Source organism: Mycobacterium sp. DL440 (assembly GCF_011745145.1).
In the GTDB taxonomy this organism is placed as follows: Bacteria; Actinomycetota; Actinomycetes; order Mycobacteriales; family Mycobacteriaceae; genus Mycobacterium.
Genome location: NZ_CP050191.1, coordinates 6,042,570 through 6,098,241 on the forward strand (window position 1 = coordinate 6,042,570; position 55,672 = coordinate 6,098,241).

60 protein-coding genes and 1 riboswitch (2 of these 61 only partly in view) are annotated in these 55,672 nt (G+C 66.1%); of the genes, 36 read left to right on the top strand and 24 right to left on the bottom strand.

Annotated elements, in window-relative coordinates; translation table 11 throughout:
• The 3 genes in view from HBE63_RS29400 to HBE63_RS29410 are tightly spaced (at most 39 nt apart) and all read right to left on the bottom strand, a layout consistent with a single transcriptional unit that may run on beyond the window.
• On the bottom strand, positions 1 to 108 hold the start of the coding sequence (locus tag HBE63_RS29400) for a cation diffusion facilitator family transporter (protein WP_166910385.1). 789 nt of this gene lie to the left of the window's left edge; only the first 108 of its 897 coding nucleotides appear in the window; its start codon is at positions 106 to 108; its stop codon lies off the left edge, out of view.
• Positions 109 to 147: 39 nt separating this feature from the next.
• A complete protein-coding gene (locus tag HBE63_RS29405) occupies positions 148 to 939 on the bottom strand; it encodes a site-2 protease family protein (RefSeq protein WP_166908560.1) in 792 nt (263 codons plus the stop codon).
• A gap of 29 nt (positions 940 to 968) precedes the next feature.
• Positions 969 to 1,550 carry a hypothetical protein gene (locus HBE63_RS29410; RefSeq protein ID WP_166908562.1) on the bottom strand — a complete coding sequence of 194 codons (582 nt, stop codon included), beginning with the start codon at positions 1,548 to 1,550 and terminating at the stop codon, positions 969 to 971.
• A 105-nt stretch (positions 1,551 to 1,655) separates the two neighbouring features.
• On the opposite strand from HBE63_RS29410, the gene HBE63_RS29415 reads away from it, so the two are divergent.
• The 3 genes from HBE63_RS29415 to HBE63_RS29425 are packed head-to-tail and all read left to right on the top strand — an operon-like array spanning position 1,656 to position 4,274.
• On the top strand, positions 1,656 to 2,951 hold the full coding sequence (locus HBE63_RS29415) for an adenylosuccinate synthase (protein ID WP_166908564.1): 1,296 nt from the start codon (positions 1,656 to 1,658) through the stop codon (positions 2,949 to 2,951).
• Positions 2,948 to 3,583 (top strand): PaaI family thioesterase, encoded by a 636-nt coding sequence (locus HBE63_RS29420; RefSeq protein ID WP_166908566.1) that lies wholly within the window; start codon positions 2,948 to 2,950, stop codon positions 3,581 to 3,583. The genes HBE63_RS29415 and HBE63_RS29420 overlap by 4 nt, the downstream gene beginning before the upstream one ends.
• A 19-nt stretch (positions 3,584 to 3,602) precedes the next feature.
• The gene (locus tag HBE63_RS29425) at positions 3,603 to 4,274 is read left to right on the top strand and encodes a hypothetical protein (protein ID WP_243858367.1); all 672 of its coding nucleotides are present in this window, start codon (positions 3,603 to 3,605) and stop codon (positions 4,272 to 4,274) included.
• A gap of 151 nt (positions 4,275 to 4,425) precedes the next feature.
• Here HBE63_RS29425 and HBE63_RS29430 read toward each other — a convergent pair whose 3' ends face one another.
• The 5 genes from HBE63_RS29430 to HBE63_RS29450 are packed head-to-tail and all read right to left on the bottom strand — an operon-like array spanning position 4,426 to position 10,245.
• Positions 4,426 to 4,620, bottom strand: coding sequence for a ferredoxin (locus HBE63_RS29430; RefSeq protein ID WP_166908568.1), 195 nt, complete (start codon positions 4,618 to 4,620; stop codon positions 4,426 to 4,428).
• A gap of 4 nt (positions 4,621 to 4,624) precedes the next feature.
• Complete coding sequence (locus tag HBE63_RS29435; RefSeq protein ID WP_166908570.1) at positions 4,625 to 5,830, bottom strand: cytochrome P450; 1,206 nt, start codon at positions 5,828 to 5,830, stop codon at positions 4,625 to 4,627.
• A 9-nt stretch (positions 5,831 to 5,839) separates the two neighbouring features.
• Positions 5,840 to 6,646, bottom strand: coding sequence for an alpha/beta fold hydrolase (locus HBE63_RS29440; RefSeq protein WP_166908572.1), 807 nt, complete (start codon positions 6,644 to 6,646; stop codon positions 5,840 to 5,842).
• 10 nt (positions 6,647 to 6,656) lie between these two features.
• Positions 6,657 to 8,663 carry an MMPL family transporter gene (locus HBE63_RS29445; RefSeq protein ID WP_166908574.1) on the bottom strand — a complete coding sequence of 669 codons (2,007 nt, stop codon included), beginning with the start codon at positions 8,661 to 8,663 and terminating at the stop codon, positions 6,657 to 6,659.
• Positions 8,656 to 10,245, bottom strand: a complete 1,590-nt coding sequence (locus HBE63_RS29450; RefSeq protein WP_166908576.1) for a Na+/H+ antiporter — start codon at positions 10,243 to 10,245, stop codon at positions 8,656 to 8,658. Before HBE63_RS29450 ends, HBE63_RS29445 begins: the two co-directional genes overlap by 8 nt.
• Before the next feature lie 43 nt (positions 10,246 to 10,288).
• Between HBE63_RS29450 and HBE63_RS29455 the strand changes: the two genes are divergently transcribed.
• From HBE63_RS29455 to HBE63_RS29480, 6 genes are read left to right on the top strand one after another with little or no spacing between them, the layout of a single operon-like run.
• Positions 10,289 to 10,591, top strand: a complete 303-nt coding sequence (locus HBE63_RS29455; protein ID WP_166908578.1) for a UBP-type zinc finger domain-containing protein — start codon at positions 10,289 to 10,291, stop codon at positions 10,589 to 10,591.
• Between the two features lie 24 nt (positions 10,592 to 10,615).
• Positions 10,616 to 11,890: a formate-dependent phosphoribosylglycinamide formyltransferase gene (gene purT / locus HBE63_RS29460; RefSeq protein WP_166908580.1), complete on the top strand. Its 1,275-nt coding sequence runs from the start codon at positions 10,616 to 10,618 to the stop codon at positions 11,888 to 11,890.
• 6 nt (positions 11,891 to 11,896) lie between these two features.
• Positions 11,897 to 12,352, top strand: a complete 456-nt coding sequence (locus HBE63_RS29465) for a nuclear transport factor 2 family protein (RefSeq protein ID WP_166908582.1) — start codon at positions 11,897 to 11,899, stop codon at positions 12,350 to 12,352.
• The gene (locus tag HBE63_RS29470; protein WP_166908584.1) at positions 12,349 to 12,762 is read left to right on the top strand and encodes a rhodanese-like domain-containing protein; all 414 of its coding nucleotides are present in this window, start codon (positions 12,349 to 12,351) and stop codon (positions 12,760 to 12,762) included. The genes HBE63_RS29465 and HBE63_RS29470 overlap by 4 nt, the downstream gene beginning before the upstream one ends.
• A gap of 7 nt (positions 12,763 to 12,769) precedes the next feature.
• Entirely contained in the window at positions 12,770 to 13,984 is a 1,215-nt protein-coding gene (locus tag HBE63_RS29475; protein ID WP_166908586.1) for an O-succinylhomoserine sulfhydrylase, read from the top strand.
• 12 nt (positions 13,985 to 13,996) lie between these two features.
• Positions 13,997 to 14,407 carry a hypothetical protein gene (locus HBE63_RS29480; RefSeq protein ID WP_166908588.1) on the top strand — a complete coding sequence of 137 codons (411 nt, stop codon included), beginning with the start codon at positions 13,997 to 13,999 and terminating at the stop codon, positions 14,405 to 14,407.
• Here the strand turns inward: HBE63_RS29480 and HBE63_RS29485 are convergent.
• The gene (locus HBE63_RS29485) at positions 14,404 to 15,276 is read right to left on the bottom strand and encodes an SDR family oxidoreductase (RefSeq protein WP_166908590.1); all 873 of its coding nucleotides are present in this window, start codon (positions 15,274 to 15,276) and stop codon (positions 14,404 to 14,406) included. The two genes, HBE63_RS29480 and HBE63_RS29485, sit on opposite strands and share 4 nt — an antisense overlap.
• A 73-nt stretch (positions 15,277 to 15,349) precedes the next feature.
• Between HBE63_RS29485 and HBE63_RS29490 the strand changes: the two genes are divergently transcribed.
• The 4 genes from HBE63_RS29490 (at position 15,350) to HBE63_RS29505 (ending at position 18,497) form a co-directional block, all read left to right on the top strand.
• Positions 15,350 to 16,429, top strand: coding sequence for a class I SAM-dependent methyltransferase (locus tag HBE63_RS29490; protein ID WP_166910389.1), 1,080 nt, complete (start codon positions 15,350 to 15,352; stop codon positions 16,427 to 16,429).
• A gap of 108 nt (positions 16,430 to 16,537) precedes the next feature.
• Complete coding sequence (locus HBE63_RS29495; protein WP_166908592.1) at positions 16,538 to 17,023, top strand: GNAT family N-acetyltransferase; 486 nt, start codon at positions 16,538 to 16,540, stop codon at positions 17,021 to 17,023.
• Entirely contained in the window at positions 17,020 to 18,150 is a 1,131-nt protein-coding gene (locus tag HBE63_RS29500) for an LLM class flavin-dependent oxidoreductase (protein WP_243858368.1), read from the top strand. The genes HBE63_RS29495 and HBE63_RS29500 overlap by 4 nt, the downstream gene beginning before the upstream one ends.
• Positions 18,151 to 18,215: 65 nt before the next feature.
• The gene (locus HBE63_RS29505) at positions 18,216 to 18,497 is read left to right on the top strand and encodes a hypothetical protein (protein ID WP_208301248.1); all 282 of its coding nucleotides are present in this window, start codon (positions 18,216 to 18,218) and stop codon (positions 18,495 to 18,497) included.
• Here HBE63_RS29505 and HBE63_RS29510 read toward each other — a convergent pair.
• Entirely contained in the window at positions 18,494 to 19,234 is a 741-nt protein-coding gene (locus HBE63_RS29510; protein ID WP_166908594.1) for an MBL fold metallo-hydrolase, read from the bottom strand. The two genes, HBE63_RS29505 and HBE63_RS29510, sit on opposite strands and share 4 nt — an antisense overlap.
• A gap of 34 nt (positions 19,235 to 19,268) precedes the next feature.
• On the opposite strand from HBE63_RS29510, the gene fgd reads away from it, so the two are divergent.
• Positions 19,269 to 20,279: a glucose-6-phosphate dehydrogenase (coenzyme-F420) gene (fgd, locus tag HBE63_RS29515; protein WP_166908596.1), complete on the top strand. Its 1,011-nt coding sequence runs from the start codon at positions 19,269 to 19,271 to the stop codon at positions 20,277 to 20,279.
• Here fgd and HBE63_RS29520 read toward each other — a convergent pair whose 3' ends face one another.
• The gene (locus HBE63_RS29520; RefSeq protein ID WP_166908598.1) at positions 20,280 to 21,041 is read right to left on the bottom strand and encodes a GntR family transcriptional regulator; all 762 of its coding nucleotides are present in this window, start codon (positions 21,039 to 21,041) and stop codon (positions 20,280 to 20,282) included.
• Between the two features lie 210 nt (positions 21,042 to 21,251).
• Here HBE63_RS29520 and HBE63_RS29525 point away from each other — a divergent pair, with 210 nt between their 5' ends.
• The 4 genes from HBE63_RS29525 to HBE63_RS29540 are packed head-to-tail and all read left to right on the top strand — an operon-like array spanning position 21,252 to position 27,425.
• Positions 21,252 to 22,808 (top strand): APC family permease, encoded by a 1,557-nt coding sequence (locus HBE63_RS29525; protein ID WP_166908600.1) that lies wholly within the window; start codon positions 21,252 to 21,254, stop codon positions 22,806 to 22,808.
• 30 nt (positions 22,809 to 22,838) lie between these two features.
• A complete protein-coding gene (locus HBE63_RS29530; protein WP_166908602.1) occupies positions 22,839 to 24,161 on the top strand; it encodes an aspartate aminotransferase family protein in 1,323 nt (440 codons plus the stop codon).
• Between the two features lie 52 nt (positions 24,162 to 24,213).
• A complete protein-coding gene (pta, locus tag HBE63_RS29535) occupies positions 24,214 to 26,292 on the top strand; it encodes a phosphate acetyltransferase (protein ID WP_371814837.1) in 2,079 nt (692 codons plus the stop codon).
• A complete protein-coding gene (locus tag HBE63_RS29540) occupies positions 26,289 to 27,425 on the top strand; it encodes an acetate kinase (protein WP_166908606.1) in 1,137 nt (378 codons plus the stop codon). The genes pta and HBE63_RS29540 overlap by 4 nt, the downstream gene beginning before the upstream one ends.
• Positions 27,426 to 27,441: 16 nt before the next feature.
• Here HBE63_RS29540 and HBE63_RS29545 read toward each other — a convergent pair whose 3' ends face one another.
• Genes HBE63_RS29545 through glnX form a run of 3 tightly spaced genes read right to left on the bottom strand, consistent with a single transcriptional unit; the run spans position 27,442 to position 31,984 of the window.
• Positions 27,442 to 29,697 (bottom strand): serine/threonine-protein kinase PknG, encoded by a 2,256-nt coding sequence (locus HBE63_RS29545; protein WP_166908608.1) that lies wholly within the window; start codon positions 29,695 to 29,697, stop codon positions 27,442 to 27,444.
• Positions 29,697 to 30,668 carry a glutamate ABC transporter substrate-binding protein gene (locus tag HBE63_RS29550; RefSeq protein ID WP_208301249.1) on the bottom strand — a complete coding sequence of 324 codons (972 nt, stop codon included), beginning with the start codon at positions 30,666 to 30,668 and terminating at the stop codon, positions 29,697 to 29,699. Before HBE63_RS29550 ends, HBE63_RS29545 begins: the two co-directional genes overlap by 1 nt.
• The gene (gene glnX, locus HBE63_RS29555) at positions 30,665 to 31,984 is read right to left on the bottom strand and encodes a protein kinase G-activating protein GlnX (protein WP_166908612.1); all 1,320 of its coding nucleotides are present in this window, start codon (positions 31,982 to 31,984) and stop codon (positions 30,665 to 30,667) included. The genes HBE63_RS29550 and glnX overlap by 4 nt, the downstream gene beginning before the upstream one ends.
• A gap of 135 nt (positions 31,985 to 32,119) precedes the next feature.
• On the opposite strand from glnX, the gene HBE63_RS29560 reads away from it, so the two are divergent.
• Positions 32,120 to 32,626, top strand: a complete 507-nt coding sequence (locus HBE63_RS29560; RefSeq protein WP_166908613.1) for an NUDIX hydrolase — start codon at positions 32,120 to 32,122, stop codon at positions 32,624 to 32,626.
• Here HBE63_RS29560 and thiE read toward each other — a convergent pair.
• Positions 32,610 to 33,281 carry a thiamine phosphate synthase gene (gene thiE / locus HBE63_RS29565; RefSeq protein WP_166908615.1) on the bottom strand — a complete coding sequence of 224 codons (672 nt, stop codon included), beginning with the start codon at positions 33,279 to 33,281 and terminating at the stop codon, positions 32,610 to 32,612. The genes HBE63_RS29560 and thiE overlap by 17 nt on opposite strands.
• 39 nt (positions 33,282 to 33,320) lie before the next feature.
• A riboswitch (TPP riboswitch) is annotated at positions 33,321 to 33,435 on the top strand.
• Here thiE and thiO point away from each other — a divergent pair.
• From thiO to HBE63_RS29605, 8 genes are all read left to right on the top strand, one after another.
• Positions 33,425 to 34,441, top strand: coding sequence for a glycine oxidase ThiO (gene thiO, locus HBE63_RS29570; RefSeq protein ID WP_166908617.1), 1,017 nt, complete (start codon positions 33,425 to 33,427; stop codon positions 34,439 to 34,441). It overlaps the preceding riboswitch by 11 nt.
• The gene (gene thiS / locus HBE63_RS29575) at positions 34,438 to 34,638 is read left to right on the top strand and encodes a sulfur carrier protein ThiS (RefSeq protein ID WP_166908619.1); all 201 of its coding nucleotides are present in this window, start codon (positions 34,438 to 34,440) and stop codon (positions 34,636 to 34,638) included. The genes thiO and thiS overlap by 4 nt, the downstream gene beginning before the upstream one ends.
• Positions 34,631 to 35,389 carry a thiazole synthase gene (locus HBE63_RS29580; RefSeq protein WP_166908621.1) on the top strand — a complete coding sequence of 253 codons (759 nt, stop codon included), beginning with the start codon at positions 34,631 to 34,633 and terminating at the stop codon, positions 35,387 to 35,389. Before thiS ends, HBE63_RS29580 begins: the two co-directional genes overlap by 8 nt.
• Positions 35,390 to 35,433: 44 nt before the next feature.
• Positions 35,434 to 36,174 carry an SGNH/GDSL hydrolase family protein gene (locus HBE63_RS29585; protein ID WP_208301519.1) on the top strand — a complete coding sequence of 247 codons (741 nt, stop codon included), beginning with the start codon at positions 35,434 to 35,436 and terminating at the stop codon, positions 36,172 to 36,174.
• 97 nt (positions 36,175 to 36,271) lie between these two features.
• Positions 36,272 to 36,571, top strand: coding sequence for a WXG100 family type VII secretion target (locus HBE63_RS29590; protein ID WP_166908623.1), 300 nt, complete (start codon positions 36,272 to 36,274; stop codon positions 36,569 to 36,571).
• A gap of 16 nt (positions 36,572 to 36,587) precedes the next feature.
• Entirely contained in the window at positions 36,588 to 36,878 is a 291-nt protein-coding gene (locus tag HBE63_RS29595) for a WXG100 family type VII secretion target (RefSeq protein WP_166908625.1), read from the top strand.
• 47 nt (positions 36,879 to 36,925) lie between these two features.
• Complete coding sequence (locus HBE63_RS29600) at positions 36,926 to 37,834, top strand: ABC transporter ATP-binding protein (RefSeq protein ID WP_166908627.1); 909 nt, start codon at positions 36,926 to 36,928, stop codon at positions 37,832 to 37,834.
• Complete coding sequence (locus tag HBE63_RS29605; RefSeq protein WP_166908629.1) at positions 37,831 to 38,589, top strand: ABC transporter permease; 759 nt, start codon at positions 37,831 to 37,833, stop codon at positions 38,587 to 38,589. Before HBE63_RS29600 ends, HBE63_RS29605 begins: the two co-directional genes overlap by 4 nt.
• 7 nt (positions 38,590 to 38,596) lie before the next feature.
• Here the strand turns inward: HBE63_RS29605 and HBE63_RS29610 are convergent, their stop codons facing one another.
• Positions 38,597 to 39,298 (bottom strand): slipin family protein, encoded by a 702-nt coding sequence (locus HBE63_RS29610; protein ID WP_166908631.1) that lies wholly within the window; start codon positions 39,296 to 39,298, stop codon positions 38,597 to 38,599.
• Between the two features lie 337 nt (positions 39,299 to 39,635).
• On the opposite strand from HBE63_RS29610, the gene HBE63_RS29615 reads away from it, so the two are divergent.
• The 5 genes from HBE63_RS29615 to HBE63_RS29635 are packed head-to-tail and all read left to right on the top strand — an operon-like array spanning position 39,636 to position 45,225.
• On the top strand, positions 39,636 to 41,141 hold the full coding sequence (locus HBE63_RS29615; protein WP_208301250.1) for a M28 family metallopeptidase: 1,506 nt from the start codon (positions 39,636 to 39,638) through the stop codon (positions 41,139 to 41,141).
• Positions 41,138 to 42,574 (top strand): M28 family metallopeptidase, encoded by a 1,437-nt coding sequence (locus tag HBE63_RS29620; protein ID WP_166908635.1) that lies wholly within the window; start codon positions 41,138 to 41,140, stop codon positions 42,572 to 42,574. The genes HBE63_RS29615 and HBE63_RS29620 overlap by 4 nt, the downstream gene beginning before the upstream one ends.
• 52 nt (positions 42,575 to 42,626) lie before the next feature.
• The gene (locus HBE63_RS29625) at positions 42,627 to 43,694 is read left to right on the top strand and encodes a type III polyketide synthase (protein WP_243858370.1); all 1,068 of its coding nucleotides are present in this window, start codon (positions 42,627 to 42,629) and stop codon (positions 43,692 to 43,694) included.
• Positions 43,694 to 44,203: an isoprenylcysteine carboxyl methyltransferase family protein gene (locus tag HBE63_RS29630; RefSeq protein WP_166908639.1), complete on the top strand. Its 510-nt coding sequence runs from the start codon at positions 43,694 to 43,696 to the stop codon at positions 44,201 to 44,203. Before HBE63_RS29625 ends, HBE63_RS29630 begins: the two co-directional genes overlap by 1 nt.
• Positions 44,200 to 45,225 (top strand): NAD(P)/FAD-dependent oxidoreductase, encoded by a 1,026-nt coding sequence (locus HBE63_RS29635; RefSeq protein WP_166908641.1) that lies wholly within the window; start codon positions 44,200 to 44,202, stop codon positions 45,223 to 45,225. The genes HBE63_RS29630 and HBE63_RS29635 overlap by 4 nt, the downstream gene beginning before the upstream one ends.
• Here the strand turns inward: HBE63_RS29635 and HBE63_RS29640 are convergent.
• Both HBE63_RS29640 and HBE63_RS29645 read right to left on the bottom strand, forming a co-directional pair.
• On the bottom strand, positions 45,161 to 46,480 hold the full coding sequence (locus tag HBE63_RS29640) for a uracil-xanthine permease family protein (protein ID WP_243858371.1): 1,320 nt from the start codon (positions 46,478 to 46,480) through the stop codon (positions 45,161 to 45,163). The genes HBE63_RS29635 and HBE63_RS29640 overlap by 65 nt on opposite strands.
• 57 nt (positions 46,481 to 46,537) lie before the next feature.
• Positions 46,538 to 47,137, bottom strand: coding sequence for a PaaI family thioesterase (locus HBE63_RS29645; RefSeq protein ID WP_166908643.1), 600 nt, complete (start codon positions 47,135 to 47,137; stop codon positions 46,538 to 46,540).
• A gap of 259 nt (positions 47,138 to 47,396) precedes the next feature.
• On the opposite strand from HBE63_RS29645, the gene HBE63_RS29655 reads away from it, so the two are divergent.
• Positions 47,397 to 48,062, top strand: coding sequence for a PadR family transcriptional regulator (locus HBE63_RS29655; RefSeq protein WP_243858372.1), 666 nt, complete (start codon positions 47,397 to 47,399; stop codon positions 48,060 to 48,062).
• 1 nt (position 48,063) lies between these two features.
• On the opposite strand, the gene HBE63_RS29660 is transcribed toward HBE63_RS29655, so the two are convergent.
• Positions 48,064 to 49,767 (bottom strand): 3-ketosteroid-delta-1-dehydrogenase, encoded by a 1,704-nt coding sequence (locus HBE63_RS29660; RefSeq protein ID WP_166908645.1) that lies wholly within the window; start codon positions 49,765 to 49,767, stop codon positions 48,064 to 48,066.
• A 143-nt stretch (positions 49,768 to 49,910) separates the two neighbouring features.
• On the opposite strand from HBE63_RS29660, the gene HBE63_RS29665 reads away from it, so the two are divergent.
• Positions 49,911 to 51,056, top strand: a complete 1,146-nt coding sequence (locus HBE63_RS29665; protein WP_166908647.1) for a Rieske 2Fe-2S domain-containing protein — start codon at positions 49,911 to 49,913, stop codon at positions 51,054 to 51,056.
• A gap of 2 nt (positions 51,057 to 51,058) precedes the next feature.
• Positions 51,059 to 51,337, top strand: a complete 279-nt coding sequence (locus HBE63_RS29670; RefSeq protein WP_166908649.1) for a ferredoxin — start codon at positions 51,059 to 51,061, stop codon at positions 51,335 to 51,337.
• 17 nt (positions 51,338 to 51,354) lie between these two features.
• Here the strand turns inward: HBE63_RS29670 and HBE63_RS29675 are convergent, their stop codons facing one another.
• Entirely contained in the window at positions 51,355 to 51,981 is a 627-nt protein-coding gene (locus tag HBE63_RS29675) for a TetR family transcriptional regulator (RefSeq protein WP_166908651.1), read from the bottom strand.
• A 152-nt stretch (positions 51,982 to 52,133) separates the two neighbouring features.
• Complete coding sequence (locus HBE63_RS29680; protein ID WP_166908653.1) at positions 52,134 to 53,063, bottom strand: hypothetical protein; 930 nt, start codon at positions 53,061 to 53,063, stop codon at positions 52,134 to 52,136.
• Positions 53,064 to 53,262: 199 nt separating this feature from the next.
• On the opposite strand from HBE63_RS29680, the gene HBE63_RS29685 reads away from it, so the two are divergent.
• On the top strand, positions 53,263 to 53,880 hold the full coding sequence (locus tag HBE63_RS29685; RefSeq protein WP_166908655.1) for a TetR/AcrR family transcriptional regulator: 618 nt from the start codon (positions 53,263 to 53,265) through the stop codon (positions 53,878 to 53,880).
• Between the two features lie 27 nt (positions 53,881 to 53,907).
• Here HBE63_RS29685 and HBE63_RS29690 read toward each other — a convergent pair whose 3' ends face one another.
• The 3 genes in view from HBE63_RS29690 to HBE63_RS29700 are tightly spaced (at most 20 nt apart) and all read right to left on the bottom strand, a layout consistent with a single transcriptional unit that may run on beyond the window.
• Positions 53,908 to 54,351: a nuclear transport factor 2 family protein gene (locus tag HBE63_RS29690; RefSeq protein ID WP_208301251.1), complete on the bottom strand. Its 444-nt coding sequence runs from the start codon at positions 54,349 to 54,351 to the stop codon at positions 53,908 to 53,910.
• A gap of 20 nt (positions 54,352 to 54,371) precedes the next feature.
• A complete protein-coding gene (locus HBE63_RS29695; protein WP_166908657.1) occupies positions 54,372 to 55,154 on the bottom strand; it encodes an SDR family NAD(P)-dependent oxidoreductase in 783 nt (260 codons plus the stop codon).
• 18 nt (positions 55,155 to 55,172) lie between these two features.
• Positions 55,173 to 55,672, bottom strand: the end of a protein-coding gene (locus tag HBE63_RS29700; RefSeq protein WP_166908659.1) for a hypothetical protein. 577 nt of this gene lie beyond the right edge of the window; only the last 500 of its 1,077 coding nucleotides appear in the window; its start codon lies beyond the right edge, outside the window — the gene reads right to left on this strand; it ends in the stop codon at positions 55,173 to 55,175.

Consider the following 55,672-nt stretch of genomic DNA (forward strand, 5'->3'; position numbering starts at 1 on the left):
GGCCGTGACGAGCTCCACGATGAAGAACGCCGACAGGATCGCGGCGGCGATGACCATCCTGCTGACGCGGGTATCGCTGCTGTGGCTGTGATCGTGGCCGGCACCCATGCCCGAAATATATGCGGAAGTACGCATATGTGGCAAGCGTCAGAGCCAGGCGGACCAGAAGCGGGTCAGAGTGCTGCCCCACGACACCAGATGGCGCGGTACTCCGGAAAGATCGACGAACCATAAGACCACCGCGAAGAACCACCGGTTGAGCATGGGCGTGATCAGCAGGATCAACAGGATGAAGAAACCCCACTGCTTGGCCGGCTCCAGTGCTCGCTGAGTGTCGGGGCTCAAGTGCGGTTCCAGTGCGCCGTAGCCGTCCAGCCCGGGAATCGGCAGCAGGTTCAGCACAACCGCAGTGACCTGCAGGAAACCCAGGAAGGCCAGCCCGGACCAGAACACCCCGTGGGCCGGGTCGAAGAAGATCTGGGTGATGACCAGCAGCAGCACCCCCAAGACCAGGTTGGCGGCCGGACCGGCCAGGCTGACCAGGGTCTTCTGCCGCGCCGTCATTCCCGAGGTGCGGACGTAGACGGCCCCGCCGGGCAGGCCGATGCCGCCGAGGGCGATGAACAGCACCGGCAGCCCCAGTGACAGCAGGGGATGGGAGTACTTGAGCGGGTTGAGGGTCAGATAGCCGCGACCCGCCACTTCGCTTTTCATGGTGGCGTCACCGAACCGCCACGCGGTGAAGGCGTGGCCGAACTCGTGCAGACACAGCGACACCAGCCAGCCCGCGATCACCAGGATGAAAACGCCGATGTAGGACAGCGGCTTCACCGTGTCGGCGGCCAGCCAGGCCACCACCCCGCCGGCCACGGTGATCGCGACGACGGCCAAAAAGACCGGGCTGGGGCGTACCGACTGATGCAGCGGGCGGATGTTCACGATTCGACGCTACCGGCTCTCGCCGCAGTTCAGCCGACGCGCAGCCAGCCTTCGGTGTGCCGGTAGAACGTCGAGCGCCGTACCGTTCGCGGCGCGGGCACACCGTCCCGGGTCACCTGGGCGCCCGGGGTGCCCAGCTGCGCGGCGCGACCGACGACCCAGTGGCGTGGGCGGCCACGGTCGGAGAGCACGCTCGCACGCAGCCCCGGCATGTTCGTCGTCGGCTCGACCCGGACGCCGGGCGCCTCGCCGTCGAACAGCACGCAGTCGTCGACGATGGCCTCGCCCTGCAGCGGCGCGCCGTCGGCTCCGTGCCATTGCGCCGCGCCGACGAGCACTGTTCCCGTCTCATCGCGGATCAGCGGGACACGCCGGGCGGTGGCACGGAGCGCGCGCCGGGCCGACCAGCTACCGGCCGCCTGCGCGACCTCGACATCGAGCCGATCGGCCCGCAGCAACGCGGTGAGTACGGCGGAAAGCTGCGCTTCGCCGCCGGTCACGACCAGTCTGCGGGGTGTGCCGAGGTCATCGACGTCGACCCTCGGCAGGCCCTGGAGCGGGCGCGGAACACGGCCTGTGCCGACCACCGCGACCCCGTGTGAGGCGGACAAAACTGCTCCTCGCGGTCAAGAAAATGTGTTCGCAGCGTGTGCTGGGATAAGGTGACCTACCGGCTGCACCACACTAGTGCGGAAGATTGAGCGGGAGACTACGCCATGCCGGCAATCGTCCTCATCGGCGCCCAATGGGGCGACGAGGGCAAAGGTAAAGCCACCGATCTGCTCGGTGGTCGTGTGCAATGGGTTGTTCGCTACCAGGGGGGAAACAACGCCGGGCATACCGTCGTCCTGCCCACCGGGGAGAACTTCGCACTGCATCTGATCCCCTCGGGCATCTTGACGCCAGGGGTCACCAACGTCATCGGTAACGGTGTGGTGGTCGACCCGGGTGTGTTGCTCACCGAGCTCCAGGGCCTCGAAGATCGCGGTGTCGACACGTCGGGCCTGCTGATTTCGGCGGATGCGCATCTGCTGATGCCGTATCACGTAGCCATCGACAAGGTTGTCGAGCGCTACGCGGGCAGCAAGAAGATCGGCACCACCGGTCGCGGCATCGGCCCCTGCTACCAGGACAAGATCGCCCGCATCGGTATCCGGGTCGCCGATGTGCTCGACGAGCAGCTGCTGGCCGAAAAGATCGAGGGCGCACTGGAATTCAAGAATCAGGTGCTGGTCAAGATCTACAACCGCAAGGCGCTCGAACCGGCCGAGGTGGTGGAGAACCTGCTCACCCAGGCCGAGGGCTTCAAGCACCGCATCGCCGATTCCCGGCTGCTGCTGAACCAGGCGCTGGAAAAGGGTGAGACTGTGCTGCTGGAAGGGTCGCAGGGCACCCTGCTTGACGTCGACCATGGCACCTACCCGTTCGTCACCTCGTCGAATCCGACGGCCGGCGGCGCTGCGGTCGGTTCCGGGATCGGGCCGACGCAGATCACCACGGTGCTCGGAATCCTCAAGGCCTACACCACCCGTGTCGGGTCGGGTCCGTTCCCGACCGAGCTGTTCGACGAGCACGGCGCCTACCTGGCCAAGACCGGCGGCGAGGTCGGCGTCACCACGGGCCGGGCCAGGCGCTGCGGCTGGTTCGACGCCGTGATCGCGCGATACGCCACCCGGGTCAACGGCATCACCGACTACTTCCTGACCAAGCTCGACGTGCTGTCCAGCCTGGAGACCGTGCCGGTGTGTGTCGGCTACAAGGTCGACGGCAAGCGCACCAATGAGATGCCCATGACGCAGTCCGACATCCATCGCGCCGAGCCGATCTATGAGGAGCTGCCCGGTTGGTGGGAGGACATCTCCACCGCCCGTGAGTTCTCCGATCTGCCCGCCAAGGCCCAGGACTACGTGCTGCGGCTGGAAGAGCTTGCCGGTGCGCATGTTTCGTGCATCGGTGTGGGTCCGGGGCGCGAGCAGACGATCGTGCGTCGTGACATCCTGGCCGCCCCATGAGTGATGCAGCGGCCGAGTCCGAATCCGTTTTTGAGCAGCACGGCGGATTCCCGGTATTCGAACCGGCCGATCCCGGACCGGGTTTCGCGCGTTTCCTGACCGCGATGCGCCGAGCGCAGGATCTGGCGGTGTCAGCCGATCCAGACAGCGACACCTGGGACGACGCGGCTGATCGAGCCGAAGAGCTCGTCAAGCTGCTCGGCCCGTACGAGGCGGCCGAGGGCGTCGGACCGGCCAACCGGATGCCCTCGTTGCCGGGCGCGGGCAGTCTGCTGATGCCGCCGTGGACCATGTCGAAGTTCGAGCCCGAGGGCGTCGAATTGAAGGTCGAGTTCAGCAGATTCCACGTCGGCGGCAACTACGCGGTGCACGGCGGTGTGCTGCCGTTGCTGTTCGACTCGGTGTTCGGCATGGTGATCCACGCGGCGGGCCGACCGATCAGCCGCACGGCTTTCCTGCACGTCGACTATCGCAAGGTGACGCCCATCGACACGGTGCTGACCGCCCGCGGTTGGGTGCGTGAGTCAGAGGGGCGCAAGGCATTTGTGAACGCCGAACTGCGCGACCCGGACGAGAATCTGCTCGCCGAGGCCAACGGCCTGATGCTCCGGTTGCTGCCGGGCCAGCCTTGAGCCGTGTCACTATGACGCCGTGGATCAACGACCATTGCACCGTTTGTCGACTCCGCGCGCCGCGGCGATCGCGGGAGTGTTGTTCGCCTTGCTGTTCGGGGCGTCGCTGATCCTGATCCGCACTGCGCTACCGGAGGGTGCCGAACCGGGTTCCCAGTGGATCGACGGAGCGAGTACCCGGCTGCGGGTGGCGTCGGTCTTGATGCCGTTCGCGGGTATCGCGTTCCTGTGGTTCATCGGCGTGGTGCGCGACGGCTTCGGTCGTTACGAGGACCGGTTCTTCGCGTCGGTCTTTCTCGGTAGCGGAATCCTGTTCCTGGCCATGATGTTCGTGTCCTCGGCCGTCGGTGCCGCATTGATCGCCAGCAAGGCCGGGATGGTCGACGCCGCGGCCCATTCCGACGCCGCCACGTTCGGGCAGATGTTGCTGCTGACGCTGAGCAAGACCTACGGGATCCGCATGGCCGCCGTGTTCATGATCTCGCTGGCCACGATCTGGTTGAAGACCGGCCTGATGCCGCGCCTGCTGGCGTTCGCGACATACCTTCTCGCGGTGATACTCCTGATCGCGGGCGATCTCAGCATGTGGTTGGCGTTGGCGTTCCCGACTTGGGTGCTGGTGGTCAGCGTGTTGTTCTTGGCCCGGGCCGGCGTGATCGACCTACATGGCGAACACGAGCATTCGGGGTAGGCGGCGCGAGTTTTGCTGCGTGGGTCGGTTGTGATGAATCAGGACTGTCACCGATGTCCTGAGGGATAACAGCTGCGCGTGTCGCCCGGCGGTGGCATAATCGAACGTATGTTCGACACTGATCCCGATGTGGACCTGATCGACACGGGTGTCAGTCCCCGGTGAGCTTCAATGCGCTTGCCGGGCACAGCTTGACGGCCTCGCGCGCGTGCCCGATCTCATTGTCGGGCACCTCATCGACGAGGACTTTGACCACACCGTCGTCGTCCTGGTCGAAGACGACGTCGGAGACCATCACGCAATTGCCCGATGCGATGCAGGCGTCCTGATCTGCTTCTACTTTCATGGCCTCACCACGTTACCGCCAACGATTTCAGCCCGTAGATGAAGTGGAAAGACCGGTAGGCGACGTCGTCGAACGGCTCGGCCAGGGCAAGGTCCGGGAACCGTTGCAGCAGGGCCGGGAAGGCGATCCGCATCTCCATGCGGGCCAGCGGAGCGCCGAGACAGTGGTGCACGCCGTGGCCGAAGGCCAGATGGCCGGGCGCGCCGCGGCTGATGTCGAGCACGTCGGGGGTGTGGATGAAGTCGGGGTCGCGATTGCCTGCGGGCAGTGAGGCAAAGACCAATTCGCCCGCGGGAATCCGCACGCCGGCAACTTCGACCTCGGTGGTGGTGAAGCGGGGGATGGCGTTCTGCACGATGGACAGCCAGCGCAGCAGTTCCTCGACTGCGGGGCCGACGGCCTCCGGATCGTCGCGGACCGCGGCCAGCTGGTCGGGGTGGCGCAGCAATGCCAGGACGCCCAGGCCCAGCATGTTCGACGTGGTTTCATGCCCGGCGAGCAGCAACAGCCCGGCGATGCCGACGAGTTCGTCGTCGGACAGCTCGCCACCATGGTCGCGCACCAGCATGCCGAGGATGTCCTCGCCCGGATCCTGGCGGGCCCGCGCGACGAGACCGCGCATGTAGTCCCGGCTCTGCTGTTGCAGCGCAAGACGTTCCGCGATGGGCAGGGACAAGTCGAGCTGGAGGGTCGAGCGTTGCTGGAAGTCGTCGCGGTCCTCGTAGGGCACGCCGAGCAGTTCGCAGATCACCAGCGAGGGAATAGGAAGCGCAAAGTCGGTCACCAGATCCGACGGCGGGCCGGCCGCTGCCATCGCATCGAGCCGGGAGTCGACGATCTCGACGATGCGAGGTTCCAGACGTTTCATCCGGCGGATGGTGAACTCCGCGGTGAGCATGCGGCGCAGCCGCTGGTGTTCGGGCGGGTCAATCCCCAGCAGGTTGCCGGCCCGGGCGCTAGCGAGCTCCTCCTCGGACATCTCGGGCGCTCCGGGCAGGGTGAAACCGGGTGGTCTGCTGTTGGAGAACCGCTCGTGGTCCGACAACATCGCCTTGACGTCCTCGTGGCGGGTGATCAGGTACACGGGATTGCCGAGCGCACTGATGACCTTGCGCACCCCGTCGGTCTCACGGATCTCGCGCAGGTCCGGCGTCGGGTCGAAGGCATTGCGCCGCATGTGCAATGGCGGCAGCGTCGTCGGCCCAGTCATGCCACGACGCTACCCGCGTGCCAGGAACTGCCTGATCAACGTGTTGACAAGGCGGGGATTTTCCAGCGCGGCCAGGTGTGCGACGCCGTCGAGCACCGTCACGTCGGCCCCTGGAATGGCATCAGCCATCGCGATGGTCTCCCTGAGCGGGAACGTCGCGTCTTCGGCGCCGGCGACCACGAGCACCGGTGCCTTCACCCGGGAGAGCAACGTCCGCTGGTCTGGTCGGCGCGGCACCACGCTCGTCACCGCCCACGCGGCGGAATCGACGTCAACGCGGTGCAGGGCATCCCGCACGAAGGCGACCACCTCGGGACGTGTGTCAAACGTCGTCGGGCCCAGGAACGCCGTGAGCACCGGACGAGTGAGGGGACCGCGGATTCCCCTGAGCGCTTTGGCCATCCGCAGCAGCAAGCCGTATTCCAACTTCTGCGCTCGCCCGGCGGGCGAGGCCGTGCAGTTCATCAACACGGCGCGGCCGATGCGGCTCGGATACAACGCCGCGAACGTCCCACCGATCATTCCGCCCCACGAGTTGCCGACGAAGTGCGTGCGCTCGACGCCCACGCCGTCGAGAATGTCGGCAACGGTATCGGCGCAGTCGGTGAAACTGAAAGGGGCGGCCAGCTTTTCGCTACCGCCGTGGCCAGGTGGGTCAACGAGGATGACCCGGTGATCGGGCTCGAACTCCTTCACCTGCCCAGCCCACATGTCGCCGGACATCAGCAGGCTCGGCCAGAACAACACTGCATCGCCGTCGCCGCGGACCTGAACGCGGAGGCGGCCGAGTTTCGTCGGCACTCGCAACTCCTGCATACCTGCCAAGTTAGCGGTCGGCACGTAGTCCAGGCCACCAGATGCGGGGGCCGATCAACGTGAACAGGGCAGGAATGATCACTGTGCGGACGACGAAGGTGTCCAGCAGGATGCCGAGCCCGACGATGATGCCCAGCTGCGTCAGCACGATCAGCGGCAGCACGCCCAGGACACAGAACACTGCAGCCAGCACCACACCGGCACTGGTGATCACCGCTCCGGTGGCCGACACCGCCCGCACGATGCCCTGGCGAGTTCCGTACTCCGGTGTCTCTTCGCGGGCCCGGGTCACCAGGAAGATCGTGTAGTCGACGCCGAGGGCCACCAGGAACAGGAAGGCGAACAGCGGGGTGCTGTTGTCCAGGGCCGGGAATCCGAACACGTGCACGCTGGCCCAGCCGCCCAGTCCGAGTGCAGCCAGCGCGCTGAGCACCGTGACCCCGACCAGCACCAGCGGTGCGAAGACTGACCGCAGCAGCAGGTAGAGCACGGCCAGCACCACCGCCAGGATTGCCGGGATCACCACCAGCCGGTCACGCTGCGCCGCTGTGGCGATGTCCCCGGCCTGGGCATCGGACCCGCCCACAACCGCGGTCCGGTCCGCAGACCGCACCGAATCACGCAGGGCGTCAATGGTTTCGAAGGCCTCGTCGGAGGCCGGTTCGGCCGCCAGCACCACCGACCATTGGCTCAGCCCGGTCGTCGACTGGCCGGCGGGCGTGGCGGAGACGACGCCGGGGGTGTCGGTGATGGCCCGCTGCACCGCGCCGGCCTTGGCGGTGGCGGCGATGACGCGGGTGGGGTCGGTCAGACCGCTCGGGAAATGCGCGGCCAGTGTCTGGTATCCGGTCACCGATTCGGCCTGCACCCGGAACTGCTCGGTTTGGGTCAGCCCGATCGGCGTGGCCAGCAGCGCGGTGCACAGCACGGCCAGGCCGGCCAGCGACGCCACCGCAACGATGGCGGGTTTGCGTGCCACGGAGTCCGCAATCCGGTGCCAGACACCGCTTTCGGTCAGCGGCGTGGCGCCGACCTTGGGAATGAACGGCCAGAACAGCCGCTTGCCGCACAGGGCGAGCAGTGGCGGCAACACGACCAGCACGAAGATCGCGGCGACCACCAGACCTGATGCGGCCTGCACGCCGAGGCTGCGGTTGCTCGGCGCGGAGGCGAGTAGCAGTGTCAGCAGGGCCAGCACCACGGTGGCGTTACTCGCCACGATCGCCGGGGCGGCGGCCCGCACCGCAACCACGAGGGCTTCGCGGTGCTGCTCGGTCCGCCCCAGCTCCTCCCGGTACCGCGAGATCAACAGCAGCGCATAGTTGGTGCCCGCACCGAACACCAGCACGCTCGTGATGCCCGACGTCGAACCGTCCGGGCTCAGGCCGAATCCGGAGGCCACCGCGGTCCCGACGACGGCGCCCACGCGATCGGCGAAAGCGATGACCAGCAGCGGCACCAGCCACAGCACCGGTGAGCGGTAGGTGATGATGAGCAGCAGGGCCACCACCGCTGCCGTCACCGCGAGCAGCGTGATGTTCGCTCCGGCAAACGAATTGGCGATGTCCGCGCCGAACGCCGGGCCGCCGGTGATCTCGGCCTTCAACTCTGGCGGCAAGCCGTCGGTGGCGGTGGTGCGCAGATCCTTCACCGCGTCGTTCAGCCCGAAGCCCGACAGGTCGGCCTTCAACGGCACGGTGGCCACGGCAGCTTTGCGATCGTCGGCGACCACCACGGGCGGGCCGGGCGCGTCGGTCATCCGGTTCCGTGCATCGGCGGTGGCATCGACGTCGGTCATGGTGAGTTCACCGCCGTCGGTGCGGGTCACCACCAGGATCGCCGGAACCTGATCTCCGCCGGGAAAATCGGCACGCAGCGCGTCAGCCCGCGCCGACTCGGCATCGGACGGAACGGCGACTGGTGACTGCGAGGCGGCGTCGCTGCCGCTGAGCAGGCCCAGTAGCGCGCCCGAGACGATCACGACCAACACCGCGAGCCACGCCAGACGCCTAATCACGATTCAGTGTCGCCTCTTCCAAGTCGAGTCCATGCAGCACAGTACGCAGGACCTCGTCGTCGATGTGTCCCGCATCGCGCTCGGCGATGAACGTGTCCCGTTCGGCGGCAAGCATTTCGAGGCGTAGCCGGCGGAATGCCGACGTCGGGCTCTCACCGATGTCGGCGTCGTCGCGTCCCAAACGCTCCCAGGCGGTATTACGGCGCCGGGTGTTCCACGCCCGCAGCACGTCGGCGGCACGTTCGGGCACATCGGTGGCCGATTGTTCGGACATCAAGGCGTCGAGCCGTTCAGCTGCGGCCCGGGCCGCCTTGTCCTGCGCCGCGGCGGTGGCGACGGCGTCGCTGTGTGCCTCGTCCCCCTGGACCCCGAGCACCCGAATGAACCAGGGCAGCGTCAAGCCGTGCAGCAAAAGGGTGCCGACCACAACCACAAAGGTGAGGAACACCAACTGCGGGCGGCCGGGGAACGGATCGCCGACCAGCGTGGTGGCCGGAACACCGAACGCCGCGGCCAACGACACCACGCCCCGCATGCCCGCCCACGCGACGATGAACACCTGCCCGCCCGTCGGCGCCGGCTCGCGTGCACAGAGCTTTTTGGACAGCAGCCGGGGCAGATAGGCCGAGACGTACACCCACACGATGCGCACCCCGATCACCGTGGTGAGCACGGCTGCCGACGAGATCGCCAGCGTGGCCGCCGAGATGCCGGCAAGTTCGCTGATCACCTTCGGCAGCTGCAGGCCGATCAGCAGGAACGCGAACGATTCCAGGATCAGCTGCAGGGCCTTCCACACGGCCTTGTCCTGCAGCCGGGTGGCGTAGCCGGCCTGTGTCTCCCGCTGGCCCAGGATCAACGCCGCCACCACCACGGCGATCACGCCGGAGCCGTGGATCTCCTCGGCCAGCAGGTAGGTGAAGAACGGTGCGACCAGGCCGATGGCGCTCTCGACCAGTGGATCGTCGAGCCGGGTGCGGATGAAGTGCACCACCATGCCGATCAACCAGCCGACGACCGTACCGCCGACCGCGGCCAGGGCGAAGGTGCCCAAACCGCTGCCCCAGCTGGCGGCCGTGCCGATGGCAGCTCCGAGCGCCACTTTGTAGGCGGTCAGTGCGGTGGCGTCGTTGAGCAGGCTTTCCCCACCGAGCAGGGTCATGATGCGTCGAGGCAGACCGAGGCGGCGGCCGACGGCGGTGGCCGAGACCGCGTCGGGCGGGGCGACGATCGCGCCGAGGGTCAGGGCCGCTGCGATCGTGAGTTCGGGCACGATGTGAAAGGCGACGATGCCGACAGCGAACGTCGTGGCCAGCGGTAGCCCGACGGCGAGCAGCCCGATCGGCCGGATGTTGCGGCGCAGCGCCACATAACTGCTCTCCAGGCCCGCCGACCACAGCAGCGGAGGCAGGATCACGAACAGCACCAGTTCGGGATCCAGCTGTACATCGTGGAAGCCGGGCAGCGCGCTGCCGGCGAGTCCGGCCACCACCAGCGCCAACGGCGCCGAGACGTCCAAGCGGCGGGCGACGGCGGCCAGCAGGATGGCGGCTACCAGGGCCGCCAGGAGTGAGGCACCCACGTTGTCGTTCCTCCTTCGTCTGCCGTGCCTATCCTTGATCAACATGTTGAGGAGATCACGTCGGCGTGAGCACAGTCCGACGCCTCGCACCTGTGCACATCTCGACGCCGAGGTCCCCGAGCCGCAACCGTTGACTCCCGGACAGTGCCAGGAATGCGAGGAAGACGGCGAGAACAGCTGGGCGCATCTGCGGATGTGCATGACGTGCGGTCACGTCGGTTGCTGTGACTCGAGCCCGCATCAGCATGCCACCAAGCACTTTCAGCAAAGCGGTCATCCGGTGATGCGTTCGGCGGAACCCGGCGAGAGTTGGCGTTGGTGCTATATCGACCATCGGGTCGGGTGACGATCTGGCAGGCTGGTGCGTGCGATGAGTGAATCGATAGAAGACGCGCAGCCCGCTGGGGAGACACCTGACCTGACCGACGATCAGGTCGACGACGCCGAAGAGGGCGCCGACAAGCCCACCGACCCTGCGGCGACGGTCCTGCTGCTGGGCTCGGGCGAGTTGAGCCGGGAGCTCGCGCTGGCATTCCAGCGGCTCGGCGGTGTCGTGGTGGCCGCGGACCGGTACTACGCACCCGCACACGGCGTCGCGGAGCGCTCGGCGGTGATCAAGATGAATGACGCCGAGGAACTTACCGCGCTGATCGAGCGGGAGAAGCCGCGTTACGTGGTGGCCGAATCCGGCGTCATCGCCGCCGACGCCCTGGTGGCGGTGGCAGAGCGGGGCGGTATCGAGGTTCTGCCTGCCCCGCGCAGCATCCGGCTCAGCCAGGACCGCGAAGGCCTGCGCCGGCTGGCGTCGGATGAGCTGGGCCTGCCCACGGTGCCGTTCTGGTTCGCCGGGTCGGTCGAGGAGCTGACCGCGGTGGCCGAGCATGCCGGCTTCCCATTGGTGGTCAAGCCGGTCGTGGGCGCGCAGCGCGACGGTGAGTCGGTGCTGCTGCGACCCGACGACGTCGAACCGGCCTGGCAGCGTGCCACCACCGCCGGACACATTGCCCAGAACCGCGTGCTGGCCGAGTCCGTGGTCGAGGTCGAATACGAGATCACGATGTTGACCGTGCGCACGGCCGGGCCGTCGGGTCCCGGCGTGCAGTTCTGCGAGCCGATCGGTCACCGTCAGGTCAGCACGGACGTGCTGGAGTCGTGGCAGCCTCAGCCACTGTCGCCGGCTGCGCTGGACGCCGCGAAGTCCATCTCCGCACGGATCGTCAACTCGTTGGGCGGACGCGGGGTGTTCGGGGTCGAGCTGCTGGTTCAGGGCGACGACGTGTATTTCTCCGATGTCCGGATCCGGCCGCATGACAGCGGGCTGGTGACGCTGCGGTCGCAGCGGTTGTCGGAGTTCGAGCTGCACGCCAGGGCCATCCTGGGTCTGGCGGTGGACACCATCATGATCTCCCCGGCAGCCGCCGAGGTCAGCTACGGCGGGGCCGATGCCGGCGAGCTGTCGGCCGACATCAGCGGTGTGTTGTCCGAAGCGCTGGCCACCTCGGAAAGCGATGTGCGGTTGTTCGGCCGGCCGGGTGAATCCGAGACCCCGCGGCGCCTCGGGGTCGCATTGGCCACCGCGCCCGATGTGATCATTGCCCGGGACCGTGCCCGCCGGGTCGGCTCTGCGCTGCGCAAGCTGTGGTAGCCCGGGATGGCTGACAGCACTGACGACACCGAGGATCGGCCCACGATGGCGCCGTTCCTCGGCGCGCTGGCCGTCATTGTGCTCGTGGTGATCATTGTCGTTCTGCTCAACATCTTCGGCAGCGACGGGCAGAGTGAGGAGCAGAAGGTCAGCCTCGCGGCGGTCGGCCAGAACGACGCCCTGCAGCGGGAGAACTTCGGTGAATTCTCCGATCACACCTGCACCGCGCAACGCGGCACCGAGGCAGATTTCATTGCCCGGCAGCGTGATTCGGTGGCCAAGCAGGGCGCCAGGTACGTCGACGACGTGACCGCGGTGCATGTCGCGGATGATCGGGCCACCGCAACGGTGGTTTACCACTTCGGCAACACCCCCGATGCCAAGGTGAACACTGAGACGGTCTTTGTGCGCGAGGACGGCCAATGGCGCGTCTGTTCGAGTATGGGAGACTCACGCCCGTGAGCTATGCAGGAGACATCACGCCTGAGGAGGCCTGGAAACTTCTGAGTGAGAATTCCGAGGCCGTGCTGGTGGACTGTCGTACCGACGCCGAGTGGCGCTTCGTCGGCGTGCCGGATTTGTCCAGCCTCGAGCGTGACGTGGTGTACGTGGAGTGGAACCGGACCGAGGGCGGCCACAACGACGCGTTCGTCGATGATCTCCAGGCGTCAGGAGTGACGCCGGGCGAGCGGCCGGTGGTCTTCCTGTGTCGCTCCGGCAACCGCTCGATCGGTGCTGCCGAGGCCGCCACCGCCGCCGGCATCGCGCCGTCGTACAACATCCTCGACGGATTCGAGGGCAATCTCGACGAGAACCGCCACCGCGGCGGTACCGGCTGGAAGGCCGTTGGTCTGCCTTGGAAACAAAGTTGAGAGTTCGATGACTGACATCCCATCTGTCCGGATCCCGGCTGCCCTGCCTGAGGGCGTCAGCCAGGCCACCATCGGCGTGCGCGGCGGTCTGCTGCGCTCGGAGTTCGAGGAAACCGCCGAGGCGATGTACCTGACCTCGGGGTATGTCTACGAGTCCGCGTCCGCGGCCGAGCAGGCGTTCACCGGCGAGATCGACCGCTTCGTCTACTCCCGTTACGGCAATCCGACCATCTCGATGTTCGAGGAGCGGCTCCGGCTCATCGAAGATGCGCCCGCCTGTTTTGCGACCGCCACCGGTATGGCGGCGGTGTTCACGGCGCTGGGCGCACTTCTGGGTGCGGGTGACCGTCTGGTGGCCGCCCGGAGCCTGTTCGGGTCGTGTTTCGTGGTGTGTAACGAGATCCTGCCGCGCTGGGGTGTGGAGACGGTGTTCGTCGACGGCGAAGACCTCGCGCAGTGGGAAGAGGCGCTGTCGGTGCCGACGACGGCGGTGTTCTTCGAGACGCCGTCCAACCCGATGCAATCTCTGGTGGATATCGCCGCGGTGTCCGAGCTGGCCCATGCCGCGGGCGCAAAGGTGGTGCTGGACAACGTCTTCGCCACTCCACTGCTGCAGCAGGGCATGCCGCTCGGTGCGGATGTGGTGGTGTATTCGGGCACCAAGCACATCGACGGGCAGGGCCGCGTGCTCGGCGGGGCGATTCTGGGCGACAAGGAATACATCGACGGCCCGGTGCAGAAGCTGATGCGCCACACCGGTCCGGCGATCAGCGCGTTCAATGCCTGGACGCTGTTGAAAGGCCTTGAGACGCTTGCGGTCCGGGTGGACTATTCGAACCGCTCGGCGCAGCTGATCGCCGAGTTCCTGGAAGGCCACCCGTCGGTGAGCTGGGTCAAGTACCCGTTCCTGAAGTCGCATCCTCAGTACGACCTGGCGCAGCGTCAGATGCGTGGCGGCGGCACCGTCGTCACCTTCGAGTTGAACGCCACCGATGGCAAGGCCCGCGCATTCGAGGTGCTCGACAAGCTGCGCGTCGTCGACATCTCGAACAACCTGGGCGACGCCAAGACGCTGATCACCCACCCGGCCACCACCACGCACCGGGCCATGGGGCCGGAAGGTCGCGCCGCGATCGGGCTGGGCGACGGTGTCGTGCGCATCTCGATCGGCCTGGAAGGCACCGAGGATCTGATCGCCGATCTCGACCAGGCGCTGAGTTAGCCGAGGGTTGGCGTGTCGAAGGATAGTGCCGCCAAGAAGGCCCGCCGCCGCAAGCGGCAGGCCGACCGGGGCGTGAATCGGGTGTCGGCGGAGTCCGTCGATCAGTTGGCCGACATCCCGGATGCCGTCGTCGCCGATCTGGCCGAGTTCGACGAGCGAATCACCGCCCGGGGTTGGACTTTTGACGAAGACGAGTCCAGCGACAACTATGCGGTGTGGTTCTACGAGCCGTCCGGCGCCCACGTGTCCGACGGCCTCCCGGTGACCTCACTGTGGCTGGATGCGGCCGAGGACGGCGAGATCGTGCGGGTGGTGTTCGTCGGCAGCGTCGAGCGCTACGAGTTCACCCACGAGGAATTGCTCGGCGGTGCCCTCGAGGTGATCGAGGGCTACCGCCACGGCGCTGAGCTGCCCACCTTCTAGCTCGGGTTCGAGGCTCCTCCGCTCTCCACGACGCCCTGGGCGGCCTGGGCCCGGTCCTCGTAACTCTTGCGCTTGGCGACGTCGAACTCCAGGAACACGCTGTCCAGGCCCAGTTTCTTGTTCATCCAGCGGCGGCCCTTGGGTGGCAGCATCTGAGCGGCCTGTGCGGTGAAGCGCAGCGGTGGCGGCACCGACACGTGGGTCTTGGGCTTGTTCAAAGTTTTGACGATGGCTGCTGCAATTTCTTCGGGCTCGACCGGCTTGATCGCTCCACCGGACTTGGTGCCCGAGATCAGGTCGGTGTTGGTGAACGGCGGCATGACCACCGACACGTCCACCCCATGCGGGGCCATTTCATCGGCGAGCGCGGTGGTCAGTCCGACGACGGCGTACTTGGCGCCGACGTAGACAACCTGCCCCGGCAGCGGGATCAGGCCCGACAGTGACGCGATGTTGATGACGTGGCCGCGGCGGCGCTTCACCATCTCCGGCAGCGCCAACTGGCAGCCGGTGAGCACGCCATACACGTTGACCTCGATGTTGGACCGGAGCGACTGTTCGCTCTGGTCCAGGAACGGGCCGACCGGCATGACACCGGCGTTGTTGATCAGCACGTCGATGTGTCCGCCACCGTCGGTGCGGGCCTTGTCCAGGAACGTCGCGAAGGATTCGCGGTCGGTGACGTCGAGCGGGTAGCCGGAGACCTGGCCGAGCTTGGTGAGCTCGACGACGGCAGACTCCTGAAGGGCGACGTCACGGTCGCCGATGACGACGCGGGCGCCCTTGGCCAGCAGGGCCTTGGCGGTGGCGTAGCCGATGCCGCGGGCGGCGCCGGTGATCGCAATGGTCTTGCCCCGGATGTTCTCCATGGCGGCGAACTTTACACGTGTCAAGTTTGGTGCGGAAGGGGGTGGCCGAGGCAGCGTAGTCTGGGCGGGCGTGATGGCGAATGGCACCGATCAGCAGGCAATAACCGAAACCGCAGAGGAATTCTCCGAGCGGATCACCTCGGCGATCGACGGTGCAGGGTTGACGCTCCTGCTGAGTCTCGGCCACCAGACCGGCCTGTTCGACGCGATGGCGAAGCTGCCTGCGGCAACGAGTGCCGAGATCGCCGATGCGGCTGGCCTCGATGAGCGCTATGTCCGCGAATGGCTCGGCGGGATGGCTGCGGGGCGGGTGGTGGACTACGACGCGGAATCCTCGACGTATCGGTTGCCCGCCCACCGCGCCGCTGCGCTGACGCGCGACTCCGGCCTGGGTAATCTGGCGCGCCTGGCCCAGTATGTCCCGCTGATGTGCGAAGTCGAGCAGAAGATCCTCGGCCGCTTCCGCGATGGCGGCGGTCTGCACTACGACGACTATCCGCGCTTTCACACCGTGATGGCCGAGCGCAGCGGCGAGGTGTTCGACGCTGCCCTGGTCGGTGCTGTGCTGCCATTGGTCGATGGCCTTCCACGACGGCTCGAGAGCGGAATCGACGTCGCCGATTTCGGATGTGGCAGTGGATACGCGATCGGCCTGATGGCCCGGGCCTATCCGGCCAGCCGATTCACTGGTATCGACTTCTCGCAGGAAGCCATCGCCACCGGGGCCGCCGAGGCGGCGCAACGTGGATTGACCAATGCCTCGTTCCTGCCTTCCGACTTGGCGGACCTGGACCAGACCGCGGCGTACGACCTGATCACCGCATTCGATGCGATTCATGACCAGGCGCAGCCGGCCCGGGTGCTGGAGAACATCTATCGTGCGCTGCGCCCGGGTGGAGTGCTGGTGATGGCCGACATCAAGGCCTCCAGTCGGCTGGAGGACAACATCGGCGTCGCGATGAGTACGTATCGCTACGCCGTGTCACTGACGCACTGCATGTCGGTCTCGCTCGGCCTGGGAGGTGCCGGGCTGGGCACGATGTGGGGTCGGCAGTTGGCCGTGTCGATGCTCGCCGACGCCGGATTCAACGACGTGGAGGTCGCCGAGATCGACCAGGACCCATCGAACTTCTACTACCTCGCCAGGAAATGAGCCCTGGCTCGGCAGAGTTTCGATCAGGCTGAGCCTGTGGGCATATAGCGGCCATGGCTGCGCGTTGAAGTCGCCGTGGGTATCGGAACGGTGGTTAAGTCAGCCCCCGTGAGTGGTGTGCGGTTTGTCGCGGTCGGCCTGGAAGATCCGCTGGCTGTCCCGCTGCTGGCCGAGCTGGCGGTGGAGTACTCGGGGCGCTACGGCGGAACGCCGGAGCAGATGACGGACTGGTTGCGCGGGAAGTCGGCCGACGAGTTTGCCTCGCCCGACGGCGGCCTGTACATCGGCGTGCTCGACGGCGTGCCGGTGACCGGCGGCGCATTCACCCGATTCGACGCCGCCACTGCCGAGCTCAAACGCATCTGGACCGACAGTCGTTATCGGCAGCGTGGGTACGGCAGGGTGCTGCTTGCCCACCTCGAATGCGAGATCGCCGTGCGCGGGTACCGGAGGGTCTATCTGACGACGGGCCACCTGCAGCCGGAGGCCGAGGCGCTCTACGATTCCGCGGGTTACACCCGGCTGACCGCGCCATTGCCGCCCGAGGGGGAGGGGACGGTCTTCCCGATCGCGTTCGAGAAGGAGCTGACGTGACTGCCGACGAGCGCTTGCGCGAGGAGCCGAAGGCGGCGTCGCTCTCGATCCTCGACCTGGCGCCGATCAGTGCGGGCAGCGATGCGAAGACTGCGCTGCGGAACACTGTCGACCTGGCCCAGCACGCCGAACAGTGGGGCTACCAACGGTATTGGGTCGCCGAGCATCACTTCGTATCGGTGGCCAGCTCGTCGCCCGCGGTTCTGGTGGGCCAGATCGCCGCGGCCACCGAACGCATCAGGGTCGGCACCGCGGCCGTGCAACTCGGCCACACCACGGCGGTCGCCGTGGTGGAGAGCTTCGGCACCCTGGCCGCGTTCCATCCCGACCGGATCGATCTGGGGGTGGGCCGCTCGGGTCAGAAACGCGCCGAAGCGGTGCGGGACAAGCCGCGTGAGCCCAGGCCGCCGCGCCAGTGGCACGAACTCGACGGTGTGGTGATCCCCGCGCCCTACGACGTCAGCGCGCTGATGCGGGACCCGCGGCTGCGGTCGCGGATGGCGGTGTTGCAGCAACCCGAAGCTGTCACACCGGATTTCGCCGAACAGGTGGATGACATCCTGGCCATGCTCGCCGGCCGTTACGAGGTGGGCACGGCCGTTCCCGGTGCGGGCGCCGGTCTGACACCGTGGGTGTTCGGCAGCAGCAAGGGGCAGAGTGCGCGCGTCGCCGCCGCGCGCGGGTTGCCGTTCGTGGCGAGCTATCACATCACCCCAGCCACCGCGCTGGAGGCAATCGAGGTGTACCGCAACGGATTCACGCCGTCGGAGAGCCTGTCCGAGCCGTACGTGGCGGTGTCGGCCGATGTGGTCGTGGCCGACGATGAAGCCACCGCACGACATTTGGCGTCGAGCTACGGCCACTGGGTGTATTCGATCCGGGCCGGCGGCGGCGCGGTGCCCTACCCGGATCCGGCCGACTGCGGGCCGCTGTCCGACGAGCAGCTGGCCGTGGTCCGGGACCGTATCGCAACACAATTCGTCGGTGACCCCGATCAGGTCGCCTCGCGGCTGGAAGCCCTCCAGCGGGTCAGCGGGGCGGACGAACTCGTCATCACCTCGGTGACGCACCGGCACTCCGACCGGCTGCGCTCCCACCAGCTGATTGCCGAGCGGTGGCGCCAATAGCGGCTAGGCTGACCCCGAAGCTGTCGTCACCGCTAGGGGTGTATTTGCCGAGTCTGCAGGTAATCGTGGGATCGCTGCTACTGGCAGCGGCTGCGGTGGTGTTTGCGACCGGCGTGGCTTTGCGGCTGTTCATCGGTCGCCGGGCGGATTCGGCGGATTCGCGGCGGCGGATGCACGCATTCCGCCGGACCAAGTTTGCCCGGGTGATGTTCGGGTCGGTGTACGACGACGAGGTGTTCGACCCCGACGAACTCGACCAGATGGTCCTGATGCCGACGATCGTGCTGGCCTGCGGTCTGTGCCTGACCGGGTTCTTCCTGCTGGGGTACCGGATCCTGCAGCACTAAGCGTGGAGAGTGGCGGCCTGCCGGGCGGCGTCTGCGATCGGGCCGCGCCACAACGGACCGTGGCCGGGCAGCATGATGTCGGTATTCAGCACGCCGAGCGTCTCGAGGCTGCGCAGACAGCCGTCCTCGTCGTGGTTGAACAGGGCCGGAAGCAACGTCGGTCCGGTGCGCCGCAGTAGCGGATGCCCGGTCACCAGGGCGTCGCCGCTGACCAAGGCACCGCCGACGATGAACGAGCAGTGTCCGCCGGTGTGCCCAGGGGTGGGCACGGCTACGGGCGCCCCGGGCAGCCCCGCCGCGATCTCGGCCGTCAGCGCCTGCGCGGTCGGGATGCCGGCGTGGTTCATCCCGCCCTTGGCGGTGATCGTGGCTGCCCACTTGAGCCAGCGGGGCTGCCAGATGTTGCGGACCACGTCAGCGGGGGCGGCTTGTTCGAGATATTCACGTTTGGTGTGGCCGAGTTCGGCGTCGCAGCAGAACACCGGTGTGCCATGGGTTTTCGCGAGCCAGATGGCAGTTCCGAAATGGTCGATGTGAGCGTGGGTCAGCAGGACGGCGGCGATGTCCTCGATGGTGTAGCCGAGTTGATTCACCGAGCCGATGACGTCCTGGCGCTGCCCAGGGAACCCGGCGTCGATCAGCATGACCCGATCCCCGTCGGTCACCAGAGTCCAGTTGACCAAGTCGGTCTGGGCGAAGTGCACGTGCTCGGTGATCGCGGTCAGGGCTGCTGCCATGTCGCGAGTCTAAAGACTGGGGTAGAAACGAACCGTGGCTGAACTCAAACTTGGTTATAAGGCATCGGCGGAGCAGTTCGCGCCCCGGGAACTCGTCGAGCTGGCAGTGCTGGCCGAAGCGGCGGGTATGGACAGCGCGACGGTCAGTGACCATTTCCAGCCGTGGCGCCACGAGGGCGGTCATGCGCCGTTCTCGCTGGCCTGGATGACGGCGGTGGGCGAGCGGACCGAGCGGCTCGTGCTGGGCACCTCGGTGCTGACGCCGACGTTCCGGTACAACCCGGCGGTGATCGCGCAGGCGTTCGCGACCATGGGCTGCCTGTACCCGGGCCGTATCTTCCTCGGGGTGGGCACCGGCGAGGCGCTCAACGAGATCGCGACCGGCTACAGCGGGGAGTGGCCGGAGTTCAAGGAACGTTTCGCCCGGCTGCGGGAGTCGGTCAAGCTCATGCGCGAGCTGTGGGTCGGCGACCGCGTCGATTTCGACGGCGAGTACTACAAGCTCAAGGGCGCCTCGATCTACGACGTCCCCGAGGGCGGCATCCCGGTGTACATCGCCGCGGGCGGTCCGGTGGTGGCCAAATACGCGGGCCGCGCGGGTGACGGCTTCATCTGCACCTCCGGCAAGGGGGAGGAGCTGTACAAGGACAAGCTCATCCCCGCCGTGAAGGAGGGTGCCGAGGCCGCCGGTCGAAAGGCCGAGGACATCGACCGGATGATCGAGATCAAGATCTCCTACGATCCCGACCCGAAGCTGGCGTTGGAGAACACCCGGTTCTGGGCGCCGCTGTCGCTGACGCCCGAGCAGAAGCACTCGATCGAAGATCCGATCGAGATGGAGAAGGCTGCCGACGCGCTGCCCATCGAGCAGGTCGCCAAGCGCTGGATCGTCGCCTCGGATCCCGACGAGGCGGTCGAGAAGGTCGGCCAGTACGTCAAGTGGGGCCTGAATCACCTGGTGTTCCACGCCCCCGGTCACGACCAGCGTCGTTTCCTCGATCTGTTCAAGAAGGACCTGGAGCCGCGCCTGCGCAAGCTGGGCTGATCACGCGCTGCTGACTGAACGCTGGACCGCGCCGACCGCGCCATGGCTCGTCGCTGTGAGCCGGACCCGGTCGGCGCGGAACAGGTCATAGGCGTACTCGAACGGCCGGCCGTTGCTGTCGCGGGTGACCCGCGTGATGGCCAAGAGCGGTTTGCGCTGCGCGATATCGAGCCATTGTGCTTCGCGGGGGCTGGCGCTGACCACTTCGATGGTCTCGGTGGTGGCAGCGGGGGTCAGGCCGTACCGGACCAGGACCAACTCGTAGAGCGAACCGCCGAGCGGCTGTTCCAGCAGGTCGTCCATGCGCTCGGCGTCGAAGCAGGAAAGGTCCACCGACAACGGCGCACCGTCGGCGTACCGCAGCCGCCGGATCGTGAATATATCTGCGCCATCGGTGATTTCGAGCGCATGCGACTCCACCGGGGTGGCCGGTCTGCGGTCGGTCGCCAGTACCCGGGTGGCGCTGGTGTGACCGCCACTGCGCAATCGGGCCGGTAGCCCGGCGAGTTCGGCGGCGTTGCGTTCGACGACGTCGGCGCGCACGAAGGTGCCGCCGTTGCGCCCGGTGCGGCGCTCCAGCACGCCGGCCTGGCTCAACGGCAGCAGTGCGCTGCGCAGCGTGGAGCGCGACACCGCGAAGTCCGCCGCCATCTCACGCTCGGTGCCCAGCCGCGAACCGGGCCGCAGGGCGCCCTGGGCCAGCATGGACAGGATGCGCCGGCGCACGTCTTCGGCAACGGGGCCGCCGGATGTCTGGGACATATTCTCCAGTGTGGACCAAATGGGCCCGGTGGAGCAGACCAAAACCGCCGATTTACATGATGGCAACAAATAGCTTGACCCGCAATAAGTTTCGAGTTGCCGGAGTCGCTGATACGGGCTAACAATGTGCTGCGTCGCATCACAATGCTGTCGGCGACGCCGAACAATCAGACCAAATAGTGGTCCATAAGTCCTCAGATAGGACCGACAATGAGCGAGATCATCGATCCGCCGGCCCCGTCCGGCGCCTCCATCCAACGCCTCAAACCCAACGCCGTGGGACTCGTGGGCGTGCTGTTCATGGCAGTCGCCACGGCCGCCCCCATCACGGCCATGGTCGGTAACGTGCCGATCGCGGTCGGCTTCGGCAATGGCGTCAACGCGCCCGCCGGATACTTCGTCGCCACCATCGTGCTGACCCTGTTCGCCATCGGCTACGCGGCGATGAGCAAGCACATCACCGCTACCGGCGCCTTCTACGGATACATCTCGCACGGACTGGGGCGTGTCGTCGGTCTCGGTGCGGGATTCCTGACCGCCTTGGCGTACATGGTGTTCGAGGCCTCGCTCATCGGCATCTTCTCGTTCTTCGGCAACGATCTGTTCAAGTCGTTCTTCAACGTGGATGTGCCGTGGATCCTGTTCGCCGTGGTGATGCTGGCGGTGAACGCCTTGCTGACCTACTTCGACATCAATCTGGCCGCCAAGGTGCTCGCGGTGTTCCTGGTCACCGAGATCATCATGCTGGCCATGATGGCGTTGTCGGTGGTCTTCACCGGTGGGGGACCACAGGGCTGGTCACTGGGATCGCTCAACCCGCTCAACGGTTTTCAGAGTCTTTCCGGTGAGGTGGCCGGTACCGGCGGCAGCATGGTCACTGTCGCCGGATCTGCCGGTGTCGGTCTGTTCTTCGCGTTCTGGTCGTGGGTGGGCTTCGAGTCCAGCGCCATGTACGGCGAGGAGTCACGCAACCCCAAGAAGATCATCCCGATCGCGGTGATCAGCTCGGTGGTCGGCATCGGAACCTTCTACGTCCTGGTCTCCTGGCTGGCCATCGTCGGCACCGGCCCGCAGAACGCCATTGCCCTGGCCCAGGATTCGGCCACCGCGGGTGACATCTTCTTCACCCCGGTGCACGAACACCTCGGGCAGTGGGCCGTCGACATGTTCAAGATCCTGCTGATGTCGGGTTCCTTCGCCTGCGGCATGGCGTTCCACAACTGCGCTGCCCGCTACCTGTATGCGATCGGGCGCGAGAACGTCGTGCCGGGAATGCGCAAGACCATCGGCTCCACCCACCCGGTACACGGTTCGCCGCACATCGCCGGATTCGTGCAGACCGGTTTCGCGACCGTGATCGTGCTGTTCTTCGACATCACCGGACGTGACCCTTACACCGGGCTCTACGGCCTGATGGCGCTGCTGGGCACCACGGCCGTCATGATCGTGCAGGCCTTGGCGGCGTTCTCGGTGATCTCCTACTTCCACGTGCAGAAGCGTCACCAGGAGACGGCGAACTGGTTCACCACCTTCCTGGCGCCGTTGCTCGGCGGGGTCGGCATGCTCTACGTCATCTACCTGCTCGCCAAGAACGCCTCGTTTGCTGCCGGATCGGCGGCTTCCGACTGGATCTTCACATCGATCCCGTATGTTGTTGGCATCGCCGGAATCGGTGGTGTGCTGTGGGCGATTTTCCTGAAATTCCGGGATCCGCAACGCTATTCCGATCTCGGGCGCACGGTGTTGGAGGAAGCGCACGAACGTTAGCGGCGGCTGCGGCTATCGAAAGGAAGGGCCATGGGGTTCTCAAACATCATGGACTCCAACAGCTATTCGGGTGGTTTGTCGACCGACGCCGATACCGAGAAGCTGATCGAGGCCCGCACGCACTTACTGGGCCCGGCGTACCGGCTGTTCTACGAACGGCCGGTGCACCTGGTCCGCGGCAGTGGCAGCCACCTGTTCGACGCGGACGGCGAGCGCTACCTCGACGCGTACAACAACGTCGTCAGCGTCGGGCACTGCCACCCGCACGTGGTGGCCGCCATCACCCGCCAGGCCGAGACGCTCAATACCCACACCCGCTACCTGCACGAGGGCATCGTGGAGTACTCGCAGCGGCTGTTGGCCACATTCCCAGGCGAAGTCGACCAGGTGATGTATGCCTGCACCGGCTCGGAGGCCAACGACCTGGCCCTGCGGGTGGCCCAGATGTACACCGGGGCACGCGGGGTGATCGTCACCCGCGACGCCTACCACGGCAATACCGAAGCAGTGACGGCCATTTCACCGTCGATCGGAGGCGCCACCACCATCGGGTCGCATGCGCGCGCCGTGGCCGCTCCGGACAGTTACCGCGCGGGTGCCGATGTGGCGGCCCTTTTCCTGGCCGACGTGAATGCCGCGATCGCCGAACTGCAGGCCGCCGGTCATGGCGTGAGCTGTTTGATCGTGGACACGTTCTTCTCCTCCGACGGCATCTATCCCGACCCCTCGGTGTTGGCGCCGGCAGTGGCGGCGGTGCGGGCGTCCGGCGGGGTGTTCATCGCCGACGAGGTGCAACCGGGCTTCGGCCGCACCGGGGAGTCGATGTGGGGCTTCACCCGCCACGGTGTCGTGCCCGACCTGGCCACGATGGGCAAGCCGATGGCCAACGGATTGCCGGTGGCGGCGATGGCCGCCCGCAGCGAGGTACTCGAGGCGTTCGCCCGCGAGGTGCCGTACTTCAACACCTTCGGCGGCAATCCGGTGTCGATGGCTGCGGCGGGCGCGGTGCTCGACGTCATCGAGGATGAAGGGCTGATGGCCAACGCGGCCCGGGTCGGCACCGCGCTGCGTAACGAGCTGACCCTGCTGGCCGCCGACCACCCGCGGATCGGCGATGTGCGCGGGGCCGGGCTGTACGTCGGGATCGAGGTGGTCAGCGACCCGGATGACAAGACCCCCGATCGGGCCGCGGCCCACGACTTGGTCAACGCGATGCGGGATCGCCGAGTTCTCATCTCGGTGTGCGGAGCCGAGGGCAGTGTGCTGAAGGTGCGACCGCCCCTGGTATTCTCTTTGTCGGATGCGGACTGGTTCTGCACCGAATTCGCCAATGCGCTGCGTGAGTTGCGCTGAGCAAAAGCAGAGCATCTGGCACTCCAACCCCATGATGAGGGATGCTGTACCAGTGCCGCAGGCAGCCGTCGCCACCGCGATCTATATTGCGTCACCCGAAGGTGACACCGGCAAGTCGACTATCGCGCTCGGGATGCTGCATCGACTTGCTGCGACCGTGCCGAAGGTCGGGGTGTTCCGTCCCATCACACGCCTCGGCGAGAATCGCGATTACATCCTCGAATTGTTGCTGGCCAGTGCCACGGCGGGGTTGAGCTACGACGAATGTGTCGGAGTCAGCTACCAGCAGGTGCACGAGGATCCCGACGTCGCGATCGCCGATATCGTCGACCGGTTCCACCGCGTGGCCGAGCAGTGCGACGCGGTGCTGATCGTCGGCAGCGACTACACCGACGTGGCCACCCCCAGCGAGCTGAGCATGAACGCGCGCATCGCGGTCAACCTCGGCGCGCCCGTCGTGCTCGCGGTCAAGGCCGCCGACCGCACGCCCGAGGAGGTCGCTCATGTGACCGAGGTGTGCCTGGCCGAGTTGAACCATCAGCATGCCCACGCCGCGGCCGTGGTCGCCAACCGGTGTGACCCGGCGCAGCTGGACGCCGTGGCCGAGGCCCTCAAACCGCTCGGCCCGCCCGCCTATGTGCTGCCCGAGGAGCCGTTGCTGGTGGCGCCGTCGGTGGCCGAACTGCGGATGGCGGTCGACGGCACCGTGATCGCCGGCGATCCTGAGCTGCTGTCCCGCGAGGCGATGGGCGTGATGGTCGCCGGTATGACGGCCGAGCACTGCCTGGAGAGGCTGACCGAGGGCGTTGCGGTGATCACGCCGGGCGACCGCTCTGACGTCGTCCTTGCTCTCGTAAGTGCCCATGCGGCCGAAGGCTTTCCGTCACTGTCCTGCATCATCCTCAACGGCGGGCTCGATCTGCACCCGGCCATCGCGGCCCTGGTCGAAGGGCTCGGACAACGGCTGCCAATTGTCGCCACCAAATACGGCACCTTCGAGACCGCCAGTCGGGTCGCCGGCGCCCGTGGCCGGGTAACTGCGAAATCGCAGCGCAAGATCGACACCGCGCTGGCCCTGATGGACAAACACGTCGACGTCAACGATCTGATCGCACAGCTGAGCATCCCGATCCCCGCGGTCACCACGCCGCAGATGTTCACCTATCAGCTGCTCGACCAGGCCCGCTCCGACCGCAGGCGCATCGTGTTGCCGGAGGGGACGGACGACCGCATCCTCAAGGCCGCGGGCCGGTTGTTGCAGCACGAGGTGGCCGACCTGACCATCCTCGGCGAGGAAAGCCAGATCCGTTCCCGGGCAGCCGAACTCGGTGTCAACATCGATGCGGCCGTAGTGCTCGATCCGCGCACCAGCGAGTTGTGCGACCGGTTCGCCGAGCAGTACGCCGAGCTGCGCCGTAAGAAGGGCATCACGTTCGAGCAGGCCCGCGAGACCATCCACGACGTCTCGTATTTCGGCACCATGCTGGTGCACAACCAAATGGTGGACGGCATGGTCTCAGGCGCCGCGCACACCACCGCGCACACCGTGCGGCCGGCCTTCGAGATCATAAGGACGGCACCCGGGATTTCCACAGTGTCGAGCATCTTCCTGATGTGTCTCGCCGACCGGGTACTGGCCTACGGCGACTGCGCGATCGTGCCGGATCCGACGGCGGAGCAACTTGCGGACATCGCAGTCTCCTCGGCCCGCACCGCAGCACAGTTCGGCATCGACCCGCGGGTCGCCATGCTGTCGTATTCGACAGGAACCTCGGGTACTGGGGCCGACGTCGACAAGGTCCGGGCGGCAACCGAACTGGTGCGTCAACGCGAGCCGGATCTGTTGGTGGAGGGGCCCATTCAGTACGACGCGGCGGTGGAGCCGTCGGTGGCGGTCACCAAGATGCCCGACTCGCCGGTGGCGGGGCGGGCCACCGTGCTGATCTTTCCCGACCTCAACACCGGTAACAACACCTACAAGGCGGTGCAACGCAGCGCCGGCGCCATCGCGATCGGGCCGGTGCTGCAGGGTTTGAACAAGCCGGTCAACGATCTGTCCCGGGGAGCCCTGGTGGAGGACATCGTCAACACCGTGGCGATCACGGCCATCCAGGCGCAGGAGCAGTCATGACCGTATTGGTGATCAACTCGGGATCGTCGTCGCTGAAGTACGCGGTGGTGAAACCCGATACCGGAGAATTCCTGGCTGACGGCGTCATCGAGCAGGTCGGCGAGGGACCGATCGCCGATCACGACGCGGCGTTGCGGGCCACCTTCGACAAGCTCGCGGCCGAGGGGCTGCACCTCGACCAGCTCGGCCTGGTGGCCGTCGGGCATCGGGTTGTGCACGGGGGCAAGAAGTTCTACCGTCCCACCGTCATCGACGATGCGCTCGTGGAAGAGATCGAAGAGTTGTCCCCGCTGGCCCCACTGCACAATCCGCCGGCCGTGCTGGGTATCGAGGTGGCCCGGCGGATGCTTCCCGACCTGCCGCACATCGCGGTGTTCGACACCGCGTTCTTCCACAATCTGCCGTTGGCTGCCGAGACCTACGCGATCGACCGAAAACTGGCGGAACAGTGGAGGGTTCGCCGCTACGGTTTCCACGGCACATCACACGAGTACGTCAGCCACCAGGCCGCAGAATTCCTGGGCCGCCCCTACGATTCGTTGAACCAGATCGTGCTACACCTCGGTAACGGTGCCTCGGCGTCAGCGATCGCCGACGGGAGTCCGGTCGACACCTCGATGGGCCTCACCCCGATGGAGGGCCTGGTGATGGGCACCCGCAGCGGTGACATCGATCCCGGCATCATCACGTATCTGTGGCGCACCGCCGGTATGAGCATCGAGGACATCGAGGCCATGCTCAATCGCCAGTCGGGCGTGCTCGGCCTCGGTGGTGCCAACGATTTCCGGGATCTGCGCCGACTCATGGAATCCGGGGACAGCGACGCACAATTGGCGTACGACGTCTACATCCACCGGTTACGCAAGTATGTCGGGGCGTATATGGCGGTGCTTGGCCGCACCGACGTCATCAGCTTCACCGCGGGGGTCGGGGAGAACGACGCCGCGGTGCGCCGCGATGCGCTGGCCGGCTTGACCGCACTGGGGATCGAGATCGACGAGGAACTCAACGCGGTACGGTCGCACGAGGCCCGACGGATCTCGACCTCGGACTCATCGGTGACGGTGCTGGTGGTGCCAACCAACGAGGAACTGGCCATCGCGAAGGCCTGTGCGGCCCTGGTCACCACGTAGCGCGGCTCGCGAGAACTCAGAAGGTGCTCATGGGCCGCACACTGTTGGCCAGGTCGATCAGGGCGTAGCGGTGCGACTGAGTGGGGGCGACGCGGGCCAGCGCCCGCAGCGACGCCTCGACACCGAGCTTGAGACCGTGTTCGGTGAACGGGAATCCGAGAATGTGATTGCTGCTCGCGGTGTTGTCGGCCAGCCAGTCCATCGCGGTGCCCAACACGAGGGCCCGGATCTGCAGCACCCGCGGCTCCGAATCGGGCAGCGCCTCCACGCGCCGCGCCGCATCGCGGATGTTCTGCTCGGTGATCTCACCGGTGGACCGCCCTGACAGTAGGGTGACCGCACTCGTCAGCCGGGCTGTGGTGAAATGTCGTGAGGTGGGTGGAACTTCGTCCAGGGTCCGGACCGCCTTGTCCCGCGACCCGGCAACAGACTCGGCGCGGGCGAACCCGAAGCCGGCGGAGATCACGCCGTTGTCGGTGCTCCACACGGTGTTGTAGAACTTCAGCTCGTCGGCGGTACCGGCCAGCTCGGCCGTCGCGGCCAACGCCAGTTTGGGGGCCAGCTCCCCGGGCAATGTGTCCAGGACCTCGGTGAAATGCTTTGTGGCCGAGTCATAATCGGCTGAGAGCATCTCGGCCACGGCGCGGAACCAGACCAGCCGCCAGCGCCAACCGGCCCAGACGGCCAAGTCGTCGAGCTTACGGGTGGCCTTGGCGACATCGCCCAGATCCAGCAGGGCGCGTGCCTCCATCAACGGCAGTTCCACCGATTCGGCCACGTCCACGCCTTCGGCGTCGATCGCGCCGTGGCGTGCTGCGCGCAGCTGGTCCAGGGTGTGCACGGGCTGGCTGAGCACACTGGCCACCAGCAGCGGAGCCCCGACGTCGGTCCGGTCCACCAGCGGCACTGGGAGTGCCCGCACGATCTCCTGTGCGGTCAGCTTCTCCGAATGGACTTGGCCGTCAACGTAAACGTCGGTGTGCGCCACCAGCAGATCGACCCCGAACGTGGACCGGGACGGGCTGAACACCGTCGACAGACCGGGGCGGGGGATTCCGGTGTCGGTGGCCACCACCTCGCGCAGCACACCGAGCAACTGGGACGACATCTCTTCGGCACTGCTGAACCTGCGTCGCGGATCCGGATCGATGGCGCGGCGCAGGAACCGGCCGAAGGAATCGTAGGTGTCGAGTACCGGGTCTTCGGAGGGCAGCCCGTCGACGTAGCGACCCCGACGGGTCCGCAGATTCAGGGTGAGCGCGGCCAGCGTGCGCCCCACACTGTAGATGTCGGTGGCCACCGTCGGCCCGGTGCGCACAATCTCGGGAGCCTGGAATCCTGGTGTGCCGTAAAGGTATCCGTAGGAGTTGAGCTTCGATACCGCACCGAGGTCGATCAGCTTGAGCTGCTCCTCGGTGATCATGATGTTCTCGGGCTTCAGGTCGTTGTAGGCCAGCCCGATCGAATGCAGATAGCCCAGCGCGGGCAGGATCTCCAGCATGTAGCCGATCGCCTCGGCTACCGGAAGCCGAGTTCCCCTGGCCTGTTTGAGCGATGTTCCACCGACGTACTCCATCACGATGTACCCGACCGGATTGCCGTGCTTGTCATCGTGTTCGACGAAGTTGTAGATCTTCACGATTCCCGGATGTGTCACCTCGGCCAGGAATTGGCGTTCGGCCATCGCGATCACCTGGGCCTCGGCGTCACCGGAATGCACCAGGCCTTTGAGCACGACGGGACGTTCGTTCACGTTGTGGTCGAAGGCCAGATACACCCAGCCCAACCCGCCGTGGGCGATGCAGCCCTTGATCTCGTATTGGTCGGCAACGATCTCGCCCGGGGACAGCTGCGGCAGGAACGAATACGCGCTGCCGCAGTGCGGGCACCAACCCTCTGACAGGGCATGGCCATCCGATGATGATCGACCGACCGGCTTGCCGCAGTTCCAGCAGAACCGCTTCTGCTCGGCCACCACCGGATTGGTCATCAGCGCTGCCAACGGATCGCGCTCGGGCACCCGTGCGATCTCGACCAGCCCGCCACCCAGCCGGCGGATCGGCGAGAGCATCCGGGTCGCGATCGTGGCGAGGTTTTGTGGTTCGGTGTCGCCGCCGTACGGTCCGTCGTCGGAATCGTCGAACTCCGGACGGAACACCGCCTGGGTGGCCATCGGCCGCATGGTCGACCGCGAATCCATGTCGAGGTCTTCCAGGCTCGCCGGCTGCGTCCCGGGGCCGCCCTCGGTATCGGGATCGTCAGGCTGTTTCATCAGTCGACATACCTCGCGACCGGGGGAGACGGTGCCGGGCCAAGTACGGTCAACCACTTGCGGTACAACGTGTTCCAGGTGCCGTCGCGGCGGATGCGTTCCAGCGTCGCGTTGACGACCCGGACCAGCCCGGTGTTCTCCAGGTTCAGCCCGATGCCGTAGGGCTCCTCGTTCAGGCTGGGGCCGACGATGTGGAGGTACGGATCTTGGGCCACCAGCCCGGCCAGGATCGAATCGTCGGTACTGACCGCGTCGGCCTGGCGCTGCTGCAGCGCCACCAGGCAATCGGCCCAGGTGACCACAGAGACGATGATCGGTGCCGGGCTGATCTGCTGGATCCGCTTGAGAGAGGTGGTGCCGTCCACCACGCACACCCGCTTGCCCGAGAGGTCGGAGGCCTGCGAGATGTTGGAATCGCGCGCGGCGAGGATGCGTTGATGGGCCATCAGATACACCGTGGAGAAGTTCACCTGCTTGCGGCGCTCACAGGTGATCGTCATGGTCTTGACCACGATGTCGACCTGATTGTTCTGCAGCGCGGTGATGCGGTCGGCCGAGGACAGGATGCGGTACTCGACCTGTGACGGAGTGCCGAAGATGTCGCGGGCGACCTCCCCGGCGATGTCGACGTCGAACCCGTTGATCTGACCGGTGATCGGATCCCGGAACGAGAACAGATTGCTACCGATGTCCAGCCCGACGACCAACCGTCCGCGGTCGCGGATCTTGGCCACTGCCGCGTCGGCGTCGGCCCGATTGCTGAACGGTCGCAGGCTGGCGGTGCGGTTGCACTCGTCGGTGTCGGGCGTGGGCACCCGCACCGGCTGAGGAGCAAGCTCCTGCATGCCCGCCGGGCTGGGCGGAGCCAGCGTCATCGTCGGCACGGTCAACGCCGGTGCACTCTGACCGCACCCGGCCACCGCCACGGCCGCGGTGAGCGCGGCCAACATCTTTCGCGCCTTTCTCATCATCTGTACTCACTGAGTCGGGGCCACAACCCCAGCGTCACCGCCAGCGTTGCGGCCACACTGAGCAGGGCGGCACCCACGGTCGCCCCGGACAGCACCCGGCGGGCATTGGCGATGTCGTTGCGCAACTGGCTGCGGCTCTGTTCGATGCCTTTGGACAGCGCGTCGTCGAGCTTGTCGAAGGCCGACGTGGAATCGTCCTCGCCGGTGCCCAGCGCCACCTGCGTCGCGGCCTGGTAGTTGCCCACCGCGATGTACGCGTTGATGCGGTCGTCGGCCGCACGCCATTTGGTGAGCAGATCTTCGGCACCTGTCAGATCGCTCTTGTCGATGCGGGTGTCGCGGGCCAGATATTGGGCGAGCTGCTGCTGCATAGCCTCGATGCGCTGATAGTAGGACTGCTTACGCAGGTTCTCGTCGCCACGCCGGATCAGGGCCAGTGTCTCGTCGGCCCGGGCCTGCTGGGCGGTGATGGCCAGATTGGTCACGGTCTTCAGGGATTCGGCGGCGGTGTCCTTGGCGCTGCGGCTGTCCGATGTCGAGATCACCAGTGCCGTCGTCACCCAGATCAGCATGATCAGCACGGCCATTCCGCCGGCCACGAAACCGATGTTGACCCGGCGCCGGGTGCGTCGCGCCAGCCACCGGTTGGCGAACGCGCCGAACATCAACGTCGCCAGCACCACCAGCATGACCGCGGCCGGGATCCGGGTGGAGGCCGTCGTCTCGGCATCCACCCGTGCCGAGGTCTCTTCGTACAGGCGTTGCGCGTCGGGCAGGATCTGCGACTGCATCAGCGCCGAGGCTTCCGACAGGTACGACGAACCGACCGGGTTGCCGGCCCGGTTGTTGGTCCGCGCGGTCTCCACCAGGCCGGTGTAGACCGCCAGCCGTGCATTGATCCGGCCGAGCAGCTGCACCAGCTCTTCGTCGGTCAACCCGCTCGAAGCCCGGGTCACCGCCACCGAGGCGTCGGTGATGGCCTGCTCGTAGCGCTGCCGCACGTCACGCGGCTCGGCCCCGGCGATGAAGGCCGTTGCCGCGGCGGCGTCGGCGACCGACAGTGTGGTGTAGAGCTGGCCGGCCGCGAACGCCAGGGGTTCGGTGTGATCAAGAACCGTGGTCAGTGCCTGCTGGCGATCGTTGATCGTGGTGGATGTGGCGAACGCACTGGCTATAACCAGCCCGGCGAGCGTCACTCCGATCGTCAGGATGCGTCCCGGCGTGGTCCACAGGAACCACCACCGCGGGTGGGCAGGAGTGGTCGGCGACCGGGACGCGAGCGGTTCGGTCGAGGGATGTGCCAACTCCACAGTCACCTGCGCACGGACCTCATTTAGTTTCGGTGCTTACGGGGTGTCCCCACACTATAAAAAAATTCTAAGAGGGCCGTGCTTAGGCTCGCGGAGAAATTGGGGCCCGCCGAAACTGGCTGCGTTCCTTATCCTGTACGGGTGCATGGCGACGGTGACGGCTGGGTGTTCTCCGACAACGGCGCCCGGTATTGGGGTCGTTATGGTGCGGCCGGGCTGTTGCTGCGCGCTCCGTGGCCCGGTGGATCGGCCGCCGTGCTGCTGCAACACCGCGCCCCGTGGAGTCATCAGGGCGGAACCTGGGCCCTGCCCGGCGGTGCCCGCGACAGTCACGAGACCGCCGAACAGGCCGCGGTCCGGGAGGCCCACGAGGAAGCCGGGGTGACGGCCGCGCAGCTCACCGTGCGGACCACGGTGGTGACGGCCGAGGTGGCCGGTACCGGCGGCACGCACTGGAGCTACACGACGGTGATCGCCGATGTGCCCGCACCACTGGAGACCGTCCCGAACCGGGAGAGCTCGGAGTTGCGCTGGGTGGCCGAGGACGACGTCGCCGAGTTGCCGTTGCATCCCGGGTTCGCCGCCAGTTGGGAGCAGCTGCGCGCCGTGACGGCGTCGCTGCCGCTGGTGCTCAACTCTCCGGAGTGATCGCAGACTTGAGTTCGGCGGCTGCCGCCCGCGGATCTTCGGCTGCGGTGATCGCGCGGACCACCACGATGCGACGGGCGCCGGCAGCCAGCACCTCGGGCAGCCGTTGCTGGTCGATCCCGCCGATCGCGAACCACGGCTTGGCCGGGTTCAGCGCCGCCGTCGAACGCACCAGATCCAGGCCCGGTGCGGTTCGGCCCGGCTTGGTCGGGGTGGGCCAGCACGGGCCGACGCAGAAGTAGTCCACGGCTTCGGTGAGCGCCGCGGCTGCCTGGGCGGCGTCATGGGTGGAGCGACCGATCACCGGACGATCTCCGATGATGCCGCGCGCGACGTCCAGCGGCAGATCGTCCTGGCCCAGGTGCAGCACGTCGGCCCCGGCCGCCAGCGCGATGTCGGCGCGGTCGTTGACCGCCAGCAGCGCACCGTGGCGGTGGGCGGCGTCGGCCAGGATCTGCAGCGCCTCGAGTTCGTGGCGGGCCTCCAGCGGGCCGAGCTGCTTCTCCCCGGCCGAACCCTTGTCGCGTAGCTGGATCAGATCCACCCCGCCGGCCAACGCCGCGTCGGCGAACTCGGCCAGGTCACCGCGCTCCCGGCGGGCGTCGGTGCACAGGTACAGGGTGGCGCGCTGCAAACGGTCGGCGGGTGATTCCACACCGCGACGGTAGCCGGTACCGCCCGAGTACCCTGGACTGGCAATCAATACGGGAGTCCCGGGGACGAGGGGCTGAGAGTGGGCATACGGACCGGCCCTGACCGTCACACCTGATCCGGGTCATGCCGGCGAAGGGAGCGGATATGGCGCGAACACTCGCCGTCATCGGCGGCGGTGTCATCGGGCTGTCTGTCGCACGCCGGGCTGCGCTGGACGGCTGGACCGTGCGGCTGCACTGCACCACCGAGCGTGGCGCCTCGTGGGTGGCCGGCGGCATGCTGGCCCCGCACAGCGAAGGCTGGCCGGGCGAAGAGCAGATCCTGCAGATCGGCCTGGAATCGCTGAAGTTGTGGCACTCGGGTTTCCTCGAGGGACTGGCGCCCGAGGTGGTCACTTCCCGCGAGTCGCTGGTGGTGGCCGTGGACCGGGCCGATGTGGCCGATCTGCGCACCGTCGCCGAATGGCTGTCCGCCCAGGGGCAGCCGGTCGAACTGACCACGGCCGCCCGGGAGGTGGAACCGCTGCTGGCCCAGGGTATCCGGCACGGGTTTCGGGCCACCACCGAACTCGCCGTGGACAACCGGGCCGTGGTGGACGGGCTGGCCGCGCAATGCGAGCGGCTGGCGGTGCGGTGGGCCGGACCGGTCGAGAGCCTGGACGAACTTGATCGAGACGGCGCCCCCGACCAGCGGGTGATCGCCAACGGGATCGACGCCCCGAAGCTCCTGCCCGGCCTGCCGGTGCGCCCGGTGAAGGGCGAGGTGCTGCGGCTGCGGTGGCGCAAGGGCTGTATGCCGGTGCCGCAGCGCGTGATTCGGGCGCGGGTACACGGTCGGCCGGTATACCTCGTGCCGCGGGCCGACGGTGTCGTGGTCGGCGCCACCCAGTACGAGCACGGACGTGACACCGCGCCGGTGGTCAGCGGGGTGCGTGATCTGCTGGAGGACGCCTGCGCGGTGGTGCCCGCACTGGGCGAGTACGAGCTGGCCGAGACGGCGGCCGGGCTGCGGCCGATGACGCCCGACGGGCTGCCCATCGTCGAGCGTGTCGACGAGCGGACCCTGGTGGCCGTCGGGCATGGCCGGAACGGATTTCTGTTGGCGCCGTGGACCGCTGAGCGGATCGCGGCTGAACTCGAAGTGAGTGTGGGAGCGAAATGATCACCATCACGGTCAACAACGAGGCCCTGGAGGTGGACGAGCTGACCACCATCGAGGGACTGCTGCAAACCCGGGGCTTCCCGGACAAGGGCATCGCGGTCGCGCTGGACTGGACCGTGCTGCCCCGGTCGGAGTGGGATCGGACGCTGGCCGACGGCGCCCGGGTGGAGGTTGTGACGGCGGTGCAGGGTGGGTGAATCAACGCTCAAGATCGGCGGCCGGGAGTTCGGCTCGCGGCTGATCATGGGCACCGGTGGTGCACCCAATCTGGCTGTGCTGGAAGAGGCTTTGATCGCTTCGGGCACAGAATTGACGACCGTGGCGATGCGGCGGGTGGACGCCGAGGCCGGCACCGGAGTGCTCGACCTGCTCAACCGGCTCGGTATCGCGGCGCTGCCCAACACCGCGGGTTGTCGCGGCGCGGCCGAGGCTGTGCTCACCGCGCAGTTGGCCCGCGAGGCGCTGGGCACCGACCTGGTCAAACTCGAAGTCATTGCCGACGAACGCACACTGTTGCCCGATGCCATCGAATTGGTCAAGGCGGCAGAGCAATTGGTCGATGACGGGTTCATCGTGCTGCCCTACACCAACGACGACCCCGTCCTGGCACGCCGGCTGGAGGACACCGGGTGCGCCGCAGTCATGCCGCTGGGATCGCCGATCGGCACCGGTCTGGGCATCTCCAACCCGCACAACATCGAGATGATCGTCGAGCAGGCCGGGGTGCCGGTGGTGCTGGACGCCGGGATCGGCACGGCGTCGGATGCCGCGCTGGCGATGGAATTGGGCTGTGACGCCGTGCTGTTGGCCACCGCCGTCACCCGGGCGTCCGATCCTCCCACGATGGCTGCGGCGATGTCCGCAGCCGTCACCGCCGGATATCTGGCACGTCAGGCCGGCCGTATCCCGAAGCGATTCTGGGCCCAGGCGTCGAGCCCTGCGCTGTGAATCCCGAAGTGAACGGTAAACGCTATGTGGCCCTGGGCAGTTCGATGGCTGCCGGGCCGGGCATCAAGCCATCGGCCGAGGGCGCGCCGTGGCAGGCAGGCCGCTCGGCCCGCAATTACCCGCATCTGGTGGCCGCCCGACTCGGGCTCGACCTGGTAGATGTGACCTACTCCGGGGCCATCACCGCGCACATACTGCGTGATCATCAGAACGGTGCGCCACCGCAGATCGATGCGCTCGACGGGTCCGAGGCCCTGGTCACGGTCACGATCGGGGGCAACGACGCCGGTTACGTGCCCCTGTTGATGTCCGCTGCGTTGCCCCGGTTCACGCGGTCCCTGCCGTTGGTGGGGCCGCGGTTGCGTGACCTGCTCGATCCCGACGCGCGTGCGGCGGCGCTGACCGAAGTGGCCGATGCCCTGGTGACCGTGGGCAGTGAGATCCGGCGACGCGCTCCGCAGGCACAGGTGCTGTTCGTCGACTACCTGACGCTGCTGCCGCCAGAAGGCGTCGTGCCGCCATCACTGTCGGAGGCCGATGTCGCGCTGGGACGGCAGGTCGCGGCCACGCTGGAACGACTCACCGGAGAGGCGGCCGCGCAGACAGACTGCGGATGGGTTCGCGCCGCACAGGCCAGCCTGACGCACCATGCCTGGTCGGCCCAGCCGTGGACCACGCGGCCCGGTTTGCCCTGGCTGAACCGGCCCGCGCCGCTGCACCCGAACGCCGCGGGCATGCGGGCGGTCGCCGATCTGGTGGTGGCGCAGGCCGGCGTCGACACCTGAATTGGTGCCATCAGGGCTGATGGCGGCGTGCAACAATCTTCTCAACGCTTCTCACTGGAGATAACCGCCGCTGCCGGCTTGAATTGAGGGAGGTGCCATGGCCCTTGGGTTGAATGGTGACGAGCTTCGGAAGAAGTCTGCCCAACTGTCGAAATTCGCGGCCGAACGCGCCCAGCACGAGCGCCGGGTCGCTGAGATCGCGGGTGAGCTCGCCGCGACCTGGACCGGAACGTCGGGGTCGGCGGTCCAGACCGCACTCTCGAACTACCTCACGCAGGCGTCAGATGTCCGTCGGGAAGAGCTCGACATGTCGCACCTCCTCAGCGAGGCGATCGCGGCATACGAGGGGACCGACAGTGATGCTGCCGGCCCGCTGGCCCAGTCCATGAACATTTGAGACAGAAGGTCTCCGCATGAGCACCGATATCACCGTCCAGTTCGAGCGGACACGGCAACTGGCCGCCGAGCTGGATTCCGAGGCCGCCAAGGTCAAACAGATCCTGGAAGAAGAGACCGCACTGATGGCCGACATCGGGGGGATGTGGAGTGGCACGGCGTCGGAACAGTTCAATCAGCAGTACAGCGAGTGGAACAAGGAAGCCGACGAAGAGGCTCAGGCGCTGGACCAGCTGTGCGCCGCGGTTCACGCGGGCATCGACACGCTCAATACCACCGAGTCCGATGTGACGGGAATGTTCAGCTGATCTCAACCTGAGCAGTCAGAACGACACCGCCTGCAATGATGGCGGTGATGATCGAACTGACCGGGCTGACAAAGCTCTACGGCACCCACCGCGCTGTCGACGATCTGACGTGCACCGTCGAACCGGGCGTGGTTACCGGCTTCCTCGGGCCCAACGGCGCGGGCAAGACCACCACGATGCGGCTGATCCTCGGACTGGACCATCCCAGTGCCGGGAACGCGACCATCGATGGCAAGCACTATCGGGAGCTACGTGACCCGCTGCGCACGGTCGGCGCCCTGCTCGACGCGCGCCAGGCTCATCCGAACCGCTCCGCCCGCAACCACCTGCGCTGGATCGCCGCGGCCAACCGGATCCCGGCGACCCGGGTGGACGAGGTGCTCGAGACGGTCGGGCTGACGTCGGCAGGGGACCGCAATGCCGGGACGCTGTCATTGGGCATGAGCCAGCGGTTGGGGATCGCCGCCGCGCTGCTGGGCGATCCGCCGGTGCTGTTGTTCGACGAGCCGGTCAACGGCCTGGACCCCGAGGGCATCCACTGGGTGCGCACCCTGATGCGCAGCCTGGCCGCCGAGGGTCGCACAGTGTTCGTGTCCAGCCACCTGCTGGCCGAGATGTCCAACACCGCCGACCGGTTGGTGGTGATCGGGCAGGGCAAGCTGATCGCCTCGACCACGGTGAGCGAGTTCGTGAGTGGCACGTCTGCGGACACCGTGCGGGTGCGCAGCCCCCAGTTGGAAACGCTGCGCGAGGTTCTCGCCGGCGCCGGGTTCGAGGTGGAGGCCGCCGCCGACGGCGATGCGCTGGCGGTGCACGGCGCGGCCATCGAGGTGATCGGCGACCTGGCCGCGCGCAACGCGATCGCCCTGCACGAGCTGAGCCAGCGGCAGGCCTCGCTGGAGGAGGCGTATCTGAAACTCACCGATGATGCCGTCGACTACCGGGCAGCACGATGAGCGCGTTGGCCGCGTTCGACGCCGAACGCATCAAACTGTCCACCACACGCTCCCCGCTGTGGTCGGTGGCCGGGGTGGCGGTGCTCAGCCTCGGGCTCGCCGCCCTGCAGGGCTTCACGGCTGACCACTACAGCGGGCTGTCCCCGTCCAAGGCCGCGCTCGGGGTCGCGGTGTTCGGGGTTCCGGTGTTGATGGTGCTGTCCTCGATGACCATGACCGGCGAGTACCGCAGCGGGCTGATCCGCACCACGCTGCTGGCCACCCCGAACCGCACGCAGGTGCTGACGGCGAAGGCGGTGGTGTGCGCGGCGTTCTCCTCGGTGTGCGCGGTGATCATGGTGCTGGCCTCGGTGCTGGTGGCCCGGATGGTCGCCGACCCGGTGGTGGGTGTGCAGTTGTCGATGGTGAACCCGGCGACGTGGCGGGTGGCCGGCGGGTTCGCGTTGTACGCCGCGCTGGCCGCGGTGCTCGGGGTGGCAGTCGGGGCGCTGGTGCGATTCGCCGCCGGTGCGGTGGCGGTCCTGTTGCTGTGGCCGCTGGTGGCCGAGCCTCTGCTCGGCAACATGCCGAACTCCGGTCCACGGACGGGTCCGTGGTTGCCGTTCGCCAACATGTTCACGTTCCTGCACGTGGACTGGTTGTTCCCGACGTATGTCATGCCGTGGGGCGAACTGGGCTCGTTGGTCTACTTCATGGTGTGGGTGGCGGTCGCCTTCGTGGCCGCCGCGGTGGTGCTGAACAGGCGTGACGCCTGACCCGGAATTACTCCGGGTCAGACGCCACATTCGTTGAAACCGCATCCGTGCTGCCCAAAGCGAGCACCACCTTCGACCCGTACGGCACGCGCTGGATCAGCTGCAGCTGAGCCAGTGCCGGGTGGGCGTCCAGCAGCTTGCCGGCATTGGCCAGCGTGCGCAGTGCCGCGGTCTCGGCGCGGGCCGCTTCGAGCTTCGCCGCGCCGGTGGCCTTGGCCGTCACCAGCTGCATCGCCGCGGCACGGATCTCGGCGGGGATGATCACGTCCTTTACGAACGCCTCGATCACCTCGACCCCGGTGCGGGCGCCCGCCGTCCGCGCCGCTGCAGCGATTGCCCCGGCATCGATACGGTTGCCGCGCTGCATCACCTCGTCGGCGGTCACCGCGGCGACGAGGTGACGCATGGCGATCTGCGCGGCCAGGTACACCGCGGCCATCGGATCCGCGGCCGCCTCCACGTAAGCCACCGCGTCGCTGACCTTGAACTGCAGTGCGACGGTGATCCGCAGCGTCACCGCATCCGAGGTCAGCACCTCCTGCGGCGCCAGCGTGAGCACCTGCTCACGCATCTCGACACGCACCACCGAGGCCGCCACATCAATGCGGTGGCGCCCCGGGGGCAGGACACGACCCAGCGTGCCGTCGCGGTACTCCAGTGCGCACTGGCCTGCGGAAACGGTGATTCGGTTGAACGTGAAGATACCCATATCGTGTCCTCCTTCCGGTGTATGTGTCTGTGCGGCAACCCGATACCGTCGCCGGACGTGATCGTTGACGGGGCATCGCGCCCCCGTACCGGCGGATGCGGGCCACAAGGTCGTTGATCGCGTGAACCCGGCGACGGTATCGGGATTTGTAGGAGAGGATTCGAACCTCAGGCCCTTTACCTGTGCCATGACGCCGCCGGCAACACGCAGAAACGTTGCGGTACCCCGCGCGGCCTGCTTCCCTGTCGGCGTCGGGAAACACGATGCCATCACAGCAAATCGCCAGGCAACTGATTTTTCGGTCTGGCAGTTCAAGGCAGCAGCTACCGTGGGTGCAATGCGACGTACTTCGACGGGGGCGGTTCTCGGCGCACTGGCGCTGACCATGGGGCTGGCCGGCTGTGATGCAAAGACCGAACTGCAGACCGACGGGCAGTCGTCCCGGGAGTCCTCATCGTCGGCGGTGCTGTTCGCCGACCAGTTGCGTGCGCAGGTCTCGGCCGACGCGATGATGGGGCATCTGGGCAAGCTGCAGGAAATTGCCAACACGCACGACGGCAATCGCGCGCTGGGCACCGCGGGGTACGACGCAAGTGTGGACTACGTCGCCGGGGCCCTGCGCGATAAGGGATTTGACGTCCAGACCCCGGAGTTCGAGGTGAAACTCCCGTTCGCCGAGGACCCCCAGGTGACCGTCGGTGGCCAGCCCGTCACCGCCAAGCCGCTGGAGTTCACCGTCGGCACCGCGCAGGAAGGGGTGTCCGGCCCGCTGGTGCCCGCGAAGGTGGAGGACACCCCGGGATGCGAGGCCGCCGACTACGACGGACTGCCGGTCGCCGGTGGCGTGGTGCTGGTCGACCGTGGCTCCTGCCCCTTCGCCCACAAGCAGGCCGCAGCCGCCGAGCGCGGTGCGGTCGCGATGATCGTCGTCAACACCGACAACGAGGAGAAGATGGGCGGCACACTGGGCCGCAACACCGCGGTCAAGATTCCGGTGGTCAGTGTGACCAAGGACGAAGGCACCAGGCTGCGCAACGCTCCCGGGCCTACCACGATCAAGCTAGTCGCCGGGGTGCGCACCGAGCACACCCGCAATGTCATCGCCCAGACCAAGACCGGCTCGAGCTCGGACGTGGTGATGGTCGGGGCCCACCTCGACAGCGTGCCCGAAGGCCCCGGCATCAACGACAACGGTTCCGGGGTCGCCGCCGTACTGGAAACCGCTCTGCAGCTGGGCGATTCGCCGGAGTTGGCCAACGCCGTGCGATTCGGCTTCTGGGGAGCCGAGGAGGAAGGTTTGCTCGGCTCGACCAACTATGTCGGATCCCTGGACACCGAAGCCCTCAAGGACATTGCCATGTACCTGAACTTCGACATGCTCGGCTCCCCCAACGCGGGCTACTTCACCTACGACGGCGACCAGTCCGCACCGCTGGACGAGCAGGGGCGCCCGCGGGTTCCTGAGGGCTCGGCGGGAATCGAGCGTACGCTGGCGGACTATCTGAAAGAGGCGGGAAAGACGCCGCGCGACACCAGTTTTGACGGCCGGTCCGACTACGACGGGTTCACGATGGCGGGGGTGCCCGCCGGCGGGTTGTTCTCGGGTGCCGAGGACAAGATGAATGCCGAGGAAGCGAAATTGTGGGCCGGCCAGGCGGATGAACCATTCGACCCGAACTATCACAAGAACACCGATACCCTTGACCACGTGAACCGGGATGCGTTGCAGATACATGGTGAGGGAGTCGCATTTGCTGTCGGGCTGTATGCCCAAGATCAGCGGGGCCGCAACGGTTTACCGGTCCGCGCAGACCGCACGCGTCACCAGATCAACGCGCAGTGAGGGCACGCCGACTCGCTACTATATTGCTCGGTGCCGCACTGGCGGGCTGCTCGGCGCAGTCAGCGCCGAAGGTTGTCGACCCCCAGGATCTGGCGGGCAAGATCACCGTCGACGCCATGTTCACCCACCTGCGCAAGCTCCAGGAGATCGCCGACAGCCATGACGGCAACCGGGCGGTCGGCAGCCCCGGCTACGACGCCAGCGTCGACTATGTGGCACAACTGCTGCGGGACAAGGGTTTCGACGTACAGACGCCCGAGTTCGAGCGGATGGGCGCGATGCGCGGAGGCAAGCCGGTGCTGAACGTGTCCGGACGCAGTTACACAGTAGATCAGGCGTCGATGCTGGTGATGACGGCGCCGGGCGGCCTCAATGCGCCTACGTTGCACCCGGTGAAACCCTCAGGGTGCGCGGCCTCCGACTACGGTTCGGTCAACATCGCCGGTGCCATTGCGGTCGTCGACGACTCCGGGTGTTCCGTTGTGGTCAAACAGAACACCGCGTTGGCGAAGGGGGCTGTGGGGCTGCTGGTGGTCAACCGTGGTCGGCAGCCCGCTCCGGGCGGGTTGTTCACCACCGGCTACTACCGTCAACTCACCGTGCCGGTGGGTGTCATCGACGAGACTGCAGATGCGGCACTGCTACGCACCAGCGCCCCGGTGCGCCTGACCCTCGACGGCAAAGCCGAGATGGTCAAATCCCGCAACGTGACTGCGCAGACGAAGACCGGTTCGGCCTCGGATGTGGTGCTCGTCGGCGCGCACCTGGACAGTGTGGGTGGCGGGCCCGGCATCAACGACAACGGTTCGGGAGTGGCCGCCGTCCTGGAAACCGCGCTGCAGCTGGGCAGTTCGCCGAAGGGGAACAATGCGGTGCGGTTCGCGTTCTGGGGTGCCGAGGAGATGGGGTTGGAAGGGTCGACGCAGTACGTGCGCAGCCTGCCGCTGGATCAACTCGACGATCTCGCGCTGTACCTGAACTTCGACATGGTCGGCTCACCCAACGCCGGGTTCTTCACCTATGACGGCGACCAGTCCGGCCAGGCCACCGATCCAAAACCGATACCCGAGGGCTCGGCCGGCATCGAACGGACCATGGCGGGTTATCTCAACCTCGCCGGGGTGCGGCCCGCGGACATGCCGATCGGCGCCAACTCCGACTACCACCCGCTCCTGCAGGCCGGGGTACCGATCGGGGGCGCGACCACCGGATCGTCGCAGCGCAAGACCCAGGTTCAGGCCCGATTGTGGGGCGGACGGACCGGCGTGGCCTTCGATCCGAACTATCACACCGCCCGCGACACCATCGACAACGTCGATGCGCGTGCGCTCGGGATCATGGGATCGGCGATCGCGTTCACCGTCGGCACCTATGCCCAGTCGATCGAGGGTGCCAACGGTGTGCCGGCGCGGGACAAACGTCACCGCGGTTGAACCATCCGGGGTAGGCCCCCGTAGTACGGGTATGGGAATTAACGTCGCGAGAATGCCCAGCCACAGCACCATTGCCGGCGTCCACGCGGTATTGCCTCCGTATCGATATACCCAGGAGGAGGTCACCAGCGCCCTGCTGGACCTGCCCGGATACGCCGAGTCCGAGGACGTGGTGCGGGCGCTGCACAAGAGCGCGAAGGTGAACAGCCGGTATCTGGTGCTGCCGCTCGAGGAATACGCTCGGCTCGACGATTTCGGCACGAGCAACAGCCTGTTCATCGAGCACGCAACCGAACTGGGCTGCGCCGCACTGTCCGGGGCCTTGGACGATGCGGGGCTGCGCCCTCAGGACGTCGACCTGATCATCACCACTACCGTCACCGGCGCCGCGGTCCCGTCGCTGGACGCCCGGATCGCCGGGCGCCTCGGCCTTCGGCCGGACGTGCGCCGCATCCCGATCTTCGGGCTGGGTTGTGTGGCCGGTGCCGCCGGCATCGCCCGGCTCAACGACTATCTGCGCGGTGCGCCCGACAAGGTAGCGGTCCTGGTGTCGGTGGAATTGTGTTCGCTGACGCGCAAACACCATCCCTCCATGCCGACGCTGGTGGCCGGTGCGCTGTTCGGTGACGGTGCCGCCGCGGTCGTGGCGGTCTGCGAGGAACGGGCCCGCCGACTCAACTCGACCGGACCCGATGTGCTGGACTCACGCAGTCATCTCTACCCAGATTCGTTGCATGCCATGGGCTGGGACATCGGTTCAGCAGGTTTCGAGATCGTGCTCAGCGCCGAGGTTCCGGGCTTCGTGGGGCGCTACCTGGGCGATGACGTGACCGGATTCCTTGGTGGGCACGGCCTTTCCGTTGACGATGTATCCGCCTGGGTCAGCCATCCGGGCGGGCCGAAGGTGATCGAGGCGATCATCGAAACCCTCGGATTGCCTGAGGACGCACTTGATCTCACCTGGCAGTCACTCGCCGACGTCGGCAACCTGTCGTCGTCCTCGGTGCTGCACGTCCTGCGCGATACCATCCGCAAACGGCCGGAGTCGGATACGCCCGGGGTGCTGATGGCCATGGGTCCGGGTTTCTGCTCGGAACTCGTCCTGCTGCGCTGGCGCTGATGACTGTCAAGAGATTCACCGAGCTGATCGTTCTCGTGGCCGCTGAGCGGGTCTTCGAGCTGGTGGTGTCCAAACGCAACCTGCAGTGGAGTAAAGCCCACGGCGGCAAGGAATTCGGGGCGAGCCACTATCCAGTGATGGTGGCGCTGCACAGCGGGCTGCTGGTGGGGGCGGTGCTGGAGGCCCGCAGGCGCAGGCCGTCGGCCATACTCGGCCGGGTCATGGTGGGGGTCGTACTCGCTGCTCAGGCGTTGCGCTGGTGGTGCATCACCACGCTGGGCCGGCAGTGGAACACCCGGGTTGTGGTGGTGCCCGGCGCTGCGCGCGTAGTCGACGGTCCGTACCGGTTGCTGCCGCACCCGAACTACGTGGCAGTGGTCACCGAGGGGGCCGCTTTGCCGTTGGCCGGCGGCGCTTGGATCACCGCTCTGGTGTTCACTGTGGCCAACGCTGCATTGCTGCGAACTCGGATCCGCGTGGAAAATGAAGCGTTGCAAGGCTTGACGTGATTGATCTGCTTGTTGCAGGTGGCGGCCCGGCCGGGCTGGCCACGGCGGTCCACGCCGCGCGCGCCGGGCTGGAGGTCGTGGTCGTGGAACGCCGCCATGGCCCGATCGACAAGGCCTGCGGTGAGGGCCTGATGCCGCACTCCGTACGGCAGTTGCAACGCCTTGGCGCTCAGATGAATGACCGGTCCTACCGTCCTTTTTACGGCATTCGGTACCTCGACGGGCACCGCATTGCCGAGGCCAGGTTCCGCGACGGAGCCGGGCACGGGGTGCGTCGCACGGTGCTGCACGCCGCGCTGTCGAAAGCGGCATCGGAAGCCGGGGTCCGGGTGGTCCACGGTGAGGTGGGTCCGGTGACCCAGGACTCGACATCGGTGAGCGCGGCCGGTTTTCGCGCCCGCTACCTGGCGGCTGCCGATGGTCTGCATTCGCCGGTCCGACGCTCGCTCGGGCTCAGCGGCGTTGAGGGCAGGCGACGCCGCTGGGGAATTCGGCGTCATGTCCAGATCGCCCCGTGGTCGGATTGCGTCGAGGTGTACTGGGGGCCCGACGCCGAGGCGTACGTGACGCCGGTCGGTGAGAGCTGTGTCGGGATAGTGATCCTGACCTCGGATCGCGGCGGCTTCGATCAGCACCTGGCGGAATTTCCGATGCTGGTCGAGCGGATCAACGGCCTTGAGCACGGCCAGGACCGGGCCGCCGGACCGCTGCGGCAGAAGGTCCGCAACCGCACCGCGGGCCGGGTGTTGTTGGTCGGTGACGCGGCAGGCTACGTGGATGCGCTGACCGGGGAGGGGATGGGCCTGGCCTTCGGCGCCGCCGAACTTCTGGTGGGGTGTGTGCGGGCCGACCGGCCCGGTGACTACGACCGGCAGTGGCGCGCGTTGACCCGTCGCTATCGGTTGCTGACCGCAGCCCTGTTGCACGGCAGCGGTTTTGGACCGGTACGGTCCTGCATCACCCCGGTGTCGGCGGCGTTGCCGTCGATATTTGCTCAGGTGGTGAATGCGCTGGGGGAGTAGGCCGGACCAGGTTGCCGAGGTATTCCAACAACCGCATTCCGTGGAACACCAGCAGCGCGGCGATGGAGCCCAGCGCGATCCCGGTGAACGTCAATGAGCCGAGCTGCCAGGTGAAGTCGGCGATCCCGATGATCAGTGGGATGGCGGCGGTCATCTGGTTGACGGGCTTGGAGAAATCCACGTGATTGGTCAGCCAGATCCGCACGCCCAGAATGCCGACCAGGCCGTAGAGCACAATCGTCGCTCCGCCCAGTACACCCGGCGGGATGGCCGAGATCGCCGCACCGACCTTGGGGCACAACGACAATGCGATCGCCACCGTCGCGGCCACCCAGTATGCCGCGGTCGAGTAGACCCGGGTGGCCGCCATCACCCCGATGTTCTCGGCATAGGTGGTGGTGGCCGAACCGCCACCGGCGCCGGCCAGCACGGTGGCCACCCCGTCGGCCGCCAGCGCCCGGCCGATCATCGGATCGAGGTCGGTGCCGGTCATCTGTCCCACCGACTTGACGTGGCCGATGTTCTCGGCCACCAGTGCGATCACCGCGGGTAGGAACAGCGGTAGCACTGCCAGACTGAACTCCGGCGTGTGGAACTCGGGCAGTCCCAGCCACGGCGCAGCCGCGATCGCCGTGGTGTCTACGTCGCCGAAGGCCAACGCCAGCAGATACCCGATCACCACAGCGCCGAAGATTGCCAGCCTGCCGATCAACCCTTTGAAGAAAGCCAGCGTGGCGACCAGCAACACCAATGTCACCAATCCGATCAGCGGTCCCTTCTCGAAATTGGCCTTGGCCGCCGGGGCCAGATTGAAGCCGATCAGCGCGACGATCGCCCCGGTCACCACCGGTGGCAGGGTCAGGTCGATCCACCGGGTTCCGATCACGTGCACCACCGCGCCGATGAGGATCAGCAGTAACCCGACGGCGATCAAACCGCCCAGCGCGCTACCGGTTCCATGCGCTGCCACGGCCGCGGTCACCGGGGCGATCACCGAGAAACTCGACCCCAGATAGCTCGGTAACCGGTTGCCGGTGATGAGCAGGAACAGAATGGTCCCGACCCCGGAGAACAGCAGCGTGGTGGAGGGCGGAAAGCCGGTGAGCACCGGGACCAGGAACGTGGCGCCGAACATGGCCACGACGTGCTGGGCGCCGATGCCGATGGTGCTGGCCCAATCGAGCCGTTCCCCGGGGGCGACGACGAAGTCGTCATCGGTGCGGGTCTCGACGTACTTCCAACTCAGCAGGGTCACGCACTATCTATATGCGTCGAATGGCCAGTTGTGCCACGTTTGCCGCGAGAATCCGGGTCATAACTGGCCACGCGGATGAAAGAAGACGCCTTCCGCGCGGACCGTGACACCGTCTGGGGTTGCGAGGTGCCCGATGGCGAACGTCTTCGCGCCCTCGACGCGGTCGATGTGGGCCTCCGCGCGGATGGGGCCCAGTCGAGTACCCGCTTCATAGCGAATCGTGAGGGTTCCGGTAACCGCGGGTCGTCCTGGCTTGTGGGCGGTGGCACCGAGAATGTGGTCGAGAAGGAGGGCGCAGATTCCACCGTGTACATGGCCGGCGGGTCCTTCGTAGGCCGCGCCGAGTGTCACGTCGGCCCAGACTCGGCCGTCAGGTTCATGGTGAACCAGCAATGGGGGAGCCAGGGCATTGCGCAATCCGATGACTGCATTTCCCCACGCGAGGGATTGCCCGTCGGTAGCTGGTTGGATACCGAAAGAACCTGGTATCAGTGATTGGCTGAGTTCGTCGACCGCCGCGTCGATCTTCGCCTTCGCAGACGTGATGGCGTCGAGATCTGCCTGGCTACGAATGGTCGCATCGACGAGTCGGCGAACGGAATCGGTGAGAGAGGCGTAAAGCGCTTCTGGAACTTCGGTTTCGCTTTCTACGGACATAGCTTTACCCCGTTATCGGATCGAGCTGACGGTCAGCGAAGCCCCCGTAATCCCCGCGATAGAAAAGCAGAGGCAGCCCGCCGTGGGCTTCCAGTGCCGTGACATGACTGACCACGGTGGTGTTCTCGAGTCCCATCGGTCTCCGTCCTCGTGTGATGTCGTCTCCCAGATTCGTTGAGGCAGCTACCACGGGCAAGGGAGTATCCCGGCCAGCGGGTGACACCGAGTGGCCTGTGACCTGGATTGTTACGCTTGCTCAGTGGGAGACTCCGAGCCAACAGCCAAGCCAGCACTCGCTGCGACGAGCTGGGCGCTGCTCGGAATGTTGTCGTATGACACCGAACTGTCCGGCTACGACATCCGCAAGTGGATCCACTGGAGCATGCGCTTTTACTACGGCAGCCCGGCCTACAGCCAGATCTACTCCGAGCTGAAGAAGCTGGAGAAGCTGGGTTTTCTGACCTCTCGGGTCGATGGCACCGGCACGCGGAACCGCCGCCTGTACAAGATCACCGAGAGCGGCCTCGACGCCGTCACCCGATGGGCACGGGAGTCCCCGGTCGAGCCGCCGTCACTAAAGCACCCCGCAATATTGCGAGTGACGCTGGGGCATCTCAGCGATCCGGTCGCGCTCAAGAAGATGCTTCAGGAACACCTTTCCTATGTCGACGGCATGCGGCACGATGCCGCCAAGGAGGCTCGGTGGGCTGCGGCAGATCCGTCATGGGCATACGCCAAAATTGCCTTGGCCTGGGCGGAACACTATTACGAGTCCGAGCGAGAGCTCATCTTGAAACTGATCAAGGATCTCGACGAGGCGGAGGCGACGTTCCCGAAGGTCGGTGAGGGCGGGAAGGTCCCGTGGCCCGAGGCCGCCTACTGGTATGAGATCGAAAGGAAAGCCGACGCCGAAGACGTCGACTGACCTACTTCCCCGCGGCGTCGCGTGCAGCGACGTAGCCGTAGACGAGGCCCTGCGCGATGGTCGCGCCGGCACCCGGGTAGGTGCTGCCAAATGCGTTGGCCGCGGTGTTGCCGATGGCATACAGCCCGTCGATGACGGTGCCGTCTTCACGCAGCACGCGGGCGTGGTCGTCAGCGCGGAGGCCGCCGCAGGTGCCTAGATCGCTGAGCACCATCTTGACCGCATAGAACGGTCCGTTGACCAGTGGGCGCAGGTTCGGGCTGGGGGTGATCGTGGGATCACCGTAGTAACGGTCATAGGCGCTGCGACCCCGATCGAAGTCGGGATCCTCGCCGGCAGAGGCATTCTCGTTGAAGCGCGCTGCGCTGGCAGTGAAGCTGTCTGCCGGCACTTGCATCTTGGTCGCAAGCTCCTTGAAACTGCCTGCCCGGACGGCGATTCCGGCGTCATACCAGGCCTGTGGGATGGGCATGCGCGGGAACAGCTCTGCGGCGAAGAGGTAGCTGTTGCGGTACTGCTGGTCGAAGACGATCCACATGCTTTCCACCGGGGTACCAACATCTTCGAGATGCAGCACGCGTTGGCCGAAGCTCATGTAGTCGGCTGATTCGTTGGCGAATCGCTGACCGTCCTGATTGACGATGAAGGACCCCGGCAGCGATCGCTCAGCCAACATCACCGCAGGGGCCGCTCCCGGCAGCGGCGCTACGGCGGGGAACCACCACGATTGGTCCATCAACGCGATGTCGGCTCCAACATCCTGACCGATCCGAATGGCGTCACCTGTGTTGGATTCCGCACCCAGGCTGAGATTGCTGCCGAGGGATTCGGATTGGAACTTCCAGCGCATGTCCATGTCGTGATCGAAGCCGCCGGCGGCGAGCACAACACCGCGTCGGGCGGTGACGGTGAAGCTCTTTTCTCCGTGCGTGACAACGGCCCCGGTGACTCGGTCACCGTCGGCGACGAGTTGGGTGAGTGACGTATCGAGCCAGATCGGGATCCCGGCGCGAATTGCCCCGGCGAACAATCCGGCGGCCAGTGCCTGACCCCCTGCGGCGTAACGCCTTCCGAGCGCCAGACCGCCAACTCCCTGCGCGAGTCGTTTGACGACGGTGGGCAGTCCCTTGCGTGGCACCCGGCTCATCAAGTTCAACCAGCGGTAGTCAGCACCGGTAGTCGGCATCGGGATCTTGACCTCCATGACCCCGGGCCGCAGGTCAGGTAGGTATTCGCCAAGGATCGCGGTGTTGAGCGGGCGGCATTCGCACGTCCGTCCGGCCGCCGATCCGCCCGGCGCCTCGGGGTGATAGTCGGAGTATTCCTTCGCCCAGAACAGTTTCATCGGCGTGGTGCGGCGCAACATGTCGACCGTCGCCGGCAGGTTGTCCAAATATGCGGCGGAACGTTCCTGCGGCGCCGAATCCGCGACTACTGCATCCAAATAGGTGTGGGCCCGATGCGCGGGATCGTTGCCGCCACATTCCTCGATCACCGGGCTGGCAGGCAGCCACAGGGCGCCACCGGATCGAGCCGTCGAACCGCCCACGTAGGAGGACTTCTCGACGACGAGTACCGACAAGCCCTGCTCGTGGGCTGCCAGTGCGGCGGCGAGTCCGGTACCGGACCCGATGATGAGAAGGTCTACTTCCGCGTCGTCAACGGTCAATCCGGCGGGAATGGTCTTGTGGCTGGTGGCGGTCACGGTCGTCGACGATAGGGCGGCGACCGGCGATGTTGATTCTGATGTCCTGTTCAGTGGACCACCGACCTTCCCGTCGACCCGTACTCGCAGTTCAATGGGGCATACAGCCCAGAAAATCCATTGATCGAAGGACGGACCGCAACATGACGACGCACTCAGATGCCGACGAAATTCGGTTGATCGAGGCCGGTTCGGTACCCACCAGATTCGCCCGCGGTTGGCATTGTGTGGGGCTGATCCGTGATTTCGGTGATGGAGAACCGCATCAGATCAACGCTTTCGGGCAGAAGCTGGTGGTGTTCCGCGGCGAGGACGGCGCCACCAACGTGCTTGACGGGTACTGCCGGCATATGGGCGGCGATCTGTCGCAGGGCACGGTCAAGGGCAACGAGATCGCGTGTCCGTTCCATGACTGGCGTTGGGGTGGAGATGGCCGGTGCAAGATGGTGCCGTACAGCAAGCGCACTCCGCGGTTGGCGCGTACTGCAGCGTGGCCCACGCTGGAACAGGACGGCATGCTGTTCGTCTGGAATGACCCCGAGCGCAAAGCGCCGCCGACGGACGTCACGATTCCTCGCATCGAGGGTGCCACCAGCGACGCCTGGACCGATTGGCACTGGTACACCACCGTGGTCAACACCAACTGTCGCGAGATCATCGACAACGTGGTCGACATGGCCCACTTCTTCTACATCCATGGATCACTTCCGACTCACTTCAAGAACATCTTCGAAGGCCATGTCGCGACCCAGTACATGAAGAGCGCCGGTCGGCCCGACGTTGGAGATCCAGAGGGCGCCAAGCTGCTTGGCACGACGTCGCTCGCGTCGTACCACGGACCCTCATTCATGATTGACGATCTGACCTACCACTACCAGGAATTTGATCAGCGAACCGTGCTGATCAACTGCCACTATCCGATCGACGCCAATTCCTTTGTGCTCCAGTACGGCATCGTGGTCGAGAAGAATGCCGCCATGCCCGAAGAACTTGCCATGGAGACCGCTATCGCGCTCGGCGACTTCGTCAAGATGGGGTTCGAACAGGACGTCGAGATCTGGCGCAACAAGACCCGGATCGACAATCCGCTTCTGGTCGAGGAAGACGGGCCGGTGTATCAGCTGAGGCGTTGGTATGAGCAGTTCTACGTCGATGTGGCTGAAGTCTCGCCGGACATGGTGGACCGCTTTGAGTTTGAGCTCGATACCACCCGACCGACCGAGGCGTGGATGAAGGAAGTGGAGGCCAATCTGGCTGCCCGCACCGCCGCACCCGGGCCGGTGGGATGACGATGACTGTCCGCCCGGACAATCGTCTCGACGACGCACCGATGGCGCCCGTGATGTGCGGGCGCTGCGGTGCCGGCGTGCAGGTACGCAAAAGCAGCTGGAACCAGACCAGCGTTCAATGGAACGGCACTGCGTTGAGTCGTTGCGAGGAGCGCTGTACAGCAGCCCAGTTGGCTGGGAACGGTGGACGCGGGTTGTTTCTCGCCTGCTCGGCCTTGGGCGAGTCCATCGTCGATGCGGTGGGTTCCGGAGCGCTCCGCGTGGTCGATGAGAAGTCGTGACGTTCGGGAACCGTCAACTATTTCTTCAGGAGGCTGACGGTACGGGTGAGTCGTTCTGACAGTTCCGTAAGAGCGATGCGCCGCTGAGCGAATGCGGCGACATTGGACATCCAGACGTCAGAGAGCACTTCGGCAGCTCCGATTTCCCGCGGCGGCGATGTGGCGCCGCCGGCGGCCTCGATGAAGATCCGGACCGTCTGCCGGCGGACCAGGTCAGCCTGGGTCGCAGCGGTGCCGTCGGCGTACAGATAAGGGCGAATCATGGCCTCGGCAAACTGCGGTGAGGAGCAGAGCCTGCCGGTGAGCGCCAGGGAGACGTGCAGCAAACGCTGAAACGGATCTGTATCGCTTGTACCGCAACGATACTCAGTCTCGAAATCCCACAGCCATTCATAGAAACATGCGAGCAGCAGGTCGTCCTTCGATGGGAAATATTGGTACACAGTGCTGGCCGACATGCCTGCCGTCGCGGCAACTGAACGGATCTGGCATGCATCGTAGCCCCGGAGGGCCAGTGACATCGCGGCGCGGACGATCCGCTCACGACGGGCCATTCGGCCGGCTGTGAGTTCTGCTGTTCCCAAGCATGATTCGTGAGCCAAGAGGTGAAACGTCTTCTCCGCTTTCAACTCAGATGCTCTCACGGTGGCAACACTAGGTTCGGCTCAGGCGATTGACCACCCGTGCTCTCGCTCACCGGGCAGTCGAAACCGGATTTCATCGGCGACATATGTTGCACTGCAAAGTGTCCCAGCCGCCGAGCCATGGCGCAACGACTGGGGCACCACGGTGTGTCCTAAGTGGACGACACTGGCATGATCGGAATCTTCTTCATTGCGCTGGCGCGGGGGTCTGGCGCGGCAGCCGCGGCTGCGTGGTTCTCTTCTCCTCTCGTGTAGGTCCAGACGCAGAAAGGCTCGCCTTCGGCGAACTTGAAGTCTTTGGGTGGAAGGTTGATGGCGAGATTGCAGCCTGGGAAGAATGGGGCTGAGATACGTTGCTCGAAGGTGCAATTCATCCATGCCCGCGCCGGAGGGTAGAGCCCCTCATCTGTGTACTTCTGGAGCACCTCGCACCGACGCATGTTCAGGACGACGTGATCGGGGTTGTAGACGATGTACTCGCCGCCGTAGCCCAAAGTTCCGTCGATGCTCAGTACCGCCAGCTTGAGGAAGTCGACGACGTGCACAGGCTCGATCTTGAAGACCTTCGCAAGTTTCGGGTACTGGTAGTCGATGATGAGTTGGTACATGTCGGGCAGGCCGAGCCAGACGTCTTCCTCAGGGATGATCTTCGTCCACTGGTCGATGAAGTAGTTGTGGCCCTTGAGGTATTGGTCCCAGTAGGTCTTGATCAATCGGATCAACGCCGGCTTTGTCAGGTCTTCGGTCTGAACGTCGAAGGGGATGGCCTGGTACTGGGCGTTCTTCCAGTCCCAGCCCGGAGGGGCGATGAAGCGTCCCATCGGCATCACCTGGCGCATTCCTGCCCGGGATACCTCGGCGGCCACGTCCATGGCGGCATTGATGCCGACCTTCTCTGAGTAAATCTTGACGTGTGCGTAGGGCATGAAGTTCAGGACGTCTTCGAACACCCGGGCCAGGCCGAGAAGAAAGTCGCGCGAGAAGTCTTGGATATTTCCGACCTTGCCCATGAAGTCGTGGGTGTAGTCGTCGTAGTTGAGTTCCTCGCCCTCAGCGGTGAGTTCGTCGGTTTCGATTGTCACGGGTTCCTCCTCGGTGGCTACGACCTGTTTGGTGTCAGAATCTGCCCATGTGGCAGAATCTGACAAGTCGAAGCTAATGGCGGACGCCCAAGGGGTGCTGGCCGATTCCCGGTCATCGGGAGGTGCGTCGAGCTGTGAGACCTAGCGGGCGCTCACCGCCGATATGATCGATTGTGCTGTTAAGGAGGGGGAATCGCAGATGGAGAAGGTCAGCAAGCCGGTGACGCTGACCGAGCGGCGCGCCGAGGAGCTTCGATTGGATATCGCGCTGGCCGCGCGTGATCTCTTCCTCGAGGAAGGTTCGACCTCGGTTACCGTGGATCGAATCTGTTCCGCGGCGGGCATCGCTCCCCGCACGTTTCACCGGCACTTTCCGGTGAAGGAGGATGTGGTCCTGCCGTTGTTCCGCCGTTTCGGCACCCTGAGCGTCGACATGCTCGCCCACGCTGCTCCGGAACGCAATGCGGTCGAGGCGTTGGTCGAGGCGTTCAGCACCGAAGTCCCCAAGCGGGGGACGGTCGAATTTGACCGCACGTTCATGGCATTGGTGCTCAACAACCCCCAGTACCGGCTGCGCTGGTTGGACTGGGGGCAGGACCTCATCGGCCCGATTACCGAGTTCTTCGCTGCCCGGTTTGACCTCGGTAACGACCCGAGTACGCGAGAATTACCAGCACAGTTGGTAATTCAAGTATGCAGACACGCATATGTGCGCTGGGTCGCGGACGGCAACTTCGCCGGTCTGCGAGCCGCGTTGCAGGTTGGTATGCAAATGGTTGTTGCGGGGGCACTGCCGATTCTGTCCAAACAGGGCTGACCCACGGTTTATGTGGACGGAAATCGGTTAACTACCAAAGATTTCCAACGGACCCACATACGCACGGTTGGCCTTGATGCGTTCGGTGATACGCCAACGACCATCGCCGTCTCGCCGCCAGGTGTCGTGGTAGTCGCCCAATGTGTAGAAGCGCGTCGACGGATCGGCGGCAGAGTTCAGGTGGACGTCGCGGATGTAGGCCTTGCTGGCTGCGGTGTTGCCGGCAACATCGATGACGATGTTGCCGATGAGATGCTGAGTGGGGCCACAGCTGTCGAGGAATCCGCGAATCATGGTGATGATCGCAGTGCTTCCTGCGAGGCGCCCGGTTCCGAAGTCGCCTTCGGCGTCATCAGCGAGGATCTCGGCCATCGTGGCCCAGTCACGATCGTCCATGGCGCGGGCGAAGAGGTTTAGGGCCCGTTCTATGTCGCGCTCATCGCATAACCCTTGCAGGCGGTCGGGATCCATGCACGTCTTCCTTTCGCCGCTCAGGCGTGCGCACCGCCATCGACACGGATCTCGGTGCCGGTGATGAACGCGCCGTCATCGGAGGCGACCATGGCAATGACCGATGCTACTGCGCCCGGGTCCCCGAGGATTTCGCTTTCGGTACCGTGCAGCAACGGGGTCTGCTTAGCCCACAGTCCGAGGTCGTATCCCTCCGGCATCTTGTCAAGAGTGCTGTTGGCCAGAGCCGTTGACACCCCGCCGGGCTGGATGTTGACCGCACGCAGACCTTGCTTCGAGTACTCCAGTGCCAGTGAGTGAGTGAAGCTGAGTATGCCGCCCTTACTCGCTGCATATGCCGCCATGTAGGGGTGTGCGAACGTCGCGGCGGTGGACGTGAAGTTCACGACGACGCCTCGTCCCGATTCCAGCAGAGCCGGCAGCGCCTGTCGGGTCATCAGAAAGGTGCCGGTGAGATTGACCGCCAGGGTGCGGTTCCAGTCATCAAGCGTGGTCTCGTGGGTATGCGAACACGATTGCATAGCAGCCACATTGACCAGTACCTCCAGGCCGCCCAACTTGGCCACCGCCTCGTCCACTCCCGCGATGACGTCGTCTTCGCGGGAGATGTCGAGCACGGCGGTGGTGAGTCGCTTGGCGGTACCGGCGACTTCAGCAGCAGCGGCCGTCGCGGCCAGGCCGTCGGCAGAGATGTCGTAGGCCACCACCGTCGCACCCTCATCGAGCAGGCGCGCCACCGTGGCCGCGCCGATACCCGACCCGGCGCCGGTGACGATCACACGACGATCTGAGAAACGGTTCATCAGCTACCCCCTTCGAGATCAGGCGAGTTGGAATGCAGAGATCGGAGCCTCGTCCGGATAGCTGCTGGGACCTCCGAGGTCGTAGCCGGCGTTCAGTGCCCCGATGAACTGTGGATCGTGCAGCGGTTCGCCGGGCACGTCGAGCTTGATGCCCTTGCTCTTGAGATCGTCGACCATCATGCCGATCGCCCGTTCGATCGTGATGTCGTCGGAGCCGTCCATGTTCTTCTTGAGTTCCTCGTAGTCGGAGAACACCTCGGCCGACCAGTGGACGAGGAACCGCAACTCGTCGGTGTGATGGCGGGCGATGACATCTTCACCGTTCTTCAACAGCCACTGGTTGCGATCTGCCGGGTCGCCGGTGAACACGGTGTCGAATGCCAGTCCGGCTGGAACCTGTTGATCCAGTGGGCCGTTGGCCTCTCCGCGGTGAACCATCATCTCGTTCTGGACGACGACTGCGCGGTTGTCGATTGGGGGTAGCACCCGCGCGGGCGGCTTGAGCGGGCCGTTGGGCC

Excerpts from the sequence above, each read along its gene's own strand:
- HBE63_RS29695 (WP_166908657.1), bottom strand. The coding sequence starts at position 55,154 with ATGAACCGTTTCTCAGATCGTCGTGTGATCGTCACCGGCGCCGGGTCG.
- HBE63_RS29590 (WP_166908623.1), top strand. The coding sequence starts at position 36,272 with ATGGCCCTTGGGTTGAATGGTGACGAGCTTCGGAAGAAGTCTGCCCAA.
- HBE63_RS29585 (WP_208301519.1), top strand. The coding sequence starts at position 35,434 with ATGGCTGCCGGGCCGGGCATCAAGCCATCGGCCGAGGGCGCGCCGTGG.
- HBE63_RS29465 (WP_166908582.1), top strand. The coding sequence starts at position 11,897 with ATGGCTGACAGCACTGACGACACCGAGGATCGGCCCACGATGGCGCCG.
- HBE63_RS29475 (WP_166908586.1), top strand. The coding sequence starts at position 12,770 with ATGACTGACATCCCATCTGTCCGGATCCCGGCTGCCCTGCCTGAGGGC.
- HBE63_RS29435 (WP_166908570.1), bottom strand. The coding sequence starts at position 5,830 with ATGACTGGGCCGACGACGCTGCCGCCATTGCACATGCGGCGCAATGCC.
- HBE63_RS29485 (WP_166908590.1), bottom strand. The coding sequence starts at position 15,276 with ATGGAGAACATCCGGGGCAAGACCATTGCGATCACCGGCGCCGCCCGC.
- HBE63_RS29610 (WP_166908631.1), bottom strand. The coding sequence starts at position 39,298 with ATGGGTATCTTCACGTTCAACCGAATCACCGTTTCCGCAGGCCAGTGC.
- HBE63_RS29545 (WP_166908608.1), bottom strand. The coding sequence starts at position 29,697 with ATGAAACAGCCTGACGATCCCGATACCGAGGGCGGCCCCGGGACGCAG.
- HBE63_RS29600 (WP_166908627.1), top strand. The coding sequence starts at position 36,926 with ATGATCGAACTGACCGGGCTGACAAAGCTCTACGGCACCCACCGCGCT.
- HBE63_RS29540 (WP_166908606.1), top strand. The coding sequence starts at position 26,289 with ATGACCGTATTGGTGATCAACTCGGGATCGTCGTCGCTGAAGTACGCG.
- HBE63_RS29690 (WP_208301251.1), bottom strand. The coding sequence starts at position 54,351 with ATGGATCCCGACCGCCTGCAAGGGTTATGCGATGAGCGCGACATAGAA.
- HBE63_RS29510 (WP_166908594.1), bottom strand. The coding sequence starts at position 19,234 with ATGGCAGCAGCCCTGACCGCGATCACCGAGCACGTGCACTTCGCCCAG.
- HBE63_RS29550 (WP_208301249.1), bottom strand. The coding sequence starts at position 30,668 with ATGATGAGAAAGGCGCGAAAGATGTTGGCCGCGCTCACCGCGGCCGTG.
- HBE63_RS29430 (WP_166908568.1), bottom strand. The coding sequence starts at position 4,620 with ATGAAAGTAGAAGCAGATCAGGACGCCTGCATCGCATCGGGCAATTGC.
- HBE63_RS29490 (WP_166910389.1), top strand. The coding sequence starts at position 15,350 with ATGGCGAATGGCACCGATCAGCAGGCAATAACCGAAACCGCAGAGGAA.
- thiO (WP_166908617.1), top strand. The coding sequence starts at position 33,425 with ATGGCGCGAACACTCGCCGTCATCGGCGGCGGTGTCATCGGGCTGTCT.
- HBE63_RS29630 (WP_166908639.1), top strand. The coding sequence starts at position 43,694 with ATGACTGTCAAGAGATTCACCGAGCTGATCGTTCTCGTGGCCGCTGAG.
- purT (WP_166908580.1), top strand. The coding sequence starts at position 10,616 with ATGAGTGAATCGATAGAAGACGCGCAGCCCGCTGGGGAGACACCTGAC.
- HBE63_RS29455 (WP_166908578.1), top strand. The coding sequence starts at position 10,289 with ATGTTGAGGAGATCACGTCGGCGTGAGCACAGTCCGACGCCTCGCACC.
- HBE63_RS29625 (WP_243858370.1), top strand. The coding sequence starts at position 42,627 with ATGCCCAGCCACAGCACCATTGCCGGCGTCCACGCGGTATTGCCTCCG.
- thiS (WP_166908619.1), top strand. The coding sequence starts at position 34,438 with ATGATCACCATCACGGTCAACAACGAGGCCCTGGAGGTGGACGAGCTG.
- HBE63_RS29415 (WP_166908564.1), top strand. The coding sequence starts at position 1,656 with ATGCCGGCAATCGTCCTCATCGGCGCCCAATGGGGCGACGAGGGCAAA.
- HBE63_RS29665 (WP_166908647.1), top strand. The coding sequence starts at position 49,911 with ATGACGACGCACTCAGATGCCGACGAAATTCGGTTGATCGAGGCCGGT.
- HBE63_RS29615 (WP_208301250.1), top strand. The coding sequence starts at position 39,636 with ATGCGACGTACTTCGACGGGGGCGGTTCTCGGCGCACTGGCGCTGACC.
- HBE63_RS29525 (WP_166908600.1), top strand. The coding sequence starts at position 21,252 with ATGAGCGAGATCATCGATCCGCCGGCCCCGTCCGGCGCCTCCATCCAA.
- HBE63_RS29595 (WP_166908625.1), top strand. The coding sequence starts at position 36,588 with ATGAGCACCGATATCACCGTCCAGTTCGAGCGGACACGGCAACTGGCC.
- HBE63_RS29420 (WP_166908566.1), top strand. The coding sequence starts at position 2,948 with ATGAGTGATGCAGCGGCCGAGTCCGAATCCGTTTTTGAGCAGCACGGC.
- HBE63_RS29530 (WP_166908602.1), top strand. The coding sequence starts at position 22,839 with ATGGGGTTCTCAAACATCATGGACTCCAACAGCTATTCGGGTGGTTTG.
- HBE63_RS29440 (WP_166908572.1), bottom strand. The coding sequence starts at position 6,646 with ATGCAGGAGTTGCGAGTGCCGACGAAACTCGGCCGCCTCCGCGTTCAG.
- HBE63_RS29670 (WP_166908649.1), top strand. The coding sequence starts at position 51,059 with ATGACTGTCCGCCCGGACAATCGTCTCGACGACGCACCGATGGCGCCC.
- HBE63_RS29520 (WP_166908598.1), bottom strand. The coding sequence starts at position 21,041 with ATGTCCCAGACATCCGGCGGCCCCGTTGCCGAAGACGTGCGCCGGCGC.
- HBE63_RS29605 (WP_166908629.1), top strand. The coding sequence starts at position 37,831 with ATGAGCGCGTTGGCCGCGTTCGACGCCGAACGCATCAAACTGTCCACC.
- HBE63_RS29645 (WP_166908643.1), bottom strand. The coding sequence starts at position 47,137 with ATGTCCGTAGAAAGCGAAACCGAAGTTCCAGAAGCGCTTTACGCCTCT.
- HBE63_RS29685 (WP_166908655.1), top strand. The coding sequence starts at position 53,263 with ATGGAGAAGGTCAGCAAGCCGGTGACGCTGACCGAGCGGCGCGCCGAG.